Source organism: Butyricimonas muris, assembly GCF_046365375.1.
GTDB classification, from domain to species: Bacteria; Bacteroidota; Bacteroidia; order Bacteroidales; family Marinifilaceae; genus Butyricimonas; species Butyricimonas muris.
Genome location: NZ_JBKEIT010000015.1, coordinates 1 through 57,671 on the forward strand (window position 1 = coordinate 1; position 57,671 = coordinate 57,671).

The following is a 57,671-nucleotide window of genomic DNA, read 5'->3' on the forward strand; positions in this document are numbered from 1 at the left end:
GTGTTGATATTGAACTCCTCTCTCATACAAATGCCGTATCTTTAAACCAACGATTAATAACACCTATCTTCTTGATTCTTTTATGATAACAAAATCATTAAGATATTTAGGCGTTCTTGCTTGTGAATAAAAATATTAGATAAAAAATAATTTTAAGTAAAAGTTTCCAGATATCTTTTATATTTGTAGTGTTATTAATCGTTGGTTTTTTGAAACTTTTGGGTATAAAGAAATTATACTTTATTTGATTAGCGATATTCATGAAGGGTTGAGGGCGGAGAATAGAAAAATATTTCAAAAATGTATCGGAGTGTTGTTATTATCATTAATTTTGTTTTTTCAAAGACAGAAAAAATTGGATAACATTTAAAATTGGGAAAAATGAAAATTATTGTATCTGTAATATTACTGGCATTTATAACTGTCAGTTGCGGTACGAACAAACGTGTGTACGCACCACCTTTCGAGGAGGAGGAAACTGAAAATGTTGTTGTGAAAGAGGATGTGCAAGCCACAACCCAAACTACGACCACCAAGAAAGAGAACACGAAACCGGTTGTTTCGAAAGAGGAGAAGGTAACCATGACGCACGGGGATGTTTTGAAACGTTATAACGTGATAGTGGGAAGTTTTGGAGATCAAAATAACGCTATCAATTTGCGGAATAAACTGAACGGAATGGGATATACCAGTATCATTATGCGGAACGAAGCCGGAATGAGTCGGGTGAGTATTGCCGGATTTGACGAGGAGGCTCCCGCTCGGGCTGAATTGTTGCGGATTCGTGAGCAATACCCGGAATTCGCGGATGCTTGGTTGTTGATTTCTAAAAAGTAGTAATACCCCTATAAAAAGAGTGGCGGAGAAGATTCCCCGCCACTTTTTTTATTTATAAGCATGTCATTTAATTTGCTTCAACAAATCTTTCACGGCAGCTTCAACTTGTAAATCACGTCCTTGCATTGCACTTGCAGGATCATTAGACACTTTAATGTCCGGTTCCAGTTGCATGTTTTCGAGAATGCGACCTTGGTTATCTTTCATACCCACCTGTGGAATACCGAATGTGACATTATTGATCATGGTTTCCCACCACACGGCAGTCATTGTTCCCGGGACAGGCATACCGATCAGTTTACCCAATCCCAGTTCTTTGTAAGCCCACGGGAATCCATGCGCGTTACTGTAATTGCTTTCGCTAATCAGCACGGCTGAAGGTTTTGTCCATTGTGCGAACGGATCGATACCGATAAATTGTCCGCGGGGAACAAATTCCGCGTATTGTTTACCACTTAACAGATGCAGCAAATCCTCGTGCAACCAGCCGCCCCCGTTATACCGGGTGTCGATGATAACCGCTTTCCGGTTCCGATAGCGACCTAATAATTCAGAATATGTTTTCCGGAAACTGCGACTATCCATAGAGGCAACGTGAATGTAACCGATTTGCCCGTTTGACAGGCTGTCCACCATGTGTTGGCGCTGTTTCACCCACCGTTGATACAATAATTGATTCAACATGCCGGCGGAAATAGGTTTCACGTATTCTTCCCACTCTTTTTTCTTTATCGGGTCGTAGATAGTTAGCATCGTGCGTTTTCCTGCTTTGCCTTCCAGTAAAGCGAAGTAATCTTCACCCTTCTTGATATCCTGATTGTCAATCTTCCGGATGATCATGCCTGCCGTAATCTTGTCCCCGGATAAATCCAGTGGTCCCCGTTCAATAATTTCGCTGATTTTTAAACCGTCACCGTTGAACTGCTGGTCGAAGAATACACCGAAGTTAGCCGTAGCCGCACGATTTGAACGGGCGTAATACCGGGCACCCGTGTGCGAGGCGTTCAATTCTCCCAGCATCTCACCCAAAAGTTCGGCAAAATCATAATCATTGTTGATATGCGGCAGAAAACGTTCGTAGGCTTTTTTATAAAATGGCCAATCAACTCCTTTGAAGTCTTTATCATAGAATTTATCTGTCACTTGCTGCCACACGTGATTATACAGACTTGCACGTTCTTCTGTCGGTTTCCACTCGAAATCAGCCTTGTAATTCAATTGTTTCAGTTGCCCGTTGCTTTGATTTACCGTGAAAATCTGTCCGCCGGATAATAAATAAAGGGTACGCCCGTCTTTCGACAGTTCTAATGCTCCGCGGCGTCCCGTTTTTGATAAGATGCGGGTCGTGTTATTCTCGAAATCGTGCACCCATAAATCGTGACCACCTTCAAATGCAGCCAGATAGTACAGCTTGTTTCCGTCATTGGATAATATGGCATCCCCTAAGTTGGAGGAGTGAATTGTCATACGAATCATCCGGTCTTCCAAGTTTTGCAAGTTGAAATTCAGTTCAGGAAGGGCGGGGGATTCTTTGCTTTTCTTCGTGTCTTTGCCTTGTTTATCGTTTTTCTTCAAGGTATCGGCCTTTTCTTTTTTAGCTTGTTGGGCTTTCAGTTCTTGAGCCAATGCCCGTTCTTCCTTGCTCATGATGAAATGGTCATAAGCATCGGTATCCAAGAAAAGCCCGTAGATATCACCTTGTGCTCCCCAGCTGCCGTGGCTGCGTAAACCTTGGCGGTCAGTGTACCAGATAATAGCTTTGCCACCCATCACCCAACGGGGATTGGCATCGGTGTAACCGCTATTCGTCAGATTATGTATTTCTCCTTTGCCATCCGCTTTCACGAGGGCGATGTCCGGGTGTTGCCAACCACCTTCCTCGAAGAATTGTGCCAGAATCCAACGCCCGTCCGGTGACCATTCAAAGGATTGATCCCCGTCGGCGTAAGAATAATTGTATTTAGCCGGTAAAACGGTTCTCGATTTTTTACTTTTTAAATCAAGTACCTTGATTTCGGTTCTGTTTTCGAGATAGGCAACTTCTTTCCCGTCCGGGGAGAATTGAGGCTGAAAACAAGCCTGTCCGCCTTTCGTGAGTTGTTCTTCTTCAATTTCACGAGCGTAAACAAAAGATTGGTCATCAGCGTTTTTGATACGGGAAATGTAGAGATTCCATTGTCCGTCACGTTCGGACGCGTACACGAGGGAACGTCCGTCCGGCGAGAAATTCACGTTGCGCTCTTGGGCGGCAGTGTTCGTGATGCGTTTGGTGGTACCGAATTCAGCGTTGGCAACAAAAATATCACCGCGGATGACAACGGCAAATTCTTTCCCGTTCGGGGATACGGCAACTTCTCTCGCTCCGTTGGACCAACTCATTTTACTGACAGCCGGGACGGGGTCGTCCATCACGATATTGACGTTCACTTTTTTGGGTTGTTTGCCGGGAGTCATGGTATAGATTTCCCCGTCAAAGAAGAAACACAATACATCTTCATTCGAGCGGGTAAGGAAACGAACCGGGTGTTTGGTGAATTTCGTTACTTGTTCTATTGTTTGCGGGTTGTCTAAAGACATTTTGCACACGTTGAAACTACCGTAACGTTCACTTAGGAAATACAGCGTGTTATTGTTTGCCGCCAACACGGGATTGCGGTCTTCTACCTGTTTGTTTGTCAGGTTTTTAAATTCTCCGTTTTTCAAATCATACTCCCAAATGTCGCGGCACACGGAAGAAGTATGGTGCTTTCTCCATTCGTCCTCGTATCCTTTCAAGTCATGGTAGTACATTTTATTACCATCTTTCGAGAAACAGATATCGTAGGCTTCAAAAGTCAATACCTGTTTCGGACGACCTCCGGTCACGGGTACTGAATATACTTGTCCTCCCGATGGGAATTGCCCGTATTTTTGATCCGGTAAAAGGGAGCCGCGGAAAAGAATATTTTTCCCGTCATTCGTGAAACATTCCGGGGTAGCACTGCCGGAAAACGTCGTCAGACGGGTAGGGGTTCCGCCATTTACCGGTACCGTGTAGAGATCCATCCCCCCGTCACGTCCGGAAGTGAACGCGATAGTTTTGCTATCCGGCGACCATATCGGATGATAGTCATAGCCGGGATGGGTTGTCAACTGTGTAGCTTTACCTCCGGTAGCGTCTACAAGGAAAATATCTCCTTTGTAGCAGAAAGCGATTGTCTTTCCGTCGGGTGCTATGGACGGGTAACGCATCCATAGAGGATGTTCCTGTGCGGACAAGTTTGAAAATAACAGCAAACTTGTCCAAATCAGAATAAGTTTAATAAAATTCATATTTAACAGATTAAATTAATTCAAACCCAACGATATCCGAATCGTTGTCATCATCTTTTTTCTTGTCCTTTTCGGGAGTCTTTTCCGGTTCGTTTATAACCTCGGCATCAATACTTACTTCTACTTTTATCTCCATTTCTGTTTCCGTTTCTTCGATTTCGCTAAGGATTTCTGTTTCTGTTTCTGTTTCTGTTTCTGTTTCCGGTATTATGACAGGGGGAAGGGCAAAAGAAAAATCTTCGTGCAATGTTCCATTTTCACACCGGAAGACTCGTCCGGGGAAGCGATGGATTAAATCGTATTGATGTGTGGCGATGATTACCGTTTTTCCGCTATCACAGATGTCTTTCAAGAGTTCTACCAATTGATAGGCTGTTTCCGGATCAATATTACCTGTCGGCTCGTCGGCTAGAATGATGGGAGGGGCGTTAAGTAATGCTCGCGCAAGAACTACGCGTTGTTGTTCCCCGCCGGACAATTGGTGAGGGAATTTATCCCGTTTGTCGGGTAAACCGACTTTTTCCAACACTTCATTAATTCTTTCGCGAATCGCTTTCCTGTCTTTCCATCCCGTGGCTTTTAGAACAAACTCCAAATTGGCGTAAACATTCCTGTCGGTCAGTAACTTGAAGTCCTGAAATACGATACCGCATTTGCGGCGCAAATAAGCAACCTGTGACTTTTTTAATTTATTCAATTTGTAGCCCGCTATTTCACCATTACCGTATTTCAAGGGGAGTTCGGCATACAGAGTTTTTAGTAAGGACGTTTTTCCACTACCTACTCTACCTACCAGATACACGAATTCCCCTTCGGCAATCTCTAACGAGACTTCTTTCAATATGGTATTTTGTTGTTGGCGGATGACCGCGTTTTCAAGTTTTATGATTGCTTCCACGCTATTCATTTTAGATTTTAAATTTTAGATTTTAAATTTCGAGATATAGTTCAATTTAAAATCTAAAATTTACAATTTACAATTTTTTGAGTCCTTTGATATTTGCCATCGGATCGGGGGAGTTAAAAACGAAACTTCCCGCGACCAAAGCATCCGCGCCTGCATCTACCAGACGTTGTCCGGTTTCGAAGTTTACACCGCCATCAATTTCGATTAAAGTTTTCGCACCTGTTTCCCGGATTAATTTCTTTAATTTAATGACTTTATTGATGGTTTCCTCGATAAAACTCTGGCCACCGAAACCGGGGTTTACGCTCATGAGTAATACCACGTCGATATCCCGGATGACATCCTCCAGAAGCATAACGGGAGTGTGGGGATTAAGGGAAACTCCTGCTTTCATTCCCTGTGCTTTTATCTGTTGAATTGTCCGGTGGAGGTGGGTACAGGCTTCATAATGCACGGTTAAAATATCGGCTCCGGCTTTCTGGAATGCTTCCACGTATCTTTCGGGTTGCACGATCATCAAATGTACATCCAGAGGTTTTTGGGCTGCTTTCTTGATTTGAGCCACTACCGGAAGACCGTACGAGATGTTCGGCACGAAAACGCCGTCCATGATATCCAGATGAAACCAATCGGCTTCACTTTGATTTACCATTTCAATATCTTTGGAAAGATGCAGAAAATCTGCAGATAATAACGAGGGAGAAACAATAACGCTCATTTTTTGAAATTTAGAATTTAAAATTTAGAATGGAGAATCTTTCATTTTCAATTCTCCATTTTCAATTATTATTTGTACCAGCTGGCATACATAGCGTAGGAGTTGACAATGCGCTCCACTTCATTATGTAATAATTCCGGTCCCATTTGTTTGAGTTTTTTGGCAGGAGCACCCGCGTATACCCATCCGGATTCAACTACAGTTCCTTTGGTAACCACGCTTCCGGCTGCCACGATAGAGTTGCTTTCGATAATAGCGTTGTCCAGCACGATGGCGCTCATTCCGATAAGTACGTTATCGTGGATCGTGCACCCGTGTACAACCGCGTTATGGGCGATAGATACGTTATTCCCTATATTGGTCGGGGATTTTTGGTAAGTAGCGTGTATTGTTGCGTTATCCTGAATATTGACGTTATTTCCTATTTTTATATAGTGTACATCGCCTCTTAAAACAGCACCGTACCATACACTGCAATCGTCGCCCATTTCTACTTCACCGATAATGGCGGCATTTTCTGCCAAGAAACAATTTTTCCCGAATCTCGGGGTGTGTCCGTTTAGTTCTCTAATAATTGCCATAATTTAATTGAAAAATTGAAAACTGAAGATTGAAAATGATATCAATATTCAATTTTACGGTTCATAACTTTTTTGACGAGTCGAAATTACTAAATATACGGCAGAAAACAAGTCACCGGACGGATTATTACGTATTCTTTTTGAAACCGGATGCTCGAGGAAGACGTATAATGGCATATAATTTCTAAACTAAATAACAGGAGAATTATTTATGAGTATCGTAAAAAGAAACAATGATTTAAGGCCTTTCTATTCATCTTTACTGGATGATTTTATATGGCCTTACGGGGAGACGACAGAGCAGAGGAGGTTACCGGCTCTTAACGTGAAGGAGAACGAGAAAACTTTGACATTGGATCTTCAAGTTCCGGGAATGAACAAGGATGACATTAAGTTGGAGTACAAGGACGGTTATTTGACGATTTCGTGCGAGAAGAGGGAGGAGAAAGAGGAGAAGGATAAAGATCAAAAATTTCTGAGAAAAGAATTTTCTTCCGTTTCTTTTCATCGTACGGTAGAGCTGCCCGAAGACAAGTATAACGTGGGGAAGGCTGAAGCTTCGTACAAGGATGGTATTCTGGAAATTACAATGCCGAAGAACGAGGAGAAGAGTAAAATAAGCAGAACGATTCAGGTTAAGTAGATAATTAGTACGTGGAGTTTTGACCGATTTCTCTAAAAAAAATCGGTCATTTTTTTTGCTTTTAGAAAAAAGGTATTACTTTTGCATCGCAATCGAGGAACACCTCACGAGAGTTCTGAAGTTAGTTTGAATGCGAAAATAGCTCAGTTGGTAGAGCATAACCTTGCCAAGGTTAGGGTCGCGGGTTCGAGTCCCGTTTTTCGCTCACTTTCATGCGAAAGTAGCTCAGTTGGTAGAGCACGACCTTCCCAAGGTCGGGGTCGCGGGTTCGAGCCCCGTTTTTCGCTCCCCCGAAAAGAGAGATTCGAAATTAGTTTGAATCTCTCTTTTTTTTATTCTGTTTCGGGATGCAGGAGCATGTTCGGGTGAAATATAATGCACTATTCGTTTGTTTTGTCAAATAAAAATATTATTTTTGTTGATAAAAGGCAAAATAATGCACCTATGATTTTTTATTCAATTATAAAAGAACGTCGGGCTTTGTTGGGATTGACTCAGCAAGATTTGGCAGATTATTCCGGAGTAAGCCTGCGGATAATCAAAAGTATAGAGACAGGCAAAGGCAATCCTTCTGTTCGTACGCTGACTAAAATCGCGGATACACTGGGGTTGGAATTATTACTGAAAGTGAAGGAGGTAATTAAATGAGACAAGCGGAAGTTTACGCTAATGGTGTGTTGGCCGGAACGTTGACGGAAACAGAGCATGGAGTATATATTTTTCGTTATGATGATTCGTTCTTGCTCAACAAGGAGCAAACAGCAATCAGTCTGTCATTTCCGAAAAGTCAACGTGAATTTTTGTCGAAAGAACTTTTTCCGTTCTTTTATAATATGCTTTCGGAGGGGACAAATAAAGCCATCCAATGTCAGACTCTGAAAATTGACGAGAACGATGCTTTCGGGTTATTATTAGCAACGGCTCACACTGACACGATAGGGGCCATAACGGTAAAAAAGATATGATAAATATTGAAGTTTGTCCCGGCAATTTGATTCCGGGGTTCGACACGTATAGCCCTGCTTGTCGGAAAAATCTATTTAACGGGAAAAAGGTTTCACCCGTGCTGGATTTCAATTATGATGCGGATTGCTTGGAGGTTATCGAAAGCATTAATCAAATATCCGTATCGGGAGTGCAAGAGAAACTTTCGGCTATTGTGGAGAATGGGAAAATTATACTTACCCCGACCGGACAGCAGGGGCGATATATAATTAAGCCTATGCCGAACTACAAGTATCTGCGTTTTCGTAACTTTATTCCTGCCAATGAACACTTGACGATGCAAATAGCCAAGCAAGTCTACAAGATAAATGTTGCCGAAAACGGGCTACTCTTTTTTGCAAACGGGGATGCGGCATATATTACCAAGCGTTTTGACTTTGATATTAATGGTAATAAAATCAAGCAGGAAGATTTTTCATCATTGGCACAAAAAACAACTTTCACTCATGGCAAGGATTACAAATACACGGGAAGCTACGAGGATGTAGCTACACTATTGAAAGCCAACGTGTCGGCGTGGCAGGTGGAAATGAGCAAGTTATTTACGCTCCTTATATTTAACTATCTGTTTGCCAATGGCGATGCTCATTTGAAAAACTTTTCATTGCAACAATCTGCTAACGGTGACTACCTATTATCTCCCGCTTATGACTTGATGAATACATCCATTCACGTGCGGGACGAGGATTTTGCACTGCAAGGTGGTCTGATGCCGGAAAGTGAACATTCTGAGGTTTACCACAATAGCGGTCACCCGTGCAAAGAAGATTTTATCACATTTGCCAACCGGACAGGTGTATTACCTAAAAAACGGGATGCAATTATCAAGATGTTCTCGGATAACAATCCACTGATTGATAAGTTGATAGACCGTTCGTTTTTGGACGATAAAATCAAGCGGATGTATAGACGTTCCTATCAGGAACGTCTGAGCAGGTTCTTGAGGCAGAGTGTAATTTAATCGGTAAAATCCACGAAAACCCGGCTTTCACGGATCTTTTTACAATAATCGCTTACTTTCACGTGTTCCGGGTGGACTTTGTAGCGGGCAAGTGCATCAGCATCTTCAAAGGTCGAGATAAGAACGGCATCGTATGCCATATCGGAATTTTTCTCGTTGATACCGACTTGCAGCGATTTGATTTCCGGAACGATGCCTACGAGTCTTTCCAGACTTTCTTTCATGATGATCGCGTTTTCCACTTTTGTTTTTCCTTCGGCAAACTCCTTGAGTTTCCACATGACGATATGTTTTAGCATACTTTTTGATTTTAAATAAAACGATGCAAAAATAGTCTTTTGTCAAAAATAAAGCTAATTTTGGAAGCGAAGAGAAGCGGAGGGGGTGACAGAGTAATAAAAATATAAATAAACGATTATGGCAGGGAAAGCAAAAAGCACAAAAGTGTCGAAAAATCAAGCTGCTACAGATATAAATTTTAAATTCAAAAGTATTCGAACGAGTTGTAGCGGGAGCATTGATTTCGCCGGGAACAAGCGTTATCGCACGGTTTTCCGGTTGAACGAGGTGGAGAGGTTGTACGTGGATACGGAAATAATAAATAAACAATTTGATGAAAAGGCATGGGACGCGAAGATTGTTGCCGCTCTCGTGTATATGAACGGGGAGCAACCTGAGCTCGTGGCGCAAAAGGGGGGAAAGGTTACCATTCCGGAGGTGGAACCTGTTTTCAGGTTTTCGACCGATTTCTCTGCTGAAGACTTCACCGGTTTTACTCTTAAAGAGGGTGTTTACCGGGTGCAAATGGTTATCAACGGGCAGGCGGGCTTGTCCGATGAAATACATCTGTTGGAATCGCACGATCTGTATCGTGATTATTTCCAATTATTGGATATCGGTTTGGATAAATGCGTGGAGGAGGCTCCCGATGTACAACGACCTCATTCATTTCGGGCTTTTGCCGGGGAAGGGTTGACAGACGTGCGTTTCTATCTCGTGGCGGAGAATTTCTTGTCCGACGAATGGACGTATGAATTCATGATAAATATTTTTGACTCGAGCGGGATGTTGAAAGCGAATCGGGTAGCTAAAGGAAATTACTATATCCCGAACCGGGAGGGAAAGCGTTTGCTTTGTTTCGCCTTGGATCTGGGAGCCGGGCTGGAGAATTTCTGGGAGGAAGGAGAATACCGGGTAGAAGTATCGTGCTTCGATCAACCCGTGATTCAACTGGAGTTTGCCATCGGAGAACAGGATGTGCCCTATAATTTCGCCGACGAAATAGCCGCGGTGAACGGTCAGGTGCACGAGGCGGCGGGTATGCCGTCAACACCCCAAGACAAGGAGGAGGCACTGTCCCGTTTGTACCAACTGGTCGGGTTACGTAAGGTAAAAGAAGAAATTACCCGTGTTTACGAGTTGGCGGAGTTCGTGAAGATGCGGCAGGAGAACGGCTTCAGTGATAAACTTCCTCTGATGAACATGATCTTTATGGGTAACCCGGGAACCGGTAAACACACGGTTGCCGGGATCGTGGGAGAGATTCTCTACCATTCGGGTGTTTTGGCGAACGGGAAAATACATCAATATAAACGGGAAGATTTTTCCCGTCCGGGAATGGCGGTGGAAGAACAATTAATTCGGGAAGCCATCGCGAAGAGTACGGGTGGAATCCTTTACATAGAGGATGCTGACGAATTGTACCCGACGAATGACCCGAACGATCCGGCGATGCGTATTTTTACCGTGTTGTTGGGAATACTGGAACAGGAACAACCGCCTCTGGTGGTGGTCATGGCGGGTGACGGGATGCCTTTGCAGGCTATTTCCGATGGAATCCCGGGTATGAAGAAATGTTTCCCTTACCAGTTTATCTTTGACGATTATTCGGCGGATGAATTGATGGAGATTACCCGCCAGATGCTGGAAAGAAGGCAATTCAAGTTTACGCCGGAGGCGGAGAACAAATTCTTTAATATGCTGAAGGATTGCTGTACCGTGAAAGATTCGGGATTCGATAACGGCAGGTTTATAGAGGAACGATTGAACGATGCCGCGAACCGGATGGCAAAGCGCTTGATGTCGAATCACAAGGGTACTCGCTCGAAAGAGGATATGATGTTGCTCAAGGTAGAGGATATCGAAACCCTCGAGCAGCCCGATCCGAATAAATCGGTAGACGCGTTTAACGGGATGATCGGCTCGAAGGAATTGAAAAACAGCTTGATCAGCTATATCAATTATATTTATTTTATCCGGGAAAGACAGAAACACGGTTATGCCGATGTGATTCCGCCTCTACACATGTTGTTTACCGGGAACCGGGGAACGGGAAAAACTACCGTGGCACGTATGCTCGGGGAGATATTCGAGTCCGCGGGGATATTGCAAACGTCCATGGTAACGGTCAGGAGCAGGGGGGAACTTATCGGCGACGGTTCTATTCCGCCTCAACAGATTGCCATGTACGTGTTTGAACAGGCGAGGGGTGGTATCCTTTTCTTGGAAGACGCTCATACATTATTCCAAGACAGCGCGGGAGCTTCGGCATTAAGCGTTATTTTCGGGCAATTGTCGCCCGCGGATAACGGGGATACCATCGTGATATTGAGTGGCGATCCTGATGAAATGGACAAGGCGCTTGCTGGGAACCCGAGAGTGAAGACGCTTTTCCCGTATCACTTCCATTTTGCCGATTACACGCCGGAAGAGTTGCTGGAAATAGCCGTCCAGAAGATAACCGAGAAGAATTACACTTTGCACCCGAAGGCGAAAGAGGCATTCCATGCTTTGGTCACACAGGTATGCAAAGAACATGATAAATATTTCGGGAATGCTCTATTTGTCGATAAGATGGTGGATAAGGCCATTCACAACCTGTCTGCCCGCACCATGAAGATTAGAAAAGAGAGGGAACTTACCCGGAAAGAGATCACGACGTTGATGGCAGCGGATATACCCACTGCAACTTCCGAGCTTCCCAATTCCTACAAGGATACTTTTGACGAGAAGTCAATCACCGCGGCCTTGAAGGATTTGGATCACATGATAGGACAAGAGAAGCTTAAAAAACAAATTCATGATTTCGTGGATCTGGCTCGTCATTACAATCAACAAGGGATCAAGCTAAATACCCGTCTGTCCCTGCAATGGTGTTTTACCGGTAATTCCGGTATGGGAAAGGGAACGGTTGCACGTATTATCGCCCGTATTTATAAGGCCATGGGAATTATAGACAAGAGCGAGGTGACCAGCTTTAAGGTGGAACGTCTGATCGGGTTGACGGAGGAGGATGCCGTGCAGAGTATCGGTGTTGCCTTGTTACAATCCAAGGGGGGACTGTTCTTCTTCGACGAAGATTCCAGTAGCCTGAATGAAATCTCCGGTTTCCGGGATCGGGTAAGGGCTATACTCGTGAACCAGTTGGCGACTCAACCGGGGGCTTATAACGTGATTTACGCCAAACAGGACCCGCCCCGTCAGATTATTAACGACGAGGTGGAGAAGGTTTCCGACATGATTAATATTCTTGTTTTCGAGGACTACACGGAGGAGGAGTTAATGGAAATACTCAAACGGGATCTGGCAACGGACAATACCCGTATGACCCGGACGGCACAACAGCATATGGCTCAGTTTATTTCCTATATCGTGAACAACAAGAAACGAAGTCACGCGAGTGCCCGTTTGATAAAACTGGTTGCGGAAATGATGATTCGTAACCGGATACAACGTTTGGCAAAGAATGGAAAGATGAATGACACGGAGCATACTTATTCGATTATAAAGCAGGACGTGGAGATGTTCACCCCGCAAATGTTGGATAGTATGATTTCGGAACGGCAGACAATCGGGTACAAGCAATGAATCGTAGAATACTTCGTCTTGCTATTCCTTCTATCGTGTCGAATATCACCGTTCCTTTGTTGGGATTGGTGGACGTGACGATCGTGGGGCATTTGGGGGCTACCGCCTTTATCGGTGCTATCGCGGTGGGGGGATTATTGTTTAATATTTTGTACTGGAATTTCGGTTTTCTGCGGATGGGAACCAGTGGACTGACCTCACAGGCATACGGGCGAAAAGACCAAGACGCAGAAACGCGGGTTCTCGTGCAGGCGGTGAGCGTGGGACTGATTTCCGCCGTGATGATGTTGATACTGCAATATCCCATAGAACGGTTGGCTTTCAGGTTATTGGACACGAGTGCAGAAGTAGAACGATACGCCGTTACCTATTTTCGGATATGCATTTGGGGGGCACCTGCCGTGCTGGCACAATACGGTTTCACGGGGTGGTTTATCGGGATGCAAAATTCCCGCTACCCGATGTATATCGCTATCGTGATGAACGTGATCAATATCTTGTGCAGTGCGTGTCTGGTTTTCGTGTTCGGGATGAAAGTCGAGGGGGTGGCGTTGGGAACAGTAATAGCCCAGTATAGCGGGGTATTTATGGCTGCCGGACTTTGGTGGTTTAATTTTAAGGAGTTACGACCGCTTATCAAATTCAAGGGGAGTCTTCAGTTGCTTGCCATGCGTAGATTCTTTGCCGTGAACCGTGATATTTTCTTGCGTACCTTGTGCCTGATCGGGGTAACTACATTTTTCACTTCCACGGGAGCAAGGCAGGGGGATGTGATTTTGGCTGTCAATACTTTGTTAATGCAGTTGTTTACCTTATTCTCCTATATCATGGATGGCTTTGCTTACGCGGGAGAGGCTCTTGCCGGACGTTACGTGGGGGCTTGTGATCTTCGCCGGTTGCGGCAGGCAGTACGGGCTTTATTCGGCTGGGGCGTGGGATTATCCTTGGTGTTTACCGTTTTATATGTAGTCGGGGGAGAAGGTTTTCTCGGTTTGCTCACGAATGACTGGGAAGTGATTCAAACGGCAAGCCATTATTTTTACTGGGTTCTGGCAATTCCCTTGGCAGGATTTGCCGCTTTTCTATGGGACGGTATTTTGATAGGAGCCACGGCTACCCGATACATGTTGTGGGCGATGTTGGTTGCTGCCGGGGCTTTCTTCCTTATATATTATACCTGTTCCGGGGCCACGAACAATCACATGTTATGGCTTTCGTTTCTTGTTTATCTGGCTTTACGGGGAATCATGCAGACCGTATGGAGCCGCCGGATATTCTCGGAGGGGTATTTGCAGAAGATGAAGGACTCGTAGTATATCTTTTCGCCATACTAAGTCTATCGATACTTAACCTCAAGTTCGAAGCATGAACGAATCATGAACGTAGCATAGACGTAAATTTGCGTTTATGCTATATTTATGATGTGTATATGCAGGATTTTTGTGGTTAGGCAATGATTGTGCAATGATCATTCAAATGTTTACAAGAATGTGTCGTATCTATTTGATACTTTGTTATTTCATAATTCAATTTGTGAATTAATAAATGATCGTTTAATGCGCTGCAAATATACATCATTTTTATTTTCCGCAAATATTTCCAGTGACATTTTTTATTTCTCGTAATTAAGTGATTATGTTTTTGTGAATTTTGTTAGTGAGCAAATATTGTTAATGCCATTAAACGATGGTTTGTTGATATGAAATATCGTTTATCAAAACAGCTTTCGTGCGTCTATAATATATAACACTGTTTAAGTGGGGCGCATGAAACACATGGCAATAAATCAGGACCGGTAATAGGGTTAGTGCGCGAAGCGCGTCCGGTCGGCTGATAGAATAAACAATTACATGATCGAGGATAAGAAATTGCATTGGTATGTCGCTTACACGCGAGTGAACCAAGAATTGGTGATCAAGAAGAAATTGGATGAATTGGGAATCGAGAATTTTCTCCCGCGTGAGGAGCAAGTTCGCGATACCCCGTTTGGTCGGAAAACGATTCGTGTCCTTTTGATTCACGGTATGATTTTTATCCGTACGGATAAAGTGACGAGTTTCTCCTTGCTCAACGAGTATTCCCTGAATATTGTTTACTTGAAGGATATCGAAGGTCGTCGCTCCTTGATCGTTCCCGACAAACAGATGGAAGATTTCATGTTCTTGTTGGATTTTTCTGCCGCCGGAATCGAGGTATTGAATAAAGACTTGAAGCGAGGAGATCGGATTCGAGTGATTAAAGGTCCGTTAGTGGGGTTGGAAGGAGAACTGGTGCGTTTGCGAGGTCACAAGCGGGTGGTAATCCGTTTGGATGGTGTTGCATCGATTGCCACGTCTTATATCCCGGGTTCATTCCTTGAAAAAATAGAGAGAAACAATTAATTTAAGATTTATGAATTACGATTTATGATTAAAAAAGAGTCAAGAAGTACAATTAAAATCATAAATCTAAAATCGTGAATCAAGAAATAGAGATGGAAAAAGGTTTATTTCACGAATTGTACAAGCAACTGGACAGTCTTGATTTCCGGTTGTATCCCCCGGCATTATTGTCCGGTTTGTTACACGGTTACCTGACGATGTACTCTATGGTACGGGTATACCCATGGTTGGAGAATGATTTCGGCACTCCCGGTGCTATCCACGAGCGAGCGAAATCAATCATTCACTTGTACCCCGGACAGTTGAACGGTGATGTTCCCGTGGATACCCGTGCCGGTTACGCGGCGGACAAGATGGATGTCTACCAGTTGTACTCGGACTTGGGTTACTTGAAAAACGGTTTGGACGCGGCGTACCGGATACTGTCGGCACGGGGGAACGGCAAGATCTCGTTGCCTTGTCGGACACCGAATATTTGCCGGATGCTATGTAATTGTTATTATTTTGCCGGAGATGAGGCGTGTGGGGAACTTGCAGGGCATTTGGTCACGGAGGCCTTGGGATATATTCGAGGTGGTGCTCGTGGTGTGTTGTTGTCTTGGTGGGATGCTATTTGCTTGTATGATGACGTGGTTGGGGCGATGATGTTGCCCGAGGAAGATTATAAACGGTTGGAGGAAGAACGGGCTCGTTTGCGGGTTAGCGTGGAGCGTGAGGAGGATAAAAGAATCGAGTGCTTCCGGCAAGCGGGGCAGGATGCGGATTTTGGTTTGGTATCGGAGGTTTTTTATATTTTGGCGAAACGGGAGTTTGCAGAGGGTAATAAAACTAGCAACAATTATTAACACATGATAAAAATATCAGTAGCAGGAACCGGTTATGTCGGTTTAAGCATCGCAACCTTGTTGGCCCAGCATAACGAGGTGACAGCCGTGGATATTGTGCCCGAGCGTGTTGAACTGGTGAATAGTAAAAGATCACCTATTCAAGATGATTATATAGAGGAGTACTTGGCAACGAAACCTTTGAACCTTCGTGCCACCACGGATTGGGAGATGGGGTACAGGGATGCCGAGTTCGTGGTAATTGCTGCCCCGACCAATTATGACAGTCAAAAGAATTTTTTTGACACGTCGGCAGTGGAGGACGTGATCGAGAAGGTGACGCGAGTGAACCCGAATGCTATTATGGTTATTAAAAGTACGATTCCAGTTGGTTACACTAAAAACGTGCGAGAGAAATTCAAGACGAGGAATATCATCTTTGCCCCGGAATTTCTGCGGGAGAGTAAGGCGCTTTACGATAACCTTTATCCCTCTCGAATCATCGTGGGGTACGAGCAATCGGACAAGGAAGTGGAAAAGAAAGCGAAGCAGTTTGCCGCTCTAATCAAGGATGGTGCCATCGAGAAAGACGTACCCGTGCTTTACATGGGTAGCACGGAAGCCGAGGCGGTGAAGCTATTCGCGAATACTTACCTGGCTTTACGGGTAAGTTATTTCAACGAGTTGGATACTTATGCCGAATTGAAAGGGTTGAACACGCGGCAAATCATCGAGGGCGTTTGTCTTGACCCGAGAATCGGTGATCACTATAATAACCCGAGTTTCGGTTACGGTGGGTATTGTTTGCCGAAGGACACGAAGCAACTGTTGGCGAATTACGCGGATGTTCCGCAAGACATGATGAGCGCGATCGTGGAAAGCAACCGGACACGGAAAGATTTTATTGCAGACCAAGTGTTGAAGATGGCGGGTTATTACAAGTCGAACAGCGATTACGACGCTTCCCGGGAACATGTTTGTACGATTGGAGTTTATCGTTTGACGATGAAGGCGAATTCTGACAACTTTCGCCAGTCTAGCATCCAGGGGGTGATGAAACGGGTGAAGGCTAAAGGAGCTCGAGTGATCGTTTACGAGCCGACGTTGGAAGACGGTACGACGTTCTTCGGTAGCGAGGTGGTGAATGATCTTGCCGAGTTCAAGAAGCGGAGTCAGGCGATTATTGCCAACCGGTATGACGCTTGCTTGGATGAGGTGGCGGGGAAGGTGTACACGAGAGATGTTTTCAAGAGGGATTGATAGTTTAATAAATAAATGAGAATACTAGTAACGGGAGCGGCCGGTTTTATCGGTTTCCACGTGGTGAAACGCCTCTTGGAACGGGGCGATGAAGTGATCGGGTTGGATAACATCAACGATTATTATGACGTGAACTTGAAGTACGCCCGGTTGGCGGAAACGGGGATCAAGCGGGAAGATATTGCCCCCGGGAAATTGGCGTGGAGCGGGAGATACCCTTTGTATTGTTTCGTGTTGATGAACCTGGAGGATCGTGTACGATTGCCGGAACTGTTCGTGCGGGAGAAGTTCGATCGGGTGATCAATCTGGCGGCACAGGCAGGGGTTCGTTACTCTATCGAGAACCCGTTTGCTTACGTGGATAGTAACCTCGTGGGGTTCGTGAACGTTTTGGAGTGTTGCCGCCACCACGGCATACAACACCTGGTTTACGCTTCCTCGAGTAGCGTGTACGGGGCGAATGACAAGGTACCTTTCTCGGAAGATGACCGAGTGGACGATCCCGTGAGCCTGTACGCCGCCACGAAAAAAGCGAACGAGTTGGTGGCGAGTTGTTATTCCAAACTTTATGGGATACCCGCTACAGGATTAAGATTCTTCACGGTTTACGGACCATGGGGGCGTCCGGACATGGCACCTATGCTTTTTGCGCGGGCAATCGAGAATGGTGAACCGATCAAGGTATTTAATAACGGGGATTTGAGTCGTGATTTTACCTACATTGATGATATCGTGGAAGGAGTGATACGGGTGTTGGACAAAGTGCCGGAAAGCGACGGGGATCGCCGTCACGAGGTTTATAACATCGGTTGTTCCTCACCTGTGAAATTGATGGATTTCATCGAGTGCTTGGAAAATGCCCTCGGCAAAAAAGCGGAGAAGGTATACTTGCCGATGCAGCCGGGTGACGTGTACCAGACTTACGCTGACACTTCGAAACTGGAGCGTGAAGTGGGGTACAAGCCGAGAGTAGCGTTGAAAGAAGGAGTCGGAGAGTTCGTGAAGTGGTGGAGGTGGCAAAAATCACTCAATAAAATTGACTTAGGAGTAAAATATAATTAGTTAAATATGTCCATTTTTAAAGACAAAGTTTTGTTGATTACTGGGGGAACAGGTTCTTTCGGTAATGCGGTATTACGACGATTCTTGAATTCGGATATCAAGGAGATCAGGATATTCAGTCGTGACGAGAAGAAGCAGGATGATATGCGTCATCAGCTACAAAACCCGAAGGTGAAGTTTTATATCGGCAACGTGCGGGACAGGCAATCGGTAGACGGGGCGATGATGGGTGTGGATTACGTGTTTGCGGCGGCAGCGTTGAAGCAGGTGCCAAGTTGCGAGTTTTTTCCGTTGCAGGCGGTGCAGACAAACGTGATCGGGACGGATAACGTGTTGGAATCGGCGATCGCCCACGGGGTGAAGAACGTTGTGGTGTTGTCGACGGACAAGGCTGCTTACCCGATTAATGCGATGGGAATCTCGAAGGCGATGATGGAAAAGGTTGCGATTGCCAAGGGACGGGCGTTGGGAGAGGGGGCAGCGACGACAATTTGTTGCACTCGCTACGGTAACGTGATGGCAAGCCGTGGGAGCGTGATCCCGTTGTGGGTGGAGCAGATCAAGTCGGGGAAACCGATCACGGTGACGGACCTGAATATGACCCGTTTCATGATGACATTGGATGATGCGGTGGACCTGGTGATGTACGCTTTCGAGCACGGTCATAACGGGGATTTGTTCGTGCAGAAAGCGCCGGCGGCGACATTGGAGGTGTTGGCATCGGCGTTGAAGCGGCTGTACAAGACGAACTCGGAGGTGAAGGTGATTGGCACACGTCACGGGGAGAAATTATACGAAACGCTGGTGACTCGGGAGGAGATGGCGAAGGCGATAGACATGGGGGATTATTACCGTATCCCTTGCGATACCCGGGATTTGAATTACGACAAGTTTTTCACGGAGGGGAACGAGGACATGGCGAGAATAGAGGATTATCACTCGCACAACACGACTCGTCTAGATGTGGAGGGAATGATGAATTTATTATTGAAGTTGCGTTTTATCCGTGAGGATCTTGGGTTGGAAGAAAGGGGAAAAACGACAGAAATTAAGTCGGAATAAATTATACATATCTAATTTTGGATTGAGAAGAGATTGAATACTTGATTTTTTTATAAAGGTTCATACTTTCACAAGGGGTAGTAATAGTATTGGGTGTGGGTAGATCTTTTCTGTTGTAAATAGCGGAAATCTTATGAATATACTTGTGACGGGAGCACGTGGTTTCGTGGGGCGGAATCTCGTGTCCCAATTGCGCAACATACAGGCGGGCAAGGCTCGTTGTTATGGTGATGTGGCGGTTGATGCCGTTTTTGAATATGATATTGACACGGACCCGGGAGAACTGGATAGGTTCTGTCGAGAGTGCAATTTCGTGTTCAATCTTGCCGGGGTGAATCGCCCGAAAGACCCGGTGGAGTTCATGGAGGGAAATTTCGGTTTCGCCTCAACTTTACTGGAAACGTTGAAGAAGCACGGGAACACTTGCCCGGTAATGCTTGCCAGTTCTATACAAGCCACCATGGTGGGACGTTACGCCGGGAGTCTATACGGGGAGTCTAAAAAGGCGGGAGAGGAGTTGTTTTTCCGTTATGCAGAGGAAACGGGTGCGAAGGTGTTAGTGTATCGTTTCCCTAATTTATTTGGCAAATGGTGTCGCCCGAATTACAATAGCGCCGTGGCAACTTTTTGTAACAATATCGCTAACGATCTTCCCGTTCAAGTGAACGATCGCTCGACAGGGTTGGAATTGTTGTATATCGATGACCTGGTGGACGAGATGATTGCCGCACTTCGGGACGAGGAACATCATTGCGAGTTCGAGGGTGTGGAAACCGTGTTAATGCCGGGGGGACGTTATTGTGCGGTGCCAACAACACACAAGGTAACGCTGGGCGAGATTGTCGATTTGCTGGAAACCTTCAAGGAACAGCCCCGGACGCTGGTGATGCCCAATATTGCCCCCGGGAGTTTCGCCAAGAAATTGTACAGCACTTACTTGAGCTATTTACCGGCTGGGAAGGTGGCGTTCCCGTTGAAGATGAATGCGGATGACCGCGGGTCGTTCACGGAGCTTTTGCGCACCTTTAATCACGGTCAGGTGAGCGTGAATATTTCCAAACCGGGAATCACGAAAGGGCAACATTGGCATAACTCGAAGTGGGAGTTTTTTATCGTGGTGAGCGGTCACGGGTTAATTCAAGAGCGGAAGATCGGGACGGACGAGGTGATCGAGTTTGAGGTTTCGGGCGAGAAGATCGAGGCTGTACATATGTTGCCAGGATACACGCACAATATAATTAATCTCAGTGCCACGGATGACCTTGTAACGGTAATGTGGGCGAACGAGGCTTTTGACCCGGGGAAACCGGATACTTATTTTGAGCCGGTAAAATAAATTTTTTAGAATAGATGGAAGTAAAATATGATTATTCAACCGTGGCGTTCAAGAATGACGGTCGGTTGAAGTTGTTGATCATCGTGGGAACGCGTCCGGAGATTATCCGTTTGGCGGCGGTAATAAACAAGTGTCGCATGTATTTCGACACGATACTTGCCCACACGGGGCAGAATTACGATTATAACCTGAACGGGGTGTTTTTCCGGGATTTGAAACTTTCAGATCCGGAGGTGTACATGGATGCGGTCGGCGATGATCTTGGAGCGACGATGGGAAATATCATTAACGCCAGTTATAAATTGATGGTGCAGTTGCAACCTGAGGCGGTGCTCGTGCTGGGAGATACCAACTCGTGCCTGTCAGTGATAGGGGCGAAGCGGTTGCATATCCCGATATTCCACATGGAGGCGGGAAACCGTTGCAAAGATGAATGTCTACCGGAGGAAACGAACCGTCGTATAGTAGATATCATCTCTGACGTGAATATGGCGTATTCCGAACATGCTCGTCGTTACTTGGCTGATTGCGGGTTGCCTAGGGAACGCACGTACGTGACGGGGTCGCCCATGGCCGAGGTGCTTCACGAGAATCTTGCAGAGATTGAAGCCAGCGATGTGCATCGACGCCTGGGGTTGGAGAAAGGCAAATACATCTTGTTGAGTGCTCATCGGGAGGAGAATATAGATACAGAGAAGAATTTCTTGTCGCTTTTCACCGCCATCAACAAGATGGCAGAGAAGTACGATATGCCGATACTTTACAGTTGTCACCCGCGTAGTCGCAATCGTATCGCGGCCAGTGGATTTCAACTTGCTCCTCGTGTGATCCGGCATGAGCCGCTTGGTTTCCACGATTACAATTGCCTTCAGATGAACGCTTTTGCCGTGGTAAGTGATAGCGGTACACTCCCGGAGGAGAGTTCTTTCTTTACCTCGATGGGACATCCTTTCCCGGCAGTTTGTATTCGCACAAGCACTGAGCGCCCCGAGGCTATCGACAAGGCAGACTTTATCATTGCCGGAATTGACGAGAAGAGTTTGTTACAGGCAGTAGATTTGGCGGTGGAACTTTGCAAGGATGGACAGCACGGTATTCCTGTTCCTGATTACGTGGACGAGAACGTGAGCACGAAGGTGGTGAAGATTATACAGAGTTATGTGGGGATCGTGAATAAGATGGTGTGGAGGAAGTTCTGATAATACTATTTATAGAGAATAATTTGTAAAATAATTTATCTATGGATTTGCAAAAGATTACAAATGATATTCCTGCCTCTAAAACTTATCATGATTATTGGTTAGGTGTGCTTACTAATGCTTTGAAAAGTGTTTGTAGTGGAGAAGAATCAGTGAAAAGAGAGCCAATTAGTGGGGGTGGACAACAGAGGTGTCAACCGGACTTATATTTACCATGTGGTTGTGAAAAATTGGGCTTGAAAGAGAATACAATTATTGAATTCAAGTTAAAAGATAATCCTCGAATTGTAGAGCAAGCACGTCGGTATATCGAGCATTTTGTAGATGAAAAAAAACGTAAGCCATCTGCTTGTATCGTTATAGTACAAACGAAATTGCGGTTTAATTATAAAGCTATAATTTCTCGTATCTGTAAGTCTATTGGAGAAACTATCGAGATTTATTCTATTGATGAATTCCTTAGTAAAAATGAAGAACTGAAGCAAGTTTACGATAAGTTGTTATCTAATGGGCTAAGTGAATCAAGCCAAGAGAATTGGAAAGATATTAGAAATTCACGTATAGAACAGGCTAAAAAATGTTTCTCTAATTATAAAATAAGCTTGTTTCTTGGGGCGGGTGTTAGTGCCACGATGAAGATGCCTTTATGGGATGCATTACTTAAAAATTTACTTGAAGAAGAGCATTGCAATCCTGCTATGAAGCATATTACATCAAATGATTACAGTAGTATCAACAAGGCATGTGGTTATTCGTCAATAGTAACAGGGCGTTATGTTACACAGGGGCTTAAGAATATTGAGGAGTTAATAAAAAAGATTATGTATGAAGAAGTGAATTCCTCTCGACCTTCTAAACTTATAAAGAAAATAGGTGAGCTTGCAAAAAAGAAACAATTTGAGTCAATAATAACTTATAATTATGATGATTTAGTTGAATCTGCTTTAATTAAACAAGGATTGGAGGTTGAGTCAATTACAGGTCCTAGTAATGTGACAATAGGTACAATACCTGTATATCATGTTCATGGTATGATCCCAGAGAAGAGGGATATTGCTACAACTGCAGTATTGAGTGAAAAAGAATATCATAATATTTATATGAATCCTTTTCATTGGTCTAATGTGGAGCAATTGCACGCTTTGAGTCGTAATTCCTGTTTGTTTATAGGGCTTTCCATGACTGACCCTAATTTACGAAGATTGTGTGATATTGCAATGAGTATAACATATACTTCTCAAAGTGGAAGTGATGATGATTCTAATATACCTGATGATGAAGTTTCCAAACATTTTGCATTTCTAATACGTGATTCTTTTAAAGACGGTTGTGAAAATTGTTCGGATTGTACTAAGAATACAGAACATTTTGAGGTTATGGATCGCATGATGCGGGATCTTGGAATTACCATAATATGGTATGAAAAACATGATGAAATTCTTGATTTGATAGATCAGATTATTAGATAATGATACTTCATGAGTAAGTTTACAGTATCCTAAATACTTTGTTGGTTTTACGAAATCCTACAAATTTTAAAGTAAACACTTAAATTAAGGCTTAAATTTAAAAGCTTTTGTTCACGTAACAAAGTACCTTACAACATATTCTACAAATGGTACAAGGATATCTTGCATTAAATCGTACCTATAGAGACCGATAGTCAATCCGAAGGTTGAAGTATTATTTTATGCAAAAAACTAAATGATAACGATTATGAAAGTACTTGCTATTACTCAGGCACGTTACGGTTCAACCCGATTGCCTGCAAAGGTCCTTAAAGAAGTAAATGGTGAAACTCTTCTTGAACTCCATTTGAAAAGGATTCTTCAAGCCAAGAAAATAACAAAACTGAAAGTTGCAACAACAACAGAGGAAGGAGCAGACAAGATTGTTGAGATTGCTCATCGAGTAGGTGTCGAAACTTATAAAGGGTCTGTAGATGATGTGCTCGAGCGCTTTTTTTTTGCTGCAAGAGATGAAGCTCCAGACTATGTAGTTCGTGTTACATCCGATTGTCCTCTGATTGATCCAAAAGAAATAGATAAAGTAATTGAAGCATGTATTTTTAACGATCTTGATTATGCTTCAAATACTCTAAACCCAACTTATCCTGATGGTATTGATTGCGAATGTTTCAAGTTCTCAGCATTGGAAAGGGCATATAATGAAGCAACTCTCAAAAGTGAGCGTGAACATGTTACTCCTTACATCAAGAAGCATTCAACAGAGAAGGGAGGGACACTCTTCAAGTCTCTTAATGTAACCAATGATAAGGATTACTCTTCATATCGCATTACTGTTGACACGCAAGAGGATTTTGAACTTATTAAAAATCTTATTATCAATGTAGGTAATGATAAGGGCTGGGAAGAATATATCGCATATCTTCATTGTCATAAGGATGTCTATGATTTGAATAGTATGCATACCCGCGATGAGGGTTATGCAAAATCTGTTTCAAATGATTCTATAGTTAAATAATTATATTGAGACAAATTACAATTATGGGAAAAGGTCAAGAACTTTATAAGAAAGCTAAGACTATGATTCCAGGAGGAACTAGTCTTCTGTCAAAACGTCCAGAGCAACTTCTGCCTGAAAACTGGCCTGCATACTATTGCAAATCCAAAGGTTGCCGAGTATGGGATCTTGATGGTCGTGAATATATCGATTGCTCAATGATGGGTATTGGTACTAATGTACTTGGTTATGCTAACGAAGCTGTTGACGAAGCAGTAATAAAGGTTGTTAAGGATGGTAACCTCACTACTCTTAACTGTCCTGAAGAAGTTTATCTTGCAGAAAAACTCCTTCAGATGAATCCTTGGGCGGGAGGTGTTCGTTATACACGTGGTGGTGGAGAGGCCAACTCTATGTGTGTACGTATAGCACGTGCATTTTCAGGTAAAGATAAGATTGCTATTTGTGGCTATCACGGATGGCACGATTGGTATGTATCAGTAAACCTTGCTGATGATAATGCTCTTAATGGACACCTTCTTCCTGGAATTCCTACAGGTGGTGTACCTAAGGTATTACGTGGTACCTCTATTCCTTTCCACTACAACAACTTTGCAGAACTAGAGGAAATTGTGGAAAAGAATTCTGATCTTGCAGCTGTTAAGATGGAAGTTTGCCGTAATTTTGGTCCTGAAGATAATTTCCTTCGAAAGGTACGTAACCTTTGTACAGAGAGAGGTATCGTCCTTATCTTTGATGAGTGTACATCTGGTTTCCGTGAAACATTTGGTGGACTTTTCAATAAGTATGGTGTTAATCCAGATATGACTATTTACTCTAAAACTATAGCCAACGGTTATGCTCTTAGTGCAGTTGTTGGTCGCAAAGATATTATGGAAGCTGCACAAGGCTCTTGGATTAGTTCCACCTTTTGGACGGAGCGTATAGGTCCCACAGCAGCACTTGCAGCACTTGCGGAGATGGAACGCACAAAGTCTTGGGAGGTTATCACAAAGATTGGACTTGAAAATAAGAAACGTTGGCAAACTCTTGCTGATAAGTACGGATTGAAGATTATCCAGTGGGGTATTCCAGCACTTGCTGGTTATACGTTTGATTCTCCTAACGCTTTGGCCTACAAAACTTACACAACTCAAGAAATGCTAAAGAAAGGTTATCTTGCGGGTAATAGCCTCTATCCTTGTCTTGCACATACTCCTGAAATTCTGAATGATTATTTTGAGAAACTTGATGGAATCTTTGCAGACATACGTGATTTTGAAGATGGAAAGGATGTAATGAAAGCTCTTGATGGTCCCGTGTGTCAATCTGGGTTTAAGCGTTTGAACTAACATATAAATAAGATGGGATTTTTTAATAAAGAATTTAAGATTGGCAATACGTGGATTGGTGAAAACTATCCAACCTACTTCATTGCTGAGATTGGAGCCAATTTTGATGGCTCTATCGAAAAGGCAAAAAAATTGATTGATGAAGCTAAAGCTGCCGGGGCAGATTGCGCTAAGTTTCAAACATTCGATACTCCTCGCATTGTTTCCGAAGGTGGTTTCTCAAAGATGCGGCTTCATGGAGTTCACGGCTCTTGGGGGCGTACTGTATCTGAAGTATTCAAGGATGCTGAGTTCCCTGTAGCTTGGCATAGAGAGATAGCAGACTATTGTACAAAGGTAGGTATTCATTTCTCTACCTCTCCATATTTTAAAGAGGCTGTTGACCTTTGTGTTGATCTCAACGTTCCTTTCATCAAGATTGGTTCTGGTGAAATCACATGGTTGGAACAACTTGATTACATTGCTAGCAAGGGGATTCCTGTAATGCTTGCTACTGGCGATGCTACAATGTCTGAGATAGATGAGGCTGTTCGAACTATTCAGAAGACAGGAAACAAAGACTTTGTCTTGATGCAGTGTATCACTAACTATCCTTCAAAACTTGATAGTGCTAATGTGAATGTGCTCAAAACTTATCAGTCTGCATTCGATTGTTTGACGGGTTATTCAGATCATGCACCAGGTCACGTAGTTGCACTTGCATCCACTATTATCGGTGGTCGTGTTATTGAAAAGCACTTCACTCTTGATAAGACAGACAAAGGTCCTGACCATCCACATTCTATGGAGCCACAGGAATTTAAGTTTATGGTTGATTCTATTCGAGAGGTTGAACGTGCGATGGGCTCAACCGTCAAGGAGATACAGGAAGAAGAAGGCGAGACCGTATTCGTTCAGCGTCGCTGTCTTTATGCTGCACGTCCATTGAAGGCTGGGCAGAAATTGACGGAAGAAGATATTACTGTTCTTCGTCCTGCTCTTGGTATTCAGCCTAAGTACAAGTCAACTATCATTGGTAAGTCTATAAACAAGGATATTCCTGCTGGAGATCCTTTGTTTTGGGAAGATCTTTAATAATAATAAGGTGTTCTGGAGCAATGCAAACATCTCCGGAACACTTTGTATCAAATAGCAAAACTCAATGATTACAGATAGAGAAAAAATTCTCGCAATTATAGATAACGATTGCTTGACTCCATCAGATGCTATTATTCTGCTCGAGGGAGATGGTTTTTTCCGTTTCCAAAAAGCGGTTGATCTTTATAAACGTGGTATGGCCAAGAAAATTGTTTTCAGCGGCAACATCATCGATAAAGATTATGGTAGTTTCCCATTTGAGGAAGTTAAGCCATTTATTCTCGAAGGTGGTGTGCCTGAGGAGGATTTGATACATGAAGATGTATCGCAACACACTCGCCAACAAGCTATGGAAGTAGTAAAGATGGCTATGGAGAATGGATGGAAGAAATTGGCTTTAGTGGCATCACATGAGCATCAATATCGAGCATACCTTACTTTCCTTCGTGAGGTTCTTGATACCAAAAGTGGTATTATCCTTTATAATGCACCTGTTCGCAATCTCAATTGGTTTGTAGATTCTGGTTGGGGTATCCGTTTCGAGCGTCTCTCTGCTGAATTTGAGCGTATTGAACGATACTCTGAGATGGGGCATCTTGCCAATGCCGACGAAGTGATTGAATACCAGAAGTGGAAGGAATCATTACTTGATAAATAATAATAACTATGCCAAATTCAACACTAGTATCTATTGCAGAAAAGATAATGGGTACTAACTATATAGGACCGAAGCAGGTCAATATACTTTTGGAAAAAATGGGCAAGTCTCCAATCTATGAAATTTCTGTACCTAAAGTCAACTTTGATGAAGAAACGCTTTTAAAGTGCGCTTCAGACTATATCCTTGTATATGGTACAGATGCTATTGATATTCTAGATATTCGCAAACATTTCGGTGTTGATCCTGAAGTGTCTGAACCATGCCTTTATAATCAGGATTGGTATATGTCCGAGGATTTCATTCACAGAAAAATGGAAAATAAGTGGTATTTGATAAAGAAAGAGGTTCTTGAGGATACTCGTGCTGTTATGCCCATGGATATAATTGTAACAGGAGTAAAGTTCCCTACAGCTATTCTTTGTGTATATACATTTTTTGCTTATTATGAAGCCTACAGAAAGATGCTTTGGTATCACGACTTCGTCTGGTGTGAGGATGTTGATCACAATGGAGACCGAATCTATGTTGCTAAGTATCATGATGTAGATGGAATTAACAAAAATGGGTTTAGTATTCATAGGCATCTGTCTTTGAGGTCTTGTTATGCTAGTGTTAATATCTTGTAAATATGATATTGCATGAATTTGAAATATCTTATCATTAATAACAAACTTATTAAATCGTTTGGAATATATACGTTTGCTAAAGTCATAAATTCTTGTATTCCACTTTTTATGCTACCGATTATGACAAAGTATTTGTCACCAGCAGACTATGGAATTATATCAATGATTACGACATTTGCGGCATTTGTACTTCCCTTCGTTAGTGTAAACACGGATTCCGCAATTGTAAGAAAGTATTATGATAAGAATGAGAATATTTTAGATTATATTGGAACATGTGTTAGTATTGTCATTGTTATGTGTGTGGTATTTACACTCATTGTAAGTGTATTTGCCAATGACATTTCTCGTTTAACTCAAATACCAAACTATATTTTATACTTTGTACCTTTATATTGTGTATTTACCTTTTTTAAAACGATTGTATTATATTCTTGGCAAGTAAACGGAGAACCCATAAAATATGGTCTTTTTTCAATTATTCTTACTGCTATAGAAATTGGAATTGCATTGTTTTCGATTATATGTCTTGGGTTAAATTGGCAGGGGCGTGCATTTTCTTTGTTTACAACAGCACTTCTCGCTACATTGTTTGCTGTTATTTATCTTAGAAAGCAACAGATGATTCGTATATGTTATAACAAAGAAAATGCGTATCATGCAATAAAATACGGATCAGGATTAATACCTCATGCAATTGGTGTTAGCCTAATGGTTTTAGCCAATCGTTTCTTTATTACGAATATGGTAAGTATTAATGAAACTGGGTTATATGGAGTTGCAACTCAATTAGCTTCTTTAATTTCATTTATTACATTGTCTTTTAACAATGCTTATGTACCATGGCTATTTGAGAAACTATCTTTGGGTTCCGATGTTGAAAATAAAAGAGTAGTAAGGATCACGTATCTATATTATTTTGCGTTAGCAATAGTGATTGTAATAGCTTTTTTGCTAATACTTCTAATATATCCTCTTTTCGTTAATGATAATTTTAATGGGTCGATTAAGTATATTCCGTTATTATTGATTGGGAACGCATTCCAAGGTTGTTATTTTATGGTTACTAATTATATTATGTATTCAGAAAAAACTTATTTGAATGGTTTAATTACACTAGTTATAACGGTAATCAGTCTTTTAGCTAATTATATTTTCATTAAGATGTTAGGAGGTATTGGTGCTGCTGTTGCTTATGCCACAACGTATTTTTTATATTTTGTCATAACATGGATTGTCTCTATGAAAGTGTGTAAAATGCCATGGTTTAATATACTCAAGAAATAATTTATGAAACAGGGAATAATTGATTTTGCGAATAATTGTTTATATTTAATTAGGGCTCTTCAATCTTTAGCTCCATATAGAAGATTGACTTATAAAAAAAGAGTTGCTGGGACAATTAACATTCTTGGAAACGGACCTTCTCTTAAAAATGATATAGATAATTTATTAGTGTCTCATACGAATGAAAAGTATTTTGCTTTGAATGATTTTGGGACAACAGACTTATATCGAAAGTTCAAGCCTTGTTACTATATTATATGTGATCCATGTTATTGGGTGAGAAAAGAAGACAGCAACGAAAGAGATTATAAATATCGTGTAGCGTTGTTTGAAAAATTGAACAATGAAACATCATGGGATTTAACATTATTTATTCCATGGGTGGCATACAAATCAGGGGTAATCACGTCTGAAATAGTTAATGAAAAGATAAATATTGTTCCATTTAATTACATGAATTACTATCCGACTTATTCATGTTACTATAGAAAAATATTAGAGAAAAATCTTGGTGTTGTACCTGTGGGTAATGTTTTAGGAAGTGCTATTTATATTTCTATCAACTATGGTTTTGAAAGAGTTTGTTTGTACGGTGTGGATCATTCATGGACAAAAGATATACGAGTTAATGAGAATAATCAAGTGTGTACGATAAAAAGGTATTATTTTGAGGATGAGGGTATTTTAGAACCTTGGTGTAAATGTAATAAGGAGGTATTTAGGATGTCGGAAATTCTATTCAGTTTACAGAAACATTTTGCTGGTTATGAATACCTCAACTGGTATGCGAAGTTAAAAGGAACAAACATATATAATTGTTCTAAAGGTTCATTTATTGACGCTTTTGAAAGAATAAACGATGATAAAAAGTAAGAAGTTTGACATAGTGGATTTTTGGGTAATAATTCTGCAGGTTATATCAGGATTGTCAATGCTTCAGGTCTGGATTTTTGATAATCTGCCAATTCACCCATCGCTAAGTATTCTTCTTATTATGATAATTTGCAATATCGCAAAATATGGGATGCGTTTGAATTTGAATTGGTGTAAAGGGGGATTCCCATTAAAACTCTATTTTGTAATAGGAATGATTGACATATTGCAGGTGCTTATAACATTCCCAGAAGCTGCTATTTTATGTTTTATCAGATTATTGAATATTTTTCTATTTCTATCGTATTTATCAAATACGTATGCAAAACTCAAGCGCAATGAAAGTTCGCAGATTGAAACAAATGTTGCTCAACCATACTTACTATACAGCGTTTACAATACAATTGTTGTTGTGGTGGTTGCGGTGTTAATTATATTAGGATTAGTAAATCCATTTTCTAACCCTGTAGAAAATAATTCGCTAATGGCTGATAATATTCAAAATGCAGATTATACCCTCTATTATTTTCCTGCTTATCTTTCCATACTTACGCCAAATGCGAGAATTTTATCTGATTATGGATTACCAATGCTGACAGGATTATCTCATGAACCACATGTATTGAATTTTGCAATTTTACCTGCATTCTTCTTGTTATTAGCAGTACCTAATTATAAACATTTTCGCCCATTCATTTATATCTTTTTCTTGGCTACAATGATGCTTTCATTTTCTGCAACAGCAATAATAGTTTTTTGCTTAATACTGGGATTAGACATTATATGGCAGATTATAGTTTTTAGAAAATATAATAACCTGAAATTTTTCGCACCTATACTTATAATTATTATTGTATGTTGTTGCTATTTTTCAGATATAGTTTTGGATGTAATATTAGCCAAGACAAAAGGAAATAATACTTCTTCTATGGAATATTCTGCAAATATGTTAAGTTATGTATTATGTCCATCAACACTATTGGGATATGGAAACCTTCCGCCTTTAGGTTTTAAATTGACAGATATTTCAATAGGTCTCATTACGGCTTTGTTAGATATTGTTTTTTTTGCATCAATTGTGATAAAATGTTTTAAAGGAGTATTTAAGAAGAATGAAACTTTACATTATATATCCTTAGCTTGTCTATATTTTGTTATTCATGGATTAAAGTTGTCGTTTCTGATCTTCTCGTATCCTTTATTGATTTTCTTATTATTTCTTCAATGTAGTTCATACAAAACATATAGAACGTAAATATTTTTATTCACTCTTGATTATATTTTATTGATTTAAAATGAAAAATTTATTAATTCGTAATTACGTAACTGACTTTGCTTATCATTTCATTAATTCATATACTAGATTAAAATTTAAGCACATAATGATAGGGCGGGGGGGGAAAGTATCATTGGGATCAAAATTGGAAGGGTATAATAAGATTGAAAGAAATGCTCATTTTGTCGGTTCGATGGGGTTGTATTCGTATATTGGAGCCAATTCTCTTGTTGTGGGTAAGATTGGGCGTTTTTGTTCAATAGGTGGGAATGTTACATTTCTTACTCAAACGCACCCAATTGAAGATTGGATTTCATCTCATCCTATTTTTTATTCGATGAAAAAACAGGTTGGTATAACTTTCGCTTCAAAACAACTTTTTGATGAAGTGCCTATTCCAGAAAATCAAGATTACTCGATTGAAGTGGGAAACGATGTTTACATTGGATATGGTGCTACAATAATTGGGCCAATAAAAATAGGGGATGGTGCTGTTATTGCTGCGGGAGCTGTTGTTACGAAAGATGTTCCGTCTTACACTATCGTTGCAGGTGTTCCTGCAAAGGTTATAAAAAAACGATTCTCTGATGAACAAATTGACTTGTTGGAGAAATCCGAATGGTGGGAAAATGATGAAGATTGGTTTAAAAACAATGCTAGTTATTTTGATTCATTTGACCATTTTAAAACAATGATAATGAAGAGAAAATGAAAAATATTTTTACCTCGGAGGTTTCGGGTTTCCGGATAAAAATGTCGTTGCACAGTGTGTGTGAATGTAAAGTTGTTGCGATAGATGTGGTTTGAGGTGTTTTAAAAGATGTCGAACATGTGTCAGAAAAGACGGATGGTGTTGATAATAATGCGACAATTGCTACTTTCATGCGGGATTCTACACTTTTCAGGGATGTGTCGCATCTTAATGACAAGGGGGCAAAACTATATACACAATTAGTTATAAAGGAAGTCAAAAATAATGAGTAAAAGAATTCTTTACCTCGGTGGCTTTGAGTTGCCGGATAAGAATGCTGCCGCACAACGTGTACTTGCGAATGCGAAGTTACTTCGCGAGATAGGGTTTGAGGTATCTTTTATCGGTATCTCAAAGGATATTAAGAATGCGTCAGCTGTTGTGGATGGTTTCAAGAGTAATCCTGTGTCGTACGCTAAAAACGTAAAACAGTGGATGCATCAGATTTTTACGTTTGTTGAGAAAGAGGTAATCCTTGAGAGTAAACCGGATTATGTGGTGCTTTACAATTTTTCAGCCATTGCTTCTCTTCGTATCTTAAAGATTTGCCATAAGCGTGGAATTAAAGTGGTTCATGATCTGACAGAGTGGGAGAGTAATAATAGATGGTCATTGACAGATGTCATGCGCAAGATTGATATTAATTTGCGAATGCGTTACTGCATGAAGAAGATGGATGGCGTGATAGCGATCAGTCGGTATCTATACGAGTATTATAAAAGCTATACACATACCATTATGATACCTCCTACAGTGGATTTACAGAATCAGAAATTTTGTAGAAATCGCAAGTTGACAGCGTTGGAAAAAACGACAAAACTCGTGTATGCCGGAAATGCAGGTCTATCGATATCAAAAGATAGACTCGACTATATCATCAAAGAGGTAAACGCTTTGCCTCGTGTCCAGCTTGATATTGTTGGTCTGTCTAAAGCGCAGTTTAGGTCGGTATTGGGTGATGAAGTGGAGATTAGCGAAAATATAATCTTCCATGGACGAGTGTCGCATTCTGAAGCCGTACAGTTTGTTTGTAATGCTGATTTTCAGATGCTGATTCGCGAAAACTCTTTAAAAAATAAAGCTGGATTCCCTACAAAATTTGTAGAGTCTTTTGCTTGTTGTACACCTGTAATTGCTACTCTTACTAGCAACATAGGTGATTATCTCATAGATGGAGTGAATGGTTTTGTCGTGTCTGAAAAACAAAGTTTGAAACAGGTTTTAGAAAAGGTTTCATACTTGTCTGTAGAAGAACGCATAAAGATGAAGGCTGCTTGCAGAAATTTTGAAAACTTCGACTATCGTTGTTATAAAGAAGAATTCTCAAAAATTTTCAAATAATGGACAAGCGTAAAATTAGGGACAGCTTTAGACTCTTTGTCTCCATTTGTTTCTTTTGGTTGTACCTTCCTCATTATTTAGCATTTGTGGCAAATAGGGGTAAAAAAATACTGATTATCAGCGATCTTCTGGCAATAGAACGAGAAATCAATATCAAACTGCCAATAGCATTGCAACTACTTTATCAGTTACATACTAATCGTTATTTCCGTCATGTATTCTATTATCGCATTGGTCCTGCACTGGATTTGCTGATTAGTTGGTATCGCCCTGGGGATAAGTATTTCTGGGTTCCATTCTCCACGAAGGTGGGCAAAGGTCTTAGATATGCTCATCCATATTCAACGGTTTTGAATGCAGAAGCAATAGGTGATAATTTTTGCTGTATACATTGCACAACCATTGGCAAAAAAGATGGCTTTCGTCCGCGCATTGGTAACAACGTGACTTGTGGTTGTCATGTGACTATTATTGGCGATATCACCATTGGAAATAATGTAACTATAGGTGCTGGAAGTGTGGTAGTGAAGGATGTACCGGATAATGCTGTGATAGTTGGTAATCCTGCTAAAATAATTAAATACAATGAACCCAAGGATTAAAAAAATATTAGTTTTATCAAATAATTTCGGTGGGTTGTATAGTTTCCGCAAGGAGGTATTCCAACGGTTTCGTGACTTGGGATGGGAGGTGTATATCTCCAGCCCGGTGAAAGACATGGAAGAGAAAGCGGAATGGTTCAAAAACATTGGATGTCATGTCATCAATACCCGATTTGACCGTCAAGGAATGAATCCGATTGCAGACTTTAAACTTATGCTGTATTACCGACAGCTTATTAGACAAGTGAAGGCTGATGTGGTGTTGAGTTATACCATTAAGCCGAATCTGTATGGAGGTTTGGCTGCGGCATTGTGTAATGTACCACAGATTGCGAATGTGACGGGATTGGGTGCAGCGGTGGAATACCCGGGGGTGTTACAGAAACTCATCATATTATTATATAGAGTGTGCATGAGAAAGACGAATCTGGTGTTTTTTCAGAATGACGCTAACAGGCAATTCTGCGTGAAGCATAGTATGGTGAAAGGCTGGACAAGGCTGATACCAGGATCGGGCGTAAATCTCTCGTATCATGTACTTAAAACTTATCCTGCAGCAAGCGCTCCGGTGAGGTTTATTTTCATCAGTAGAATACGAAGGGAGAAAGGAATAGAAGAATATTTGGCTACAGCGGAAACGATACGCAGAGAATATCCGAATACGGAGTTTCATGTGCTGGGCGATTGTGAAGGCGAGTATGAGGAGAGACTTCGCCGCATGACGAATGAAGGTATTGTGGTGTATCATGGTTTTCAATCGGATGTGCGTCCATTCATAGAGCAAGCAAGTTGCTTGATTCATCCGTCATTCTATCCCGAGGGTATGAGCAACGTGTTGTTGGAGGCTTGTGCGGCTGGGCGACCTGTGATAACGACCGGTCGCCCCGGGTGTGGTGAGATAGTAGATGACGGAGAAACGGGATACATAGTTTGTCAACAGAATGCGGATGATGTTATTGCAAAAGTTCGTCATTTTCTTTCTCTATCATATGAAGAGCGGAAGGCTATGGGGGCAGCTGCACGTAAAAAAGTGGAACAAGAATTTGATCGTGATATTGTTGTGAAAGCATACGAGGAGGAGATTTTAAAATTGTAACAATTATGTATAAATATTTTTTAAAACGTGTGCTTGATTTTACCGTTGCACTTATTACCTTACTCGTTATTTGGCCATTCCTCGTGCTCATTACCATTTGGCTCCATTTTGCGAACAAGGGAGCGGGAGCCTTTTTCACGCAAGAACGCCCGGGGAAGGATGAAAAAATATTCAAGGTAATCAAGTTCAAGAGCATGACAGACGAGCGGGATGCGGAGGGGAGGTTATTGCCGGACGCAGATCGTCTTACCCCGGTGGGAAGATTCGTGCGCTCTACTTCACTAGACGAGTTGCCGCAATTGATTAACGTGTTGAAAGGAGATATGGCGTTGATAGGACCAAGACCGTTACTCGTGCAATATTTGCCGTTGTATAGTAAAGACCAAGCCCGTCGTCACGAGGTGAGGCCAGGGATCACGGGTTGGGCACAATGTCACGGGCGTAACGCGATCTCGTGGACGGAGAAATTCAAATTGGATGTGTGGTACGTGGAGCATTGTTCGTTCATTGTGGATTTAAAGATTGTTTTTATAACGATAAAAAAAGTGTTTATCCGGGAAGGTATATCTTCGGACACTGGCGTCACGATGGAGATTTTTACGGGAAATAATTAAGATTATGTATTTGTACGGAGCTAGTGGTCATGCGAAAGTGATCATGGATATTTTGCGAGCATCAGGAGAACCTGTTGACGGTTTGATTGATGATAACCCGTCGTTGTCGAATTTGCTAGGGATACCTGTTTTACACGGGGAAATGGGTTTATCTCCAGTGATAGTGAGTATTGGTGATAATGCTACACGAGAACGAGTAGTCGGCAAATTGACGGGGAAGTTCGGGAAAGCGATTCATCCTTCAGCAATTATATCGCCGATGGCAGAGATCGGCGAGGGGAGTGTGGTGATGCAAGGGGCGATTGTCCAGTCTGATGTGCGAGTCGGGAAACATTGTATCGTGAACACGGGGGCTTCCATTGACCATGAATGTGTTCTCGGGGATTACGTTCACGTGTCGCCGCACGCCACGTTATGTGGGAACGTGCGGGTGGGTGAAGGGAGTTGGATAGGAGCGGGAGCAACGGTCATTCCCGGGGTGAAAATCGGAAACTGGAGCGTGGTTGGTGCCGGTTCGGTGGTTACCCGTGATATTCCAGATAACGTAGTAGCCATCGGGAATAAATGTGTGGTAATTGGGGATAATTGTAAATAAAGATTAATTTAAAGAATGAAATGGCTTTAATATTGATAAATAGGATATTTGATTTCAAGTTAATTTGATATTTTGATAGTGTATAAAAAGTTATTATAATGAATTCTATCGGGAGGCTTTGTTCAACTTCTGTAAAAGAGTTGGAAAAATTAGATATTTTTGAACAATTTTTTGATAAGGATAATAGAGAAATATCTTGGAAAGATAAAAAGGTAACTCGTTCTAAATTTATTCGAATTGGAATAAGGAAAGCAATTATTTCAAATTGTAAATTTTGTCAATGTATAGGGGTCGATGTGTATGCAAGAAATGCTGTGTTTGAAAAAGTGGATTTCACGGGATCTATTTTTATAGGATGTGACTTTAGTTATGCAAAATTTGATAATTGTATTTTTGATTATTGCAAATTTTATAATTGTTTTTTGCCAGAAAAAGAAATTGAAAAATGTTTACCAACAGCAAAATGGAATTTGAGAAAAGAACTTGCAAATAATTTAAAGGTTAATTTTAATTCAATAGGGAGAAAAGATTTAGCGGATTATTTTCTTGAAATTGAGATACGTGCAAAATTGAGAGAAAAATGGAATATCGTTTGGAGTACGAATGAACATTACCAAAAGTACCATTGTTTAGCTCGATTAAAGAAATTAGGTGAGTACATGTTTGGTAAAATATTATTCTATATAACGGGGTATGGGATAAAATGCAAATATGTATTACTATCGTATTTTGTGGTTCTTTTTCTTTTAGCTGTTATATTTTGGTTATGCTGTAAAAGTGATTTTTGGGGCATTTGGTTGGAAGGATTTGCTCAATCGTTGGGAGTTAGTTTTTCTTCTAGTATTGAGATACCATTGGGGGGGTATTCTTTTGGTGGGAAGTGGTTCATTTTGCTTTACCGAAGTGTTGGGGTGATTTATCTTGCTATATTAACAGCAACATTATACAGAAAAATAGCGAAGTGAGAGAAGAAGAGATAAATGCAATAATATTATACGGTTCTTGGGCAAGAGGAGAACAAGACCGAGAGTCTGATATCGATATAGTCGTGTTTACTGATAAAACTATAAAAAGAATAGAAGATGGGGTATTAGAACATTATATATTGCCTTTTCGAGTGAAAGATTGTAATATCTCAATATATGATACTTTAATGTTGAACCAGATGCTAGAATATGGTTCTTTGTTTTTGTGGCATATCAAGTTGGAAGGAATATGTTTACACGGTAGGAGTTATTTGGATTCATGCTTTACACGTTTACTTGATTTTACGCATCATAAAGAAGAAATAGAATATCATCAACGTTTACTTGATTCTTTGCTTGAAGCGCAAAGGATAACAGGTATTATTGAAGATTTTGACTTTTCATTACTTTTTACAATCGTGCGTAATACTTGCATGATTCTTGTACATAAAAAAGGGCAAATGATATTCTCGAAATACAAGTGTTTTGAGAGCGCTTCTCAACTTTACCCGGGTTTGCCATTGCTTGAAACTGAATATTGTTTTCTTGGAAGATATAAAAATGCTTATGAACGATATTCATATAACGTTAATTTTTCTGTTTCACGAGAGGGTTTAATGAAAAAAGTAGGTGAACTTTTAGAATTTGCATTAAAGAATGTGTGTTAAAAATTTGTACTCTTGTTATTTCAATAAGCTTTTGTCTGATTTGGAAAAGATAGCTTCACAAGGAATTCATAATTTTGGTTATGTGGAAAGAATGATTCTAGAGAGAACATTGTTTGTTATATTCAAATTATGGGTGCGAGATAGATTCCAAGTAGAATTGCATGGTTTTAGCGATTCGTATAAATTGCAATTATTAGATATTGTGGGAAAAAAGATTGATACAAGAGATTTTATGATTATATGTAAAGTGTTTGATTTGAAAAATTATCTTCGTTCATTGAGTTGTGAAAATCCTTATGTGAGAGGTGACTCTATTTTGAAGTTAAACGTGGGAGTGGATAAGGTGTTTGTGGTAATAAAATCACAAATATTAGGAATTCAGAGGTTAATACGCACCTTAGATTGAATATTAAATTTCATATTTATAAAAAATGAATAAACGCATTTATCTTTGTCTCGCTCACATGAGCGGGGAGGAGCAGAAGTATATACAAGAGGCCTTCGATACAAACTGGGTGGTGCCGTTGGGACCGAACGTGAACGGTTTCGAGGAGGATATCAAGCAGTTTATCGGGGAAGGTAAAGAGGTGGTGGCGTTGTCAGCCGGAACGGCGGCGGTGCATTTGGCGTTGTTGGCTTGCGGTGTTGGGGCTGGTGACGAGGTGATCGTGCAGTCGTTCACGTTTTGTGCCTCGGCTCACCCGGTGACTTATCTAGGGGCTACCCCGGTGTTCGTGGATTCGGAGGCTGGTAGTTGGAACATGGATCCGGATTTGCTGGTGGAGGCGATCATGGCTCGGATAGCCAAGACCGGGCGTAAACCGAAAGCGATTATCCCGGTGGCGCTTTACGGGATGCCATACGATTGCGAGCGAATCCTTGAGATAGCCACCCGTTACGATATTCCCGTGATAGAGGATGCCGCCGAGGGATTCGGTTCGAGGTATCGAGGGCAAGTGCTCGGGACGTTCGGGCGTTACGGGGTGTTGTCGTTTAACGGGAACAAGATGATCACCACGAGCGGTGGCGGTGCGTTGATTTGTCCGGACGAGAAGGCGAAGCGGGAGGTGATGTTTTATGCGACGCAAGGGCGTGAGGCTTATCCTTATTACCAGCACGAGAAGATCGGTTATAATTACCGGATGTCGAATATCTGTGCCGGAATCGGGCGGGGACAGATGACGGTAGTGGACGAGCACGTGGCGCATCACAAGCACGTGCAAGCGTTGTACCGGGAGTTGTTAAAAGGGGTAGATGGTGTGATCCTTCACGAGAACCCGTCGTCATGTTATGACAGTAATTTTTGGCTTTGCACGGTGACACTTGATCCGGATTTGCATGTCAAGGGCGAGGAACACGCTTACGAGGAAGCGGTACAAGGAGCCGTTGGTGGAGCGGCGGGAGTAACCCGGGCGGCTTCGGCTTTACACACGGCTTGCGAGCCGAACCGGAACGTGGAGGCGATGCGGTTGGCGTTGGATCGGGCGGGGGTAGAGAGTCGCCCGTTGTGGAAACCGATGCATTTGCAGCCTGTTTATAGAAATAACCCTTGTCACGTGAACGGGGTGAGCGAGTCGTTGTTTAAAACGGGACTCTGTTTGCCTAGTGGTCCTTGCGTGACGGATGATGACGTGAGTTATATTGTAGAACAAATTAGAATGAATTTATGATTGTCGATTGGGAGATTTACCAATTTATGATTTACGATTGGGCGATTGAGTGATTTAGACCAGAGGCTGTGTTTTTTGACACAGCCTCTGGTCGTTTTTGTGGGTATTGTTTCCTTGTACATGAAAAAGGTCATTTCACGAAATATAAAACTACAGATTTATGAAAGAATTGAATGATCAATCGCAACGTCTCGTGGGAGACCGTTTTTTTATACGTAAAGGTGAACGCACAGTGAGATATTTTTACTCGGAAATTCTGTACGTGGAAGCTTCGGGATGTTATAGTCGTATTTATTTTCGGGATCGGTCCACGCTTTTCGTCACCAATCCTCTTGTGGCGACCGAACTGTTGTTGCCGAGGAATATGTTTCGGCGGGTTCACCGGAGTTATATCGTGAATCTTTGGGAGATTGAGGGGTTTGTCAATAACACAATCTGCATTGATGATATTTTGATACCGATGAGTTCCCGTTACCGGGAGGAGGTATTCGGGTGTTTCGTGTTTTGGAATTTTAGGTCAGAGAAAAAGGGGGAAGAGGATAAAAGTGCATAGAAGATAAAATCGTTAATTATTAATCGTGCTTGTGAGATGACCTTGTATAGATAAATATAGAACAAGTTCCGTTTAGATAATTTTTCCGGGCATTCAGATAATAAATCGGGGCATTCAGATAATTTCGTTTGGTAAAGGGCGTTTCGGGATGTACTTTTGGAATACAATTAAAAATTACAAAAGATTATGGGAGTATTACAAAACGTGATTAGAGAGATTGGGGATATCGTGAATCGATTGTCGGTGTCCTCGAGAGAAAAACAGAAGATACAGGAGGAGATTCAATCTCTGGTGTATCGTTACAAGAGTGAGCTGGTGCGTGAACAGTCGGCGGCAGTGGGTGATGAGATGCGGGGAAATTGGTTGCAACGGTCGTGGCGCCCGATGGTGATGCTGGTGCTCACGTTGTTGGTTGTACTGGGAGTATTCACGGAGTCGTCAATGTTGTCCGACACTTCCCGTTTTTGGGATTTGCTGGAAATTGGGATAGGCGGGTACGTGATTGGTAGAAGCGGGGAAACGATTACCGGTAACCTGTTGTCCCGAAGACAGAAATAAGGCATGTGTTTCATTTTAAATTTAAAGTGTTATGGAAATTATTGACAATTTGTTGTTCGGGGATAACGTGAAGTATTTACAGTGTTCGAAATGTAACGTGAGGTTATCGCACTCGGATACTATCGTGCTGCATGGGACGGGAGGTGCAAGCGCCGTTTCGTCCGCCCTTTACTTGAGCAGACCGGACACGGGAGTATCGGCTCACGTGGTGATTGGTCGGGACGGGGAGATATTCCAGTTGTTGCCTTTTGACGTGAAAGCGTGGCACGCGGGGAAGAGTTACCATGCCGGAAGGGTGAACTTGAATGATTGTTCGATCGGCATAGAGTTGGATAACGCCGGGGAGTTGCAACGGGTAGGCGACAGGTATTACTCGTATTTCGGGCGGGAATATTCTCCCGAACAGGTGTACACGACCGAGATAGAAGGGAGAGCGAGGTACTGGCATCTGTTTACCGAGGGGCAATTTAAAATTCTAGAAGAGGTTTGCCGCTTGCTGAAAGAAAGGTACAAGATCAAATATCTCGTGAGGCATTCGGATATCACTTCACGAAAGGTAGACCCGGGACCGGCATTTCCCTTCGAGGAGTTGAAGAAGAGATTAAAGTTTAATTAATTAGAAAAGGAGGTTGTTATGGCTCGTTGTTATTCAAGTGTGTTTAATCGTTTTTCGGGGCAGATAGGGAGGGTAATTTATTATCAGGTAGGGGATAATCTTTACATGAGAACATCCCCGGGACAGGTGAAGGATTGTCGTTCGGAGTTGCAATTGTATTACAGGGAGAGAATGCGGGGAACGGTCACGTTTTACGGGGTTGTCCGGCAGACGCTATTGGCTCTCGTGTGGCAGGCCGTGGGGCGGAGAAAGAAGCGTTCGGCGTATAATCTTTTCGTGCAGGCCAATATCCGGGCGTTTAACGGGACTGCATTGCTGTATGATTTGGTGCGTTTTAGCTCGGGAGGCTTGGGTTTGCCCCATGATTTACAAGCGTGCCGGGAAGGCGATAAGGTTCGTTTGACGTGGAGGAATGAAGATATGTTGAGCGATGAGCGGCTGGCGGACGAATTGTGGTGCGTGGTGATGACGGAGGACAAGAATTTCCGGATTATCGGACCGGGAGAAACCGAGGCAATTCGAGGGGATGAACTCGTGGAGATAGAACTCACGAACGAGGAGAGAGGGAAGGTGCATTTTTATTGTTTCTTCGGGTCGGCGGGGAGAGATGATTTCTCGGAGAATTTACATTTCGTGTTATGAATATATGTTTTATTTTAAAATTTGAGATTATGGCATTATTTAAATCATTTTTGTTGGGAGACGTGAGAAAATCAGTGGCTAACGTGACGATGTACGCCGGGGCGAACGGGTACAGTATCGCGCGAGGCAAGAGGAACACAGTGCGCAACCCGCGGACACCCGCGCAATTGACGCAACGGGCGAAGTTGAAGGCACTGGAAGAGGTTTCCCGGTATTTTGCCCCGGCGGCAGCCCTTGGTTTCCCGGGACGCAAGGGAGGAAGCACGTTCTATAACGCGTTCGTGTCATCGAACATGGCGGCAGTAACCGTGGACGAGAATTACGAGCCCACGATTGATTTCGAAAAACTCAAGTGTGCCGCCGGTTCTTTGCAAAACGGTAAAGTGACTATCACGGTGGACGAGGAGAACGGCAAGGTGATGGTTTCACAGGAGGCTCAAACTCGGTGGAACACGGTAGCTAACCCGACGGACGTGTTGCACGTGGTGGTTTACGAGAAGACCAAAAAGGAGATGATCGTGGAAGCTTGCCGGAACCGTAAGGAAGCGGGTTCAACATCGATCGCGATGGACGAGGGATGGAGTAAAGAGAATCTCGTGTTTTACGCTTTCATGTTGTCGAAGGACAAGCGAAAGGCGTCGAATAGCGTGACGGTTCAACCGGAGTAGTGTTTTTTGCCCTATTAGTCAAAGGTTTATAAAGTTCATAAGGTCCATAAAGTCCATAGACCCTGCGGGCGCTTAGCTTACGGCAGCAAAGCTGCCGATGAACACAGTCCGAAGGGGACGCCCGTGACTTTATGGACCGGGCAAAAAGCGGTTTCATGCGAATTGTCCGGTTTTTTCCCCGCGAGTTGAGAGGCTGGCGGGGAATTTTTTATTATATTCGCGGTGCGAACACGTGTAGTTGAAAATAAACAAATAAAACGCATGGCTATAGTATTCTATCAAAAAGATGCAACAGTGTATGCCGTACACTATAAAGATACGGAAAATCCTTTAGATGTAAGTAAATTAGAATGGTTGTTCAGTGGTGCGAAGAGAGTGCGGGAGGATGTTCTGGATAGCTTTTTCGTGGGGCCTCGCCGGGAAATGATTACCCCGTGGAGCACGAATGCCGTGGAGATTACCCAGAACATGGGGATTGCCGGGATATTGAGGATCGAGGAATTTACTTGCGTTGAAGATGAGAAAGCAACTTTTGACCCGATGCTTCAGGCATTCTACAAGGGGTTGAATCAAGATACATTCACGATTGACAAGAAGCCGGACCCGATCGTGTATATCGAGGATATACGGGTTTACAATCAACAGGAAGGGTTGGCTTTGAACGAGGACGAGATTTCTTATTTGGAGAGTTTGAGCAAGAAGTTGAACCGTCGTTTGACGGATTCGGAAGTGTTCGGGTTCTCGCAAGTAAATTCGGAGCATTGCCGGCACAAGATTTTTAACGGAAGGTTTATTATTGACGGGGAAGAGCAGGAGGAAAGCTTGTTTGCCATGATCAAGAAGACTTCCAAGACGAATCCTAATCGTATTGTATCGGCTTACAAGGATAACTGTGCTTTTATCGAGGGACCTGCCAGCGTGCAATTTGCCCCGGTATCACAGGATAAACCGGATTTCTACACGCAGAGGGATATTAACACGGTGATTTCGTTGAAAGCGGAAACGCACAATTTCCCAACAACGGTAGAGCCTTTCAATGGAGCTGCAACCGGTACGGGTGGTGAAATTCGCGACCGTATTGCCGGGGGGCAGGCTTCTCTTCCGTTAGCGGGTACGGCTGTTTACATGACTTCCTACCCTCGCTTGGACGCAGACCGCCCGTGGGAACAGGCTATTGATCCCCGGAAGTGGTTGTACCAGACTCCGGAAGATATATTAATCAAAGCTTCGAACGGGGCTTCGGATTTCGGCAATAAATTCGGTCAACCGCTAATCGTGGGTTCCGTGCTGACTTTCGAGCACGAAGAACACGAGAAAACGTATGGTTACGACAAAGTGATCATGCAAGCCGGGGGTATCGGGTTCGGTAATAAAGACCAAGCAACGAAACATACCCCGGAAGTAGGTGAGGAAGTTGTGTTGTTGGGTGGTGACAACTATCGTATCGGTATGGGCGGCGGTGCCGTTTCATCGGTTGACACGGGTGTGTATGCCAACGCTATCGAGTTGAATGCCGTGCAACGTTCCAACCCGGAAATGCAACGCCGGGTATGTAACGCGATCCGTTCTATGGCGGAAAGCGAGAATAACCCGATCGTGTCTATTCATGACCACGGGGCAGGCGGGCATTTGAATTGCTTGTCCGAATTGGTGGAAGAAACGGGAGGTTTGATTCATCTGGATAAGTTGCCCGTGGGGGACCCGACACTTTCCGACAAGGAGATCGTGGGTAACGAATCGCAGGAGCGCATGGGACTCGTGATTAAATCCGGGGACGTGGCAACATTGCAACGGGTGGCTGACCGCGAACGCGCACCGATGTACGTGATAGGGGAAACGACCGGAGATCACCGTTTCGTGTTCGAGGACGGGAAGACCGGGGAGAAGCCAATCGACTTGGAGATGACCGATATGTTCGGGAATCCGCCGAAGACGATCATGGAGGACAAGAGTAAAAAAGAACACTTTGCAGAGATAGAATATAGTGCCGATAAAGTTGAAGAGTATATCGAGCAGGTATTACAAATCGAAGCGGTGGCTTGTAAGGATTGGTTGACGAACAAGGTCGACCGTTCCGTATCCGGTCGGGTGGCTCATCAGCAGTGTGCCGGACCGTTGCAATTGCCGTTAAACGATTTGGGTGCCGTGGTATTGGATTATCACGGGGAGAGAGGTATTGCGACTTCTATCGGGCATGCCCCGGTTGCCGCGTTGGCTGATCCTGCCAATGGTTCCCGGTTGGCTATTGCCGAGGCTTTGACTAATTTAGTCTGGGCTCCGGTCGAAGAGGGACTGCGGGGTGTTTCCCTGTCGGCAAACTGGATGTGGCCCTGCAAGAACGCCGGAGAGGATGCCCGTTTGTATAAAGCGGTACAAGCTGCCAGTGATTTCGCGATAGAGTTGGGTATCAATATCCCGACGGGAAAGGATTCCCTTTCCATGACGCAGAAATACGGCAAGGATAAAGTATACGCACCGGGTACGTTGATCGTTTCTACCGTGGGAGAGGTTATCGACGTGAAGAAAATCGTTTCCCCGGTATTGAAGGCGGATAAGGATACGGAAATCGTTTATATTGATTTCTCTTTCGATAAGTTGAAATTGGGAGGTTCCAGTTTTGCCCAGATATTGAACAAGGTGGGACGAGAAACCCCGGACGTGAAGGACGCAGATTATTTCGCCGCTGCTTTCACTGCCGTTCAGCGTTTGGTGGACGAGGGGTATATTCTTGCCGGACACGATATCTCGGCAGGAGGTATGATTACCGCGTTGCTTGAAATGTGTTTTGCAGACAATCGTTTGGGACTGGATATTGATTTCTCTTATTTAGCAGAGAAGGATATCGTGAAGATATTGTTTGCCGAAAACCCGGGCGTGTTGGTACAAATCAAGGATTGCAAGAAGGTTGCCGCTATCTTGGATGAAGCCGGGGTAGCTTATAACTTCTTGGGACGTACGGGTAAAGCTGGGAAGTTGAATATCAAGAAGGACGCTACCGTGTTGAATCTCGATATTCCGTCTTTGCGGGATCTTTGGTTCAAGACGTCTTATTTGCTGGATCGTCGTCAGAGCGGTAATGAATTAGCTCTTGAAAGATACAAGAATTACAAACATCACGAGTTAAAATACAAGTTTGCCCCATCGTTCACTGGAAAACTGGCACAATTCGGGTTAGATCGAAACCGCACGAAATCGTCGGGTATCAAGGCGGCTATTATCCGGGAGAAAGGATGCCAATGCGAGCGCGAAACGGCTTGGGCGATGCATCTCGCTGGATTTGACGTGAAGGACGTGCATATGACCGATTTGGTTACCGGTAGGGAAACTCTCGAAGACGTGAATTTTATCGTGTTCGTGGGCGGATTCTCCAATTCGGACGTACTCGGTTCAGCTAAAGGTTGGGCAGGAGCTTTCAAGTATAACGAGAAGGCTCGTATCGCTTTGGAAAATTTCTACAAACGTGAAGATACTTTGAGCTTGGGGGTTTGCAACGGTTGCCAATTGATGGTGGAGTTGGATTTGATTTACCCGGAACACAAGGAGAAAGCGAAGATGTTGCATAATGATTCCCACAAGTTGGAGTCGGCTTTCCTGAGTGTCGATATCGAGGAAAACAATTCCGTGATGTTGAAGACTATGGCCGGAACACGATTGGGAATCTGGATTGCTCACGGGGAAGGGAAGTTCTATCTGCCTTACGGTCAGGAAGAGTACAATATTCCGGTACGTTACTCGCATGATACATACCCCGCCAACCCGAACGGCTCGCCGTTTGCCACCGCAGCAATATGCAGTAAGGACGGTCGCCATCTGGCGATAATGCCTCATTTGGAACGTTCTATACACCCGTGGAACTGGGCGTATTATGCAGAGGGACGTGAAAATGACGAAGTGAGCCCGTGGATAGAGGCATTCGTGAATGCACGGTTGTGGGTTGAGAAACAAAAAGGACTTTAGGCTGAGTTTATAAAGTTCATAAGGTTTATAAGGTTCGTAAAGTTGTAGGGATATATTCTTTGACTTTATGAACCTTCTTTTTTTCTTTAAAGAAATATTCTATATTTGTAGGAATAGATTTAAAAGTCCGCACTTATGGTTACAACATTACATTTTATACGTTTTTCTATATTGATTTTGGTATGCGTGATGGTTGTTCCCGAGGCGGACGCACAAGCCCGCCGTAAAGTTGACGATGAAGAAATAGCCAACCGTATCGTGGGTAGGGATTATGAACGTCAAATAAATATCTCGGGACGGGAAATTGTTTTTGACGGGAATATACGTTACATGTATCCGGATACGATAAATCTTTCTTTATTCGTGCAATTGGAAAGGTTATCCCGATCAGGAAATCCTTTGAACGCGGGGGTGTTGTTAACCGTGGACGCGGAGAATGAAAAAGTGTTATGGCGCGAGAAAATAAATTAATGAATACGAGCGGCTGAATCCTATCGGAAGTATATTGTTGTTGGAAGCCGGAAATAACACTGCCTGTTATGACCGTAATACGGGAAAGATTTTGTGGCAGCATAAAAATCACTTTTCGCACGCGAGTGAAAAATGGGGAATAGCAATGGGGTACAAATTGACATCATCGTCACCTCGCCCGAAGTTGCAGGGTGTTGACGTGAAGACCGGTGAAGTTTTATGGGAAAACCATTTATATACTAAATACGGTTGGACGGAGATGAACGGGAAGGATGATTCCCTTGTGTTTGTGGTTTCCGACGCGTTGTACGGGCTCAACGTGAAAAGCGGGAAGGTCTGGCGGCATGAGCTGTTTTTGAAAGATCTGCCGTTCGAGCGGGGGAAAGAAGAGTTAATGCAGAGTCTGGTATCGAATATTTACATGGAAGATGATAAGATTTACGTGGCCTCATGCGATCGGGTATTCTGTTTGGATAGAAACGGGAAAGTATTGTGGCTGCAGGGAGTGCCCCGCAAAATCGCCGCTCAGTCTTTGCTGTTCACTAAGGACAATTTGTTATATATGGTCAGTTTAGGGTATGGTAAAGTGGGTACTCTTTATCCCGCATGGGGACAGACTTTTATCGCTTCGTTCAACAAAGAAACGGGATTTCAAAATTCTTTTTCGGCCTATCCCAAGGAGTTGGGCAAAATTAATTACGTGCAATTGCGAGGCGACACGTTATACACCTTGTTTGAAAAGTATATGCTTAAATTCCCGATAGATAGTATACGGGGTATTTCTCCTCTTAAATTTATATACGATCAGGAGAAAGATGCCATGAAATATCTGGTAAGCGAGAATGTTTTCGTGATGGACGAGCATTCTTTGTACAAGAGTTTATACGAATGTGATTCCACGAAAACTTATGTATTCACGAATCAGCAGGCGATATTGTGCGTGAACGGGGATATGGCGTCTTATGTATGGCTGCAACCGGGACAGTATTGGGTAAGTTATATGGCTTACCGGGGATATCATTTTTTAGCGAACGAGGACGAAACCATGGTCGTAAATCCCGGTGGAGAGCTCGTGGCACATCTGAGAGTGGGAAAAGAATCGGTGCGGATAGGGGATAAACTTTTTGATGCGCAGAATAACCGGATTGTGATTGTAGATTTGGAAAGTATTATAAGGTAAGCCAAGAAAATTTTGTACTTTTGCCCTTTAGACAGTGTAAACGTGCAATAATCATTCGGTATATGGAATTACTTAAAAAGAGAATACTACAAGACGGTAAATGCTTTGAAGGCGGCATTCTGAAAGTGGATAGTTTTATTAATCATCAAATGGACCCGATCCTGATGAAGTCTATCGGGGTTGAATTCGTGCGGCGTTTTGCCAATAAGGATTTCAACAAGGTGATGACGATTGAAGCGAGTGGTATTGCCCCGGCTATCATGGTGGGGTATCTTTTGGAGTTACCGGTAGTCTTCGCGAAGAAGAAGCAACCCAAAACGATGGAAAATATGATTTCCACGACGATTCGGTCTTTCACGAAAGACCGGGAATATAATGTTTGTATCAGTCGGGATTTTTTGAAAGAAGGAGATAGGGTTCTTTTTATTGATGATTTTCTGGCGAACGGGAATGCAGCGAACGGTATCATTGATTTGATCGAACAAGCGGGTGCTCAACTCGCGGGCATGGGATTTATTATAGAAAAGGCATTCCAACACGGGGGTGACACGTTGCGGGAGAGAGGCGTGCATATCGAATCGTTGGCTATTATAGATAGTCTGGATAATTGTCAAATTAAAATCAGGTAACCGTATAAATTATGAGCACGAATAAACAAGTGAGTTCTGCCATTATATACGGGATTGAAGATCGGCCACCTTTTAAAGAAGCGTTCTTTGCCGCGTTACAGCATTTGTTGGCTATTTTTGTCGCTATTATTACTCCGCCGTTGATTATCGCGGGAGCTTTGAATCTTGATTTGGAAACGACAGGTTTTCTTGTTTCGATGGCTCTTTTCGCGTCCGGGGTTTCTACGTTTATTCAGTGTAAACGGGTCGGGCCCATCGGTACCGGGTTATTGTGTATTCAAGGAACCAGTTTTTCGTTTATCGGACCTATTATATCAACGGGATTACTGGGGGGACTGCCTTTGATTTTCGGGGTGTGTATGGCAGGTTCCGTGGTGGAAATGCTGATTAGCCGCGTACTTAAATACGCTAAAAGAATTATCACTCCGTTGGTATCGGGGATAGTGGTCACTTTGATCGGAATGAGCCTCGTGAAAGTCGGGATAACAGCTTGCGGAGGTGGTGTAGGGGCGAAAGCTAACGGCACGTTCGGTAGTTTCGAGTATCTCGGATTGGCAGCATTGGTGTTGGTGCTGATTATCTTTTTTAACCGGAGCACGAACAAATATCTCCGGATGAGTTCTATCGTGATCGGGTTGGTTGTCGGGTATGTTATCGCTTATTTCATGGGAATGATTGATTTTTCCTCGGTACAGAGCTATTCCGGTGTGAATATTCCGGTACCGTTCAAATACGGATTGGCTTTTGACTGGTCGTCTTTTATAGCTATCGGTTTGATCTATATGATCACGGCGATTGAGGCTTACGGGGATATTACGGCAAATTCCATGATTTCCGGTGAGCCGGTGGAAGGAGAGAAGTTTATCAAGAGTGCCTCGGGAGGTATCTTGGCGGATGGTTTCAATTCTTTTTTGGCCGGGGTTTTCAATTCTTTCCCGAATTCCGTTTTCGCCCAGAATAACGGGATGATTCAATTGACAGGTGTTGCCAGTCGATACGTGGGATATTATATTGCTGCTTTTCTGATCATTTTAGGTCTTTTCCCTGCCGTGGGGCTGGTCTTTTCGTTGATGCCGGAACCCGTGCTCGGTGGTGCTACTTTGTTGATGTTCGGGACGGTGGCAGCAGCTGGAATCCGGATTATTGCTTCCCAGAATATTAACCGGAAAGCGACTCTCGTGATAGCTTTAAGTTTTTCACTCGGGTTAAGTGTTGAATTGATCCCGGAGATACTGGCTTATTGCCCGGATACGATAAAGAATATTTTTTCATCGGGAATTACCACGGGAGGTCTTACCGCTATATTGGCGAATGCTTTGATACATATAAAAGAGTAGTTGTATTTCAACAGGATTAAATATGAGTGTAGAAGATATTTTTCCGTTAGCCGTGGAATTCAGGCGTCATTTTCACCAGCATCCGGAATTTGCCATGCAGGAGGTGGAAACACAGCGTTATATTACAAAAGTATTGGATAAATACGGAATTGTATATCGTACCGTCGGGACCGGTGTTATCGCAATGATCGGGCAAGGGGAGAAGTGTGTGGCTATTCGTGCGGATATGGATGCTTTGAAGGTAACAGAAGAAACCGGATTGCCGTTTTGTTCTCTGAATCCGGGAATGATGCACGCTTGCGGGCATGATATGCACATGGCTATGGTATTGGGGGCTGCTGTTGTTTTAAAATCACGGGAACAGGAGTTGAACGGGACGGTAAAGGTCGTATTCCAACCCAGTGAAGAGAAAAGGCCGGGTGGAGCTCGTCTTTTGTTGCCGGAGTTATTGAAAGCCCCTGTGCCGCAAGCTATATTCGGGCAGCATGTTTTTCCTAATTTGCCAACCGGAACAATCGGAATCCGTTCGGGGGCATTTTTTGCTTCTTCCGATAATATAATCTTTTCCGTCGAAGGGAAAGGGACTCACGCGGCAATGCCTCACATGGGATCAGATCCGATTCTGGCAACTGCTTGTTTGATTCAATTCTACCAGACTTTAGTCACTAAATTCCGTGATCCCTTGATTCCTGCCGTGATTTCGATTACTTCCGTGCACGGGGGAACATGCAATAATGTAATTCCCGATAAAGTGGAAGTTTTGGGAACGGTCAGGACACATGATAATACATTGCGTTACCGGCTATTCGAGTTGATAGAACAAAAGTCCAAGGAGATTTGTGAGTTGTATGGATGTACTTTTACCATGGACAAAACTTGGAACGGGTTGCCCGTGCTCGTGAATGACGAGCAACTGACAAAATTCGTGACTAATAATGCGACAGAACTTTTGGGAGAAGACCGTGTGATTTCGATGAATCATCTCACTTTAGGGGAGGATTTTGCTATTTATTTGGAAAAGATTCCCGGGGCTTTTTGGGTATTGGGAGTTCGTCCGCCAGAGCAAGAGAATATGCCCCCGTTGCATAACCCGAAAATGTCACCGGATGAGAATGCGATAAAGATTGGAATAGCGTTAATGGTGAAGAATTGCCTTCAATATTTTATATAAAAAGACGGTGTAAAAGAGTTGGATGGTCTGTCTTTTACGCCGTCTTTTTCTTTAATATGTTGGTATCTATAGATTTGCGATGTCTACTTCAATGGCCGCGGGATAAAGTCTCGCGGGATCAAAGAATGTTGCACAACTATTCACGATGTGTTTGAGTTCCGGTTTAACTTTTCCTTTGAAAACCTCTTTACCATTGACAGTTAGGGTTATTTCTTTGTCCAAGTTTACCAATTCTTCACACAGGTAAATGATTACTTTTCCTTTGGTAGCGGGTTGGTAATTCTTCTCGCATTTGAGTTCAATTCCCCAGTTAGGGTCTATTTCCGTGGCTTTGTAAGTCACCACATCTGCTTTGAGGGCGATATGGTTGTCCGTGATATTTAATTCGTAATAGGTTCTGGATTTGGTATCATCATTTGAGCGTTCTTTCACGGCTAAATTGTAGAACCCGTCACGGTACAATCCGTCCATTTCGAAATTCTCCCAACTCACGAATTTTGGATAAGGATTACGGGTATATTGCTTCAACCAAGGTGTAGTGGGTTTGTAATCTATGCCGTGTCCCATGCCGGGGATGAGTTCGATATAGTGAATAAAACTTCCCGGGTATAATTTTTCTAATCTATCAAATTCGTCCTTTGTGTATTGGGTGAGTTTATTCCGGTAAAATCCCCTGTCCAAGGCTCCTGTGCGTAAAGAAAAAGCAATATTCCTGCAGTTCTCGACAGGTGCGTTTTTCAGTGGTTCACCACCTGCCATGGGACCCGCTCCGGCTAAATAGTCGGCATAGAATGAAGCAAGACGCTGACTACCGTATCCACCTTCGGAAATTCCGAAAAAGTAGACCTTATTGGGATTTATTTTGCCGGTAACAAAGGCCAGACGAAGCATCTTTTCCCATGCGTATTGCTTGGCTTTTTGCCACCAACGGTAATAATCTCCCATGTTTGGTATTTGGGGAATAAAGTAAACAGAGGGAGCGTCATCAAAATTCTTACATATACTGATTCCCGTTTTCCACTCGGCATCCTTGTGTCCCGATCCATGCGTGTACAAGTATAACGGGTATCCGTTTTCAGGGATTGTTTCACCTTTAAATCCCCAGTAATAAGGCATAATAGCGTTGGGTTCAAGTTCTGCCGGGAGAGTCCATTTCCCGGATTTCGTGTTATCCAATTTTTCGAGGTCAATTAATTTCTCTTCCGTGAAGTTATTATTGGCATCTTTCCAAGCCTCCCATACAATATTCTGCATTTTCTTCACGTCCGACAATTTGAGGGTGGCTTTATCTTCACATACTTTCTCTTTACCGGACAGGTAAGCGGAGAAGAATGAGGTTACTTTTGCCTTTGTTTTTAAATCTTGTTTCTTTAAGGATGTTTCTTGCGCCATACTATTTCCGGATATGACAAATACAAGTAACAGACTTAACATGTTAAGTGAATAAGTAGACTTCTTCATTTTTTACTTCGAGTTTTGGTTTTTGCAAAACTACAAATAATTTGTATTAATTAAAGCTTTACAGCCTTGTTTTTGGAGCTAACGAGTGATGAAAATAAAAGTCCGCCGGATTATTTCCAGCGGACTTTCAAACTATCTAATCCTAAATTATTTATTTACTTGTAAGTCTTTCCGGTAAGTTCACCTCGAAGAACCATTAAGCCGTTCATCGCCAGAGCTCTCATTTCATCCTCTCCGCCGTAAGCTTTCACGGGAGCGATGAAACCCACCATTTCTTTCACGTAGTCCACGAGGAAAGGATTGTAAGCAATTCCCCCGGTCAACAGGATTCCATCCACTTTACCTTTCAACACGGCAGCCATCGCACCGATTGCCTTACCAACCTGATAGGACATGGCATCTTGAATTAATTTGTATTTCGGGTCTTCTTTGGCTTTCATTTCTACCTCATAAGCATCATTTGTGCCCAAGTGAGCCACCAAGCCGCCTTCGCCTTTAATCATTTTCTTGATTTCGGCTTCCGTTTTGGTACCGCTGAAACAAAGTTTCACGAGTTGCCCGGTCGGGAGAGAACCTGAACGTTCCGGTGAGAACGGACCGTCCCCGTCCAATGCGTTATTCACGTCGACAACACGTCCTTGCAGGTGTGCTCCAACGGAAACACCACCACCCAAGTGAGCCACGATTAAATTCGTGTCCTCGTATTTTTTGCCAATCTCTTTGGCATAGGTACGAGCGATTGCTTTTTGGTTCAATGCATGGAAGATTGAAACTCTCTTGAATGCTGGATGACCACTGACGCGTGCCACGTCTTGCAATTCGTCAACAACAACCGGGTCAGCGATATATGCTTTCGCTCCGTTTTTAAGCGATTTAGCGATATCGTTTGCGATTAAACCGCCTAAATTGGAAGCATGTTCACCAAGAGGGGGATTATTCAAGTCATGAATTAATGCTTCATTTACCTCGTATACACCAGATTCGATAGGTTTAACTAAACCACCTCTTCCAACAATGGCTTGAATTTCGTTAATATCAAATCCGGCGTTTTTTAATTCGGAGAGAATGATATCTTTTCTAAATTGGAATTGAGAAGCCACGTTGTCGAATTGGGCAATCTCTTCTGCTGAATGCTTAATGTTTTTTACAAACTTCTCGTTTTCGTCCTCGAATATAGCGATTTTCGTGGATGTTGAACCCGGGTTAATCGCGAGAATTTTAAATGACATAGTTCTAACTGTTATATTTATATTAATAATTATTCTTTTTCGCACGTTTTGAGGCTGCAAAATTTATAAATTGTAAGCAAAACTCAAAGAAAAAGTGATAATTTATTTGTAATAGAGAATCAATCCGAATAAGCCGATAAATATAAAGTATCAATCATCGCTTGTGCCGCCAGTTTCAAGTAATGGGAGGTATTCGTGATGGAGTCGTGTACGGAACGGGCATAAGTGACCAAGGTGAACACTTTGTCGAAATAGGGAATTGCCTGTTTTTCAGCGAGTCCTACAATAGCGTAAACCGGTATATTTCGCTCTCTGCACAAGGAAGCTACCGTACCGGGTATCTTGCCATAAAGCGATTGTAGATCAATTTTACCTTCCCCCGTGATGACGACAGCCGCTCCGGATAGATGTTCCCGGAAACGGGCGAGAGAAAGGCAATATGATGAGCCGGATACAAGACGGGCATTCAACAAGGCATACATGGCTGCCGTGATGCCTCCCGCCGCACCGCCATGTTTCAAGTTACACACTTCTTTGCCTGTTTTAGCGTGTAGTAAATCGGCAAAATAACGCAATTGTTTATCCAGCATGATAACTTGTTCGGGAGAGGCACCTTTCTGTGGACCAAACACGGATGCGGCTCCTTCCGGCCCGCAAAGCGGATTGTCAACATCGCAAAGAATAGTTATACGGATATCTTTAAATTTTTGCTGTAAGTATTCTATGTCAATATCCTTAATATCTGTAATATGGTTGTTGTTTTTACTCTCCTCGTTTACAATTGTCAAACCCATTTCCAAAAGAGCCCCGGTACCGCCGTCAACACTGGCGCTTCCCCCGACACAAAGAATTAATTCCTTTGCCCCGTGTGCTATTGCATGGTTTATTAATATTCCGAATCCGGTTGTAGTCGCGTTTAAAATGTCATATTCTTCCCGTTTCAAGTGTTTCAGACCGCAGGCAGCCGCGAGTTCTATGATAGCGGTATTTTCATGCATAAAATAGGATGCGGTATGCTCTCTTCCCAGTGCATCTTGTGTCAGCGTTTTAACGGGAATCGCGTCTAAATACCATGCAATTATTTCGGCAGTTCCATCGCCGCCATCACCCAGCGGGAGCGACACAGTAGACAAGCCACATTCTTCAAATTCCGCCGCCACGACTTTACAAAAATCAAAAGCATTTATACTCCCTTTGAAAGCATTGGGAGCGATCAGAATATGACGTCCGTTCAAAAAGTTCATCGCTTAAATATTACCGGGCAAGGGAGGTCCGAATTTTGTGCTTCTATCGTCTGCCAACAGTTTTTTCTTGTCATGGAAGTTTTTGCAATAGGCAGGATCGAACAAATTTCTGTCCGGCCATTCTTTTACCCGGTTCATTGCTTGGTATACCATGCTTTCTATTTTCTGCGGGAAATGAGGTCCGGTCCAATTACTTGTGTTTGTCACGAAAGCCCAACAAAAACCATCATGTTGACGCTTGAGCATTGCACTGGTGCCAGCCAATGTACCGGAACGTAACCAATCTCCGCGACCATTTGTTTTCATCCAACCGATAGGCAAAGAGAAACCCGGGCAACTAACCATGGTGTTGATGCTGTTCTGACTTAATACATCCGGATAGGAATCGTCCCCGTCTATCGCGGCCAAGAAACATAATAATTCAGTAGGAGAGGCAACCCAACCACCGGCTCCGGAAAGAGCTTCTATGTTATTTCCGCCGTTACTGCGAGGGAGTAAGGTATCTCTACCATCACAGGCACGGATTAGATCGGCATCCGCCTGTTCGTAGTAACGTACCTCGTTCAAATAACGTTCTTCATAAAGATTATGTGCCAGATGCATATCATAACATCCCGCGGGGATTAAGATATTATCCTGAATGAAGCGTTCGTAATCTTCCCCGGCAACTTGCTCGATGATCTTGGTCAGGATACCATACCCCACATTGGAATAATTGGTACTTGTGCCGGGAGTAAAACCCAAACGTCTTGATAATACGAACTTGATAACCGTGTTGAGGTCGGCAGGCGCGGGAACATCCATTTTCTTCGCGATATCCACGGGATTGAACATCGGATCTCCGTAACGTGCGGTGAAACCACCTTGATGCCGGAGTAAATTTTCAACGGTAATGTTTTTGGCTCTTTTATCCTTGATCGGGTAATATAGCGTCGTGTCGTTCAATATCCCGTCCTCTCCGAAAACCTTGTCATCCAAAGATAATTTGCCGTTTTCGACTAACTTCATGATGCCTGCCGCGGTGATTAATTTGGAAACCGAAGCAATACGGAAGATATGATTCACGTCTGTTTTTATTCCGTTTTCTTCATCCGCGTACCCGTATCCTTTACTGTAAATTAATTTCCCGTCTTTCATAATCGCCAACGATGCACCTTTTATTTCCCATTGACGCATAAATCGTTCGATGGTATTATCTAAACGTTTGGTTTCGTCAAGATCGGAATATTCATTGGTGAATAAATCATGTATGGCTATGGCTAACGTATCCTGAGGGGGAATTTCTTCAACTTGGATCTTTTCGGGGTGAGATTTCCAAGGGATAGTAATAAGTACAACAAAAATTAATATCAGTAGTATCGTGTATTTCATTATATGCTATTAAAAAATCAAAGCGTAACATTCTATGACAAAAGGATGTTACGCTTGCAATATTAAGAAAAATGTATTTCCTATCAAAACAAATTCGTGTAAAACAGTTCTAAAAATTCTTATTTAACAAATCGAAGTAATATTCCATAACTCGGACAAGCAGAGGATGGTGAGGATCAAAGGTAATATTGTCTATATGCAATATGGGCAATACCAATGGAGAAGTACCCGTGATGAAGGCTGCTTCATAAGTGGATAAGTCTTTGTAAGCCACTCGTTTTTCTTCAACCCGGATGTTATTTCCCTGACAGATGATCAGTACCCGCTTGCGACTTGTTCCGGGTAATACATGAGGGAGTGGTGCCGTGAACAAGGTATTGTCTTTGATAAAAAATACGTTGGAGCGAGAGCCTTCCGTGATAAAATTCTCGTTGTCAATGAGTAATACCTCGTGTACGCCTTGTTCGCCGATGATTTTATTTGTCATTTCCCGCAAACCGGAATTAATGTATTTGACCTCGGCGTTTTCCCGCATGGCACGGCAAGTTACCGTGTCAACTCCGTGCTGATAGTCTTCTTCTCTCGGGTAGGAGTGTTTTATCTGGTAAACATACTCGTCAATTCCCGTGGGGGAAACGTGTAGTACATATTTTATATTACCTTCCTTGATATGTTCGAGTTCAATCAAACGCTTCAGTTTTTCTTCCACGTG

General features: G+C 42.8%; 53 protein-coding genes, 2 tRNA genes and 1 pseudogene (1 of these 56 running past the window's edge). 46 read left to right on the plus strand and 10 right to left on the minus strand.

Annotation, left to right across the window (positions count from 1 at the left end; translation table 11 throughout):
* Positions 1 to 381: 381 nt before the first annotated feature.
* Positions 382 to 837, plus strand: a complete 456-nt coding sequence (locus ACK8P8_RS20230; RefSeq protein ID WP_099292534.1) for an SPOR domain-containing protein — start codon at positions 382 to 384, stop codon at positions 835 to 837.
* A gap of 63 nt (positions 838 to 900) precedes the next feature.
* On the opposite strand, the gene ACK8P8_RS20235 is transcribed toward ACK8P8_RS20230, so the two are convergent.
* From ACK8P8_RS20235 to ACK8P8_RS20250, 4 genes and pseudogenes are all read right to left on the minus strand, one after another.
* A complete protein-coding gene (locus tag ACK8P8_RS20235) occupies positions 901 to 4,149 on the minus strand; it encodes a S41 family peptidase (RefSeq protein WP_410026186.1) in 3,249 nt (1,082 codons plus the stop codon).
* 238 nt (positions 4,150 to 4,387) lie between these two features.
* A pseudogene (locus tag ACK8P8_RS20240) lies at positions 4,388 to 5,056 on the minus strand (cell division ATP-binding protein FtsE); the annotation flags it as partial.
* 67 nt (positions 5,057 to 5,123) lie between these two features.
* Positions 5,124 to 5,774: a ribulose-phosphate 3-epimerase gene (gene rpe, locus ACK8P8_RS20245; protein ID WP_410026187.1), complete on the minus strand. Its 651-nt coding sequence runs from the start codon at positions 5,772 to 5,774 to the stop codon at positions 5,124 to 5,126.
* A gap of 68 nt (positions 5,775 to 5,842) precedes the next feature.
* Positions 5,843 to 6,355 (minus strand): gamma carbonic anhydrase family protein, encoded by a 513-nt coding sequence (locus tag ACK8P8_RS20250; RefSeq protein WP_410026188.1) that lies wholly within the window; start codon positions 6,353 to 6,355, stop codon positions 5,843 to 5,845.
* 211 nt (positions 6,356 to 6,566) lie between these two features.
* Between ACK8P8_RS20250 and ACK8P8_RS20255 the strand changes: the two genes are divergently transcribed.
* From ACK8P8_RS20255 to ACK8P8_RS20280, 6 genes are all read left to right on the plus strand, one after another.
* Positions 6,567 to 6,998, plus strand: a complete 432-nt coding sequence (locus tag ACK8P8_RS20255; RefSeq protein ID WP_176555073.1) for an Hsp20/alpha crystallin family protein — start codon at positions 6,567 to 6,569, stop codon at positions 6,996 to 6,998.
* Positions 6,999 to 7,130: 132 nt separating this feature from the next.
* Positions 7,131 to 7,203, plus strand: a tRNA-Gly gene (locus ACK8P8_RS20260).
* Between the two features lie 9 nt (positions 7,204 to 7,212).
* Positions 7,213 to 7,285, plus strand: a tRNA-Gly gene (locus ACK8P8_RS20265).
* A gap of 157 nt (positions 7,286 to 7,442) precedes the next feature.
* Positions 7,443 to 7,646 (plus strand): helix-turn-helix transcriptional regulator, encoded by a 204-nt coding sequence (locus ACK8P8_RS20270; RefSeq protein ID WP_099294559.1) that lies wholly within the window; start codon positions 7,443 to 7,445, stop codon positions 7,644 to 7,646.
* Positions 7,643 to 7,963: a HipA N-terminal domain-containing protein gene (locus ACK8P8_RS20275; RefSeq protein WP_410026189.1), complete on the plus strand. Its 321-nt coding sequence runs from the start codon at positions 7,643 to 7,645 to the stop codon at positions 7,961 to 7,963. Before ACK8P8_RS20270 ends, ACK8P8_RS20275 begins: the two co-directional genes overlap by 4 nt.
* On the plus strand, positions 7,960 to 8,964 hold the full coding sequence (locus ACK8P8_RS20280) for a type II toxin-antitoxin system HipA family toxin (protein WP_410026190.1): 1,005 nt from the start codon (positions 7,960 to 7,962) through the stop codon (positions 8,962 to 8,964). Before ACK8P8_RS20275 ends, ACK8P8_RS20280 begins: the two co-directional genes overlap by 4 nt.
* On the opposite strand, the gene ACK8P8_RS20285 is transcribed toward ACK8P8_RS20280, so the two are convergent.
* On the minus strand, positions 8,961 to 9,263 hold the full coding sequence (locus ACK8P8_RS20285) for a Dabb family protein (protein WP_099292527.1): 303 nt from the start codon (positions 9,261 to 9,263) through the stop codon (positions 8,961 to 8,963). The two genes, ACK8P8_RS20280 and ACK8P8_RS20285, sit on opposite strands and share 4 nt — an antisense overlap.
* A 118-nt stretch (positions 9,264 to 9,381) precedes the next feature.
* Between ACK8P8_RS20285 and ACK8P8_RS20290 the strand changes: the two genes are divergently transcribed.
* The 39 genes from ACK8P8_RS20290 to ACK8P8_RS20480 all read left to right on the plus strand — a co-directional run bounded on the left by ACK8P8_RS20290 (position 9,382) and on the right by ACK8P8_RS20480 (position 51,654).
* Positions 9,382 to 12,831, plus strand: coding sequence for an AAA family ATPase (locus tag ACK8P8_RS20290; protein ID WP_410026191.1), 3,450 nt, complete (start codon positions 9,382 to 9,384; stop codon positions 12,829 to 12,831).
* Positions 12,828 to 14,144 carry an MATE family efflux transporter gene (locus ACK8P8_RS20295; RefSeq protein ID WP_410026192.1) on the plus strand — a complete coding sequence of 439 codons (1,317 nt, stop codon included), beginning with the start codon at positions 12,828 to 12,830 and terminating at the stop codon, positions 14,142 to 14,144. Before ACK8P8_RS20290 ends, ACK8P8_RS20295 begins: the two co-directional genes overlap by 4 nt.
* 537 nt (positions 14,145 to 14,681) lie before the next feature.
* Positions 14,682 to 15,212 (plus strand): UpxY family transcription antiterminator, encoded by a 531-nt coding sequence (locus tag ACK8P8_RS20300; RefSeq protein WP_410026193.1) that lies wholly within the window; start codon positions 14,682 to 14,684, stop codon positions 15,210 to 15,212.
* 74 nt (positions 15,213 to 15,286) lie between these two features.
* Positions 15,287 to 16,057: a hypothetical protein gene (locus tag ACK8P8_RS20305; RefSeq protein WP_410026194.1), complete on the plus strand. Its 771-nt coding sequence runs from the start codon at positions 15,287 to 15,289 to the stop codon at positions 16,055 to 16,057.
* Positions 16,058 to 16,060: 3 nt separating this feature from the next.
* The gene (locus ACK8P8_RS20310) at positions 16,061 to 17,296 is read left to right on the plus strand and encodes a nucleotide sugar dehydrogenase (RefSeq protein WP_410026195.1); all 1,236 of its coding nucleotides are present in this window, start codon (positions 16,061 to 16,063) and stop codon (positions 17,294 to 17,296) included.
* Positions 17,297 to 17,311: 15 nt separating this feature from the next.
* The gene (locus ACK8P8_RS20315; RefSeq protein ID WP_410026196.1) at positions 17,312 to 18,358 is read left to right on the plus strand and encodes an NAD-dependent epimerase; all 1,047 of its coding nucleotides are present in this window, start codon (positions 17,312 to 17,314) and stop codon (positions 18,356 to 18,358) included.
* Positions 18,359 to 18,364: 6 nt separating this feature from the next.
* Positions 18,365 to 19,420 (plus strand): polysaccharide biosynthesis protein, encoded by a 1,056-nt coding sequence (locus tag ACK8P8_RS20320; protein WP_410026197.1) that lies wholly within the window; start codon positions 18,365 to 18,367, stop codon positions 19,418 to 19,420.
* A gap of 133 nt (positions 19,421 to 19,553) precedes the next feature.
* Positions 19,554 to 20,756, plus strand: a complete 1,203-nt coding sequence (locus ACK8P8_RS20325) for a capsular polysaccharide biosynthesis protein CapF (protein WP_410026198.1) — start codon at positions 19,554 to 19,556, stop codon at positions 20,754 to 20,756.
* 14 nt (positions 20,757 to 20,770) lie between these two features.
* Positions 20,771 to 21,955, plus strand: a complete 1,185-nt coding sequence (locus tag ACK8P8_RS20330) for a UDP-N-acetyl glucosamine 2-epimerase (RefSeq protein WP_410026199.1) — start codon at positions 20,771 to 20,773, stop codon at positions 21,953 to 21,955.
* Between the two features lie 41 nt (positions 21,956 to 21,996).
* The gene (locus ACK8P8_RS20335) at positions 21,997 to 23,424 is read left to right on the plus strand and encodes an SIR2 family protein (protein WP_410026200.1); all 1,428 of its coding nucleotides are present in this window, start codon (positions 21,997 to 21,999) and stop codon (positions 23,422 to 23,424) included.
* 247 nt (positions 23,425 to 23,671) lie between these two features.
* Positions 23,672 to 24,439, plus strand: a complete 768-nt coding sequence (locus tag ACK8P8_RS20340; RefSeq protein ID WP_410026201.1) for a cytidylyltransferase domain-containing protein — start codon at positions 23,672 to 23,674, stop codon at positions 24,437 to 24,439.
* Positions 24,440 to 24,462: 23 nt separating this feature from the next.
* Positions 24,463 to 25,770 carry an aminotransferase class III-fold pyridoxal phosphate-dependent enzyme gene (locus ACK8P8_RS20345; protein ID WP_410026202.1) on the plus strand — a complete coding sequence of 436 codons (1,308 nt, stop codon included), beginning with the start codon at positions 24,463 to 24,465 and terminating at the stop codon, positions 25,768 to 25,770.
* Between the two features lie 12 nt (positions 25,771 to 25,782).
* Complete coding sequence (locus tag ACK8P8_RS20350; RefSeq protein ID WP_410026203.1) at positions 25,783 to 26,844, plus strand: N-acetylneuraminate synthase family protein; 1,062 nt, start codon at positions 25,783 to 25,785, stop codon at positions 26,842 to 26,844.
* Between the two features lie 67 nt (positions 26,845 to 26,911).
* Positions 26,912 to 27,505, plus strand: a complete 594-nt coding sequence (locus ACK8P8_RS20355; protein ID WP_410026204.1) for a YdcF family protein — start codon at positions 26,912 to 26,914, stop codon at positions 27,503 to 27,505.
* An 8-nt stretch (positions 27,506 to 27,513) separates the two neighbouring features.
* Positions 27,514 to 28,134 carry a hypothetical protein gene (locus ACK8P8_RS20360; RefSeq protein ID WP_410026205.1) on the plus strand — a complete coding sequence of 207 codons (621 nt, stop codon included), beginning with the start codon at positions 27,514 to 27,516 and terminating at the stop codon, positions 28,132 to 28,134.
* 12 nt (positions 28,135 to 28,146) lie between these two features.
* The gene (locus tag ACK8P8_RS20365; RefSeq protein WP_410026206.1) at positions 28,147 to 29,421 is read left to right on the plus strand and encodes a lipopolysaccharide biosynthesis protein; all 1,275 of its coding nucleotides are present in this window, start codon (positions 28,147 to 28,149) and stop codon (positions 29,419 to 29,421) included.
* A 3-nt stretch (positions 29,422 to 29,424) separates the two neighbouring features.
* On the plus strand, positions 29,425 to 30,294 hold the full coding sequence (locus ACK8P8_RS20370; protein ID WP_410026207.1) for a motility associated factor glycosyltransferase family protein: 870 nt from the start codon (positions 29,425 to 29,427) through the stop codon (positions 30,292 to 30,294).
* Entirely contained in the window at positions 30,281 to 31,549 is a 1,269-nt protein-coding gene (locus ACK8P8_RS20375; RefSeq protein ID WP_410026208.1) for a hypothetical protein, read from the plus strand. Before ACK8P8_RS20370 ends, ACK8P8_RS20375 begins: the two co-directional genes overlap by 14 nt.
* Before the next feature lie 40 nt (positions 31,550 to 31,589).
* On the plus strand, positions 31,590 to 32,282 hold the full coding sequence (locus ACK8P8_RS20380; RefSeq protein ID WP_410026209.1) for a CatB-related O-acetyltransferase: 693 nt from the start codon (positions 31,590 to 31,592) through the stop codon (positions 32,280 to 32,282).
* Positions 32,283 to 32,546: 264 nt separating this feature from the next.
* Entirely contained in the window at positions 32,547 to 33,662 is a 1,116-nt protein-coding gene (locus ACK8P8_RS20385; RefSeq protein WP_410026210.1) for a glycosyltransferase family 4 protein, read from the plus strand.
* Positions 33,662 to 34,264, plus strand: coding sequence for a serine acetyltransferase (locus ACK8P8_RS20390; protein WP_410026211.1), 603 nt, complete (start codon positions 33,662 to 33,664; stop codon positions 34,262 to 34,264). The genes ACK8P8_RS20385 and ACK8P8_RS20390 overlap by 1 nt, the downstream gene beginning before the upstream one ends.
* On the plus strand, positions 34,248 to 35,360 hold the full coding sequence (locus ACK8P8_RS20395) for a glycosyltransferase family 4 protein (RefSeq protein ID WP_410026212.1): 1,113 nt from the start codon (positions 34,248 to 34,250) through the stop codon (positions 35,358 to 35,360). The genes ACK8P8_RS20390 and ACK8P8_RS20395 overlap by 17 nt, the downstream gene beginning before the upstream one ends.
* 5 nt (positions 35,361 to 35,365) lie before the next feature.
* The gene (locus ACK8P8_RS20400) at positions 35,366 to 35,974 is read left to right on the plus strand and encodes a sugar transferase (RefSeq protein ID WP_410026214.1); all 609 of its coding nucleotides are present in this window, start codon (positions 35,366 to 35,368) and stop codon (positions 35,972 to 35,974) included.
* A 4-nt stretch (positions 35,975 to 35,978) separates the two neighbouring features.
* Positions 35,979 to 36,569 (plus strand): acetyltransferase, encoded by a 591-nt coding sequence (locus tag ACK8P8_RS20405; RefSeq protein WP_410026215.1) that lies wholly within the window; start codon positions 35,979 to 35,981, stop codon positions 36,567 to 36,569.
* Between the two features lie 98 nt (positions 36,570 to 36,667).
* Positions 36,668 to 37,534 (plus strand): pentapeptide repeat-containing protein, encoded by an 867-nt coding sequence (locus tag ACK8P8_RS20410; RefSeq protein WP_410026216.1) that lies wholly within the window; start codon positions 36,668 to 36,670, stop codon positions 37,532 to 37,534.
* The gene (locus ACK8P8_RS20415; RefSeq protein WP_410026217.1) at positions 37,531 to 38,202 is read left to right on the plus strand and encodes a nucleotidyltransferase domain-containing protein; all 672 of its coding nucleotides are present in this window, start codon (positions 37,531 to 37,533) and stop codon (positions 38,200 to 38,202) included. The genes ACK8P8_RS20410 and ACK8P8_RS20415 overlap by 4 nt, the downstream gene beginning before the upstream one ends.
* A gap of 40 nt (positions 38,203 to 38,242) precedes the next feature.
* Positions 38,243 to 38,608 carry a hypothetical protein gene (locus ACK8P8_RS20420; RefSeq protein WP_410026218.1) on the plus strand — a complete coding sequence of 122 codons (366 nt, stop codon included), beginning with the start codon at positions 38,243 to 38,245 and terminating at the stop codon, positions 38,606 to 38,608.
* A 25-nt stretch (positions 38,609 to 38,633) separates the two neighbouring features.
* Positions 38,634 to 39,872, plus strand: a complete 1,239-nt coding sequence (locus ACK8P8_RS20425) for a DegT/DnrJ/EryC1/StrS family aminotransferase (RefSeq protein ID WP_410026219.1) — start codon at positions 38,634 to 38,636, stop codon at positions 39,870 to 39,872.
* Between the two features lie 160 nt (positions 39,873 to 40,032).
* Positions 40,033 to 40,425 carry a LytR/AlgR family response regulator transcription factor gene (locus ACK8P8_RS20430; RefSeq protein WP_410026220.1) on the plus strand — a complete coding sequence of 131 codons (393 nt, stop codon included), beginning with the start codon at positions 40,033 to 40,035 and terminating at the stop codon, positions 40,423 to 40,425.
* 186 nt (positions 40,426 to 40,611) lie between these two features.
* Positions 40,612 to 40,983, plus strand: a complete 372-nt coding sequence (locus tag ACK8P8_RS20435; protein WP_099292495.1) for a 3TM-type holin — start codon at positions 40,612 to 40,614, stop codon at positions 40,981 to 40,983.
* Positions 40,984 to 41,014: 31 nt separating this feature from the next.
* Positions 41,015 to 41,599, plus strand: coding sequence for an N-acetylmuramoyl-L-alanine amidase (locus ACK8P8_RS20440; protein ID WP_099292494.1), 585 nt, complete (start codon positions 41,015 to 41,017; stop codon positions 41,597 to 41,599).
* Between the two features lie 18 nt (positions 41,600 to 41,617).
* The gene (locus ACK8P8_RS20445; RefSeq protein ID WP_410026221.1) at positions 41,618 to 42,241 is read left to right on the plus strand and encodes a hypothetical protein; all 624 of its coding nucleotides are present in this window, start codon (positions 41,618 to 41,620) and stop codon (positions 42,239 to 42,241) included.
* A 29-nt stretch (positions 42,242 to 42,270) separates the two neighbouring features.
* Positions 42,271 to 42,909 (plus strand): DUF6266 family protein, encoded by a 639-nt coding sequence (locus tag ACK8P8_RS20450; protein ID WP_410026222.1) that lies wholly within the window; start codon positions 42,271 to 42,273, stop codon positions 42,907 to 42,909.
* A 261-nt stretch (positions 42,910 to 43,170) separates the two neighbouring features.
* Positions 43,171 to 46,866 carry a phosphoribosylformylglycinamidine synthase gene (purL, locus tag ACK8P8_RS20455; RefSeq protein WP_410026223.1) on the plus strand — a complete coding sequence of 1,232 codons (3,696 nt, stop codon included), beginning with the start codon at positions 43,171 to 43,173 and terminating at the stop codon, positions 46,864 to 46,866.
* A 135-nt stretch (positions 46,867 to 47,001) separates the two neighbouring features.
* Positions 47,002 to 47,337: a hypothetical protein gene (locus tag ACK8P8_RS20460; RefSeq protein WP_410026224.1), complete on the plus strand. Its 336-nt coding sequence runs from the start codon at positions 47,002 to 47,004 to the stop codon at positions 47,335 to 47,337.
* Positions 47,338 to 47,377: 40 nt separating this feature from the next.
* Positions 47,378 to 48,517 (plus strand): outer membrane protein assembly factor BamB family protein, encoded by a 1,140-nt coding sequence (locus ACK8P8_RS20465; RefSeq protein ID WP_410026225.1) that lies wholly within the window; start codon positions 47,378 to 47,380, stop codon positions 48,515 to 48,517.
* A gap of 62 nt (positions 48,518 to 48,579) precedes the next feature.
* Entirely contained in the window at positions 48,580 to 49,146 is a 567-nt protein-coding gene (gene xpt / locus ACK8P8_RS20470; RefSeq protein WP_099292489.1) for a xanthine phosphoribosyltransferase, read from the plus strand.
* 11 nt (positions 49,147 to 49,157) lie between these two features.
* The gene (locus tag ACK8P8_RS20475; protein ID WP_410026226.1) at positions 49,158 to 50,483 is read left to right on the plus strand and encodes a nucleobase:cation symporter-2 family protein; all 1,326 of its coding nucleotides are present in this window, start codon (positions 49,158 to 49,160) and stop codon (positions 50,481 to 50,483) included.
* 22 nt (positions 50,484 to 50,505) lie between these two features.
* Positions 50,506 to 51,654, plus strand: coding sequence for a M20 metallopeptidase family protein (locus tag ACK8P8_RS20480; protein ID WP_410026227.1), 1,149 nt, complete (start codon positions 50,506 to 50,508; stop codon positions 51,652 to 51,654).
* A 66-nt stretch (positions 51,655 to 51,720) separates the two neighbouring features.
* Here the strand turns inward: ACK8P8_RS20480 and ACK8P8_RS20485 are convergent, their stop codons facing one another.
* From ACK8P8_RS20485 to ACK8P8_RS20505, 5 genes are all read right to left on the minus strand, one after another.
* On the minus strand, positions 51,721 to 53,115 hold the full coding sequence (locus ACK8P8_RS20485; protein WP_410026228.1) for a hypothetical protein: 1,395 nt from the start codon (positions 53,113 to 53,115) through the stop codon (positions 51,721 to 51,723).
* A 155-nt stretch (positions 53,116 to 53,270) separates the two neighbouring features.
* Positions 53,271 to 54,344: a butyrate kinase gene (buk, locus tag ACK8P8_RS20490; protein ID WP_186975393.1), complete on the minus strand. Its 1,074-nt coding sequence runs from the start codon at positions 54,342 to 54,344 to the stop codon at positions 53,271 to 53,273.
* Positions 54,345 to 54,463: 119 nt separating this feature from the next.
* Complete coding sequence (locus tag ACK8P8_RS20495; RefSeq protein WP_410026229.1) at positions 54,464 to 55,588, minus strand: glycerate kinase; 1,125 nt, start codon at positions 55,586 to 55,588, stop codon at positions 54,464 to 54,466.
* Between the two features lie 3 nt (positions 55,589 to 55,591).
* Positions 55,592 to 56,959 carry a serine hydrolase domain-containing protein gene (locus tag ACK8P8_RS20500; RefSeq protein ID WP_410026230.1) on the minus strand — a complete coding sequence of 456 codons (1,368 nt, stop codon included), beginning with the start codon at positions 56,957 to 56,959 and terminating at the stop codon, positions 55,592 to 55,594.
* A 109-nt stretch (positions 56,960 to 57,068) separates the two neighbouring features.
* Positions 57,069 to 57,671, minus strand: the 3' portion of a protein-coding gene (locus ACK8P8_RS20505; protein ID WP_410026231.1) for an aminotransferase class IV. It continues 186 nt past the right edge of the window; the window shows 603 of its 789 coding nt (coding positions 187-789); its start codon lies beyond the right edge, outside the window; the stop codon is at positions 57,069 to 57,071.

Excerpts from the sequence above, each read along its gene's own strand:
- ACK8P8_RS20230 (WP_099292534.1), top strand. The coding sequence starts at position 382 with ATGAAAATTATTGTATCTGTAATATTACTGGCATTTATAACTGTCAGT.
- ACK8P8_RS20235 (WP_410026186.1), bottom strand. The coding sequence starts at position 4,149 with ATGAATTTTATTAAACTTATTCTGATTTGGACAAGTTTGCTGTTATTT.
- rpe (WP_410026187.1), bottom strand. The coding sequence starts at position 5,774 with ATGAGCGTTATTGTTTCTCCCTCGTTATTATCTGCAGATTTTCTGCAT.
- ACK8P8_RS20250 (WP_410026188.1), bottom strand. The coding sequence starts at position 6,355 with ATGGCAATTATTAGAGAACTAAACGGACACACCCCGAGATTCGGGAAA.
- ACK8P8_RS20255 (WP_176555073.1), top strand. The coding sequence starts at position 6,567 with ATGAGTATCGTAAAAAGAAACAATGATTTAAGGCCTTTCTATTCATCT.
- ACK8P8_RS20270 (WP_099294559.1), top strand. The coding sequence starts at position 7,443 with ATGATTTTTTATTCAATTATAAAAGAACGTCGGGCTTTGTTGGGATTG.
- ACK8P8_RS20275 (WP_410026189.1), top strand. The coding sequence starts at position 7,643 with ATGAGACAAGCGGAAGTTTACGCTAATGGTGTGTTGGCCGGAACGTTG.
- ACK8P8_RS20280 (WP_410026190.1), top strand. The coding sequence starts at position 7,960 with ATGATAAATATTGAAGTTTGTCCCGGCAATTTGATTCCGGGGTTCGAC.
- ACK8P8_RS20285 (WP_099292527.1), bottom strand. The coding sequence starts at position 9,263 with ATGCTAAAACATATCGTCATGTGGAAACTCAAGGAGTTTGCCGAAGGA.
- ACK8P8_RS20290 (WP_410026191.1), top strand. The coding sequence starts at position 9,382 with ATGGCAGGGAAAGCAAAAAGCACAAAAGTGTCGAAAAATCAAGCTGCT.
- ACK8P8_RS20295 (WP_410026192.1), top strand. The coding sequence starts at position 12,828 with ATGAATCGTAGAATACTTCGTCTTGCTATTCCTTCTATCGTGTCGAAT.
- ACK8P8_RS20300 (WP_410026193.1), top strand. The coding sequence starts at position 14,682 with ATGATCGAGGATAAGAAATTGCATTGGTATGTCGCTTACACGCGAGTG.
- ACK8P8_RS20310 (WP_410026195.1), top strand. The coding sequence starts at position 16,061 with ATGATAAAAATATCAGTAGCAGGAACCGGTTATGTCGGTTTAAGCATC.
- ACK8P8_RS20315 (WP_410026196.1), top strand. The coding sequence starts at position 17,312 with ATGAGAATACTAGTAACGGGAGCGGCCGGTTTTATCGGTTTCCACGTG.
- ACK8P8_RS20320 (WP_410026197.1), top strand. The coding sequence starts at position 18,365 with ATGTCCATTTTTAAAGACAAAGTTTTGTTGATTACTGGGGGAACAGGT.
- ACK8P8_RS20325 (WP_410026198.1), top strand. The coding sequence starts at position 19,554 with ATGAATATACTTGTGACGGGAGCACGTGGTTTCGTGGGGCGGAATCTC.
- ACK8P8_RS20330 (WP_410026199.1), top strand. The coding sequence starts at position 20,771 with ATGGAAGTAAAATATGATTATTCAACCGTGGCGTTCAAGAATGACGGT.
- ACK8P8_RS20335 (WP_410026200.1), top strand. The coding sequence starts at position 21,997 with ATGGATTTGCAAAAGATTACAAATGATATTCCTGCCTCTAAAACTTAT.
- ACK8P8_RS20340 (WP_410026201.1), top strand. The coding sequence starts at position 23,672 with ATGAAAGTACTTGCTATTACTCAGGCACGTTACGGTTCAACCCGATTG.
- ACK8P8_RS20345 (WP_410026202.1), top strand. The coding sequence starts at position 24,463 with ATGGGAAAAGGTCAAGAACTTTATAAGAAAGCTAAGACTATGATTCCA.
- ACK8P8_RS20350 (WP_410026203.1), top strand. The coding sequence starts at position 25,783 with ATGGGATTTTTTAATAAAGAATTTAAGATTGGCAATACGTGGATTGGT.
- ACK8P8_RS20355 (WP_410026204.1), top strand. The coding sequence starts at position 26,912 with ATGATTACAGATAGAGAAAAAATTCTCGCAATTATAGATAACGATTGC.
- ACK8P8_RS20360 (WP_410026205.1), top strand. The coding sequence starts at position 27,514 with ATGCCAAATTCAACACTAGTATCTATTGCAGAAAAGATAATGGGTACT.
- ACK8P8_RS20365 (WP_410026206.1), top strand. The coding sequence starts at position 28,147 with ATGAATTTGAAATATCTTATCATTAATAACAAACTTATTAAATCGTTT.
- ACK8P8_RS20370 (WP_410026207.1), top strand. The coding sequence starts at position 29,425 with ATGAAACAGGGAATAATTGATTTTGCGAATAATTGTTTATATTTAATT.
- ACK8P8_RS20375 (WP_410026208.1), top strand. The coding sequence starts at position 30,281 with ATGATAAAAAGTAAGAAGTTTGACATAGTGGATTTTTGGGTAATAATT.
- ACK8P8_RS20380 (WP_410026209.1), top strand. The coding sequence starts at position 31,590 with ATGAAAAATTTATTAATTCGTAATTACGTAACTGACTTTGCTTATCAT.
- ACK8P8_RS20385 (WP_410026210.1), top strand. The coding sequence starts at position 32,547 with ATGAGTAAAAGAATTCTTTACCTCGGTGGCTTTGAGTTGCCGGATAAG.
- ACK8P8_RS20390 (WP_410026211.1), top strand. The coding sequence starts at position 33,662 with ATGGACAAGCGTAAAATTAGGGACAGCTTTAGACTCTTTGTCTCCATT.
- ACK8P8_RS20395 (WP_410026212.1), top strand. The coding sequence starts at position 34,248 with ATGAACCCAAGGATTAAAAAAATATTAGTTTTATCAAATAATTTCGGT.
- ACK8P8_RS20400 (WP_410026214.1), top strand. The coding sequence starts at position 35,366 with ATGTATAAATATTTTTTAAAACGTGTGCTTGATTTTACCGTTGCACTT.
- ACK8P8_RS20405 (WP_410026215.1), top strand. The coding sequence starts at position 35,979 with ATGTATTTGTACGGAGCTAGTGGTCATGCGAAAGTGATCATGGATATT.
- ACK8P8_RS20410 (WP_410026216.1), top strand. The coding sequence starts at position 36,668 with ATGAATTCTATCGGGAGGCTTTGTTCAACTTCTGTAAAAGAGTTGGAA.
- ACK8P8_RS20425 (WP_410026219.1), top strand. The coding sequence starts at position 38,634 with ATGAATAAACGCATTTATCTTTGTCTCGCTCACATGAGCGGGGAGGAG.
- ACK8P8_RS20430 (WP_410026220.1), top strand. The coding sequence starts at position 40,033 with ATGAAAGAATTGAATGATCAATCGCAACGTCTCGTGGGAGACCGTTTT.
- ACK8P8_RS20435 (WP_099292495.1), top strand. The coding sequence starts at position 40,612 with ATGGGAGTATTACAAAACGTGATTAGAGAGATTGGGGATATCGTGAAT.
- ACK8P8_RS20440 (WP_099292494.1), top strand. The coding sequence starts at position 41,015 with ATGGAAATTATTGACAATTTGTTGTTCGGGGATAACGTGAAGTATTTA.
- ACK8P8_RS20445 (WP_410026221.1), top strand. The coding sequence starts at position 41,618 with ATGGCTCGTTGTTATTCAAGTGTGTTTAATCGTTTTTCGGGGCAGATA.
- ACK8P8_RS20450 (WP_410026222.1), top strand. The coding sequence starts at position 42,271 with ATGGCATTATTTAAATCATTTTTGTTGGGAGACGTGAGAAAATCAGTG.
- purL (WP_410026223.1), top strand. The coding sequence starts at position 43,171 with ATGGCTATAGTATTCTATCAAAAAGATGCAACAGTGTATGCCGTACAC.
- ACK8P8_RS20460 (WP_410026224.1), top strand. The coding sequence starts at position 47,002 with ATGGTTACAACATTACATTTTATACGTTTTTCTATATTGATTTTGGTA.
- xpt (WP_099292489.1), top strand. The coding sequence starts at position 48,580 with ATGGAATTACTTAAAAAGAGAATACTACAAGACGGTAAATGCTTTGAA.
- ACK8P8_RS20475 (WP_410026226.1), top strand. The coding sequence starts at position 49,158 with ATGAGCACGAATAAACAAGTGAGTTCTGCCATTATATACGGGATTGAA.
- ACK8P8_RS20480 (WP_410026227.1), top strand. The coding sequence starts at position 50,506 with ATGAGTGTAGAAGATATTTTTCCGTTAGCCGTGGAATTCAGGCGTCAT.
- ACK8P8_RS20485 (WP_410026228.1), bottom strand. The coding sequence starts at position 53,115 with ATGAAGAAGTCTACTTATTCACTTAACATGTTAAGTCTGTTACTTGTA.
- buk (WP_186975393.1), bottom strand. The coding sequence starts at position 54,344 with ATGTCATTTAAAATTCTCGCGATTAACCCGGGTTCAACATCCACGAAA.
- ACK8P8_RS20495 (WP_410026229.1), bottom strand. The coding sequence starts at position 55,588 with ATGAACTTTTTGAACGGACGTCATATTCTGATCGCTCCCAATGCTTTC.
- ACK8P8_RS20500 (WP_410026230.1), bottom strand. The coding sequence starts at position 56,959 with ATGAAATACACGATACTACTGATATTAATTTTTGTTGTACTTATTACT.